The following is a 52,210-nucleotide window of genomic DNA, read 5'->3' on the forward strand; positions in this document are numbered from 1 at the left end:
GACGCGCTAGCTTCAGGTGTTAGTGTCCTTACGGACGTGGGGGTTCAAGTCCCCCCCCTCGCACCAATATTCTTCTCTCTTCTGGCATTATCCCCTCAGTTTGACATCCAGAATCATCAGCATTATTCCACCAATCAATGCAACGCAAGATGGCAACAGGATAAAATGGCGCAGTTGGCGATGCCATATCATCGCCGCGGACATCAGCATGCCCACCGCGACCAGCGCTCGCCACACATCGGCCGATACCCCGGCATACCCGAGAGCGGCAATCAGCCCGCCGGGAACCACCACCCCCCAACCACTCCCTAATGCTCGCTGCAACATGGCTTCACCTCTCATATCGATAATGATAACCAATATCATATGATAATTTTTATCATTTGTCATTTACCCTGCGCCCGCAGCTTATTCTTTACGTTCGCGGTAATGACATACATTCATGAAGGTGATAAATTAAGCGGATTACCGATATATATTAAATATTTTGCTTATTTTGCAAATAACCTTTTTTTGCACATTGTTATCAGACTCTTCATTTTTGGCTTTCATCATTTTGAAATTTAACGACTAATAATGATTCTTCCGATATGACTGCACAAACCTGGCGAGCACACTACGCACAAAAATATCAATATTCCTTACGGCTTTTTTTACTGCTTAATTTCATTTCCTCCACTCTGTCGCTGGTCAGCCCACTATTTACGGTAGTTCGTTTTACGCTGCCCTGTGCCCTGATCGTGGCCTGCAGCGGGCTGTTGCTGCTCTGGCACTGGAAATGGCCGCAAGCGAAAATAAATATTCCGGCTATCTCATTGTTATTTGGTATGCTCTGGGCATGGCACGTGGTGGCAAAAGCGATGCTATTGACACCGCCACATTTTAACTATCTGGTGATCGCCCTATTAAGCATTCTGTTTATCGGCACCATCGCTTTTTCCAATAATATCACTGCCTTCACCCTTCACTCTTTACCGACTTTCCTTGTCTGCCTGATAATGTCAGAGGGGGAACAATGGTTGCGCATGACCTACTGTTTTGTGCTGCCTATTGCCGGTATTACCCTGCAAAATATTATCCAGAAGCGCAACGATGCCTTCACACAAGGATTAATGGATAAACTGATGCAGGAACGCAACACGCTCAACGATCTCAGTATGCTGGACCCTCTGACCGGTTTGTATAATCGCCGCGGACTGCAGAACCGCCTCGACACCCTGCTGGCGCTGGACGGCGACAACCACTTTGTGCTGCTCCTCGATATCGATCACTTTAAAGCTTATAACGACCACTATGGCCATATGATGGGCGACCAGGCGCTGATTCGCGTCTCTGCCGCGATCCGCAACGCCGTGCGCTCGCGCGATATTGTCGCTCGCTTTGGTGGGGAAGAGTTTATGGTGCTGCTGACCAACAGCAGCGAGGAAACCGCCTGGCAGGCTGCCGAACGCATTCGTCAGCGGGTCTATGATCTGAAGATCCCGCATATGTTTAATGAAAGTGTCGCCACCAACGTCACCATCAGCATTGGTCTGACGCCGTTAATTGATGACAACATTGAGCAAGCGCTGGAACGAGCTGACGGCGCACTGTATGAGGCCAAAAATAAAGGACGCAATATTATTCTTGCCAGTTAGCTTTACCTTCGCGCGCCGCGGTATCGCGGCGCCGACAAACTCCTTGCCATGCCGCCTGCAAACAACTAATATCGTGAATCATTATCATTTAGATTTGTATCTGGAAATCAAATGGCCTGGCGCTCCCTTTCTCTTAGCGATGAACTTATCTGGCGGGCTCCCTTCCCGACGGCTGAGCATGCGCTGGCGGAGAGTATTCGGGAAAAAATCACTGCCCTGCGCCCTCATCTGCTGGATTTCCTGCGTCTGGATGAACCTGCCCCGCCGCATGCGTTAACGCTCGCCGAGTGGTCGCAACCCACCGCGTTACGCTCCCTGCTGGCCACCTGGTCCGATCACATCTACCGTCATCAACCCACGCAGCCGCGTGAACAGAAGCCCCTGCTCTCACTCTGGGCCCAGTGGTATATTGGTCTGCTGGTGCCGCCGCTGATGCTGGCGCTGCTTAATGAACCGCAGGGACTCAGCCTGGCGCCAGAACATTTCCATGTCGAATTTCACGAGAGCGGCCGGGCTGCCTGCTTCTGGATTGACGTGCATAGCGATGCCAGGATAGCAGCGCTTTCATCGCCGGCGCGGATGGATGCCCTGGTGATTCGTACCCTGCAGCCGGTGGTTGAGGCGCTGGAAGCGACGGGCGAGATCAATGGCAAACTTATCTGGAGTAATACCGGCTATCTGATCAACTGGTATTTAGGTGAAATGCGCACGCTGCTGGGCGATGCGCAGGTCGCCGCTCTGCGTCAGCACTGCTTCTTTGAAAAACAGCTCGCCGATGGTCAGGATAACCCGCTGTGGCGAACGGTGGTGCTGCGTGAAGGGCAGTTAGTCCGACGCACCTGCTGCCAGCGCTATCGCCTGCCGGATGTCCAACAGTGCGGCGACTGCACGCTGAAATAACCCCCTGCCCGTCATAAAACGGGCGGCCACCGCCGCCCGCTCACGAGTTATGCGGTTTGCTGACTCTCCTGCTCCGCCCGTTCGGCCTCTTCCGCTTCCTGAGCAAGCAGTTGTTTCTCATACACCTTAAAGAACGGGAAGTAGATAATCGCCGACACGCAGGCCAGAACAATCACCAGAACCGCCGCCCGGAAATCCCAGCCCAGCGCCCAGGCGCCGCCAATCGGTGCTGGCGCCGTCCACGGTACCACCGAGATAACGCGGCCAATCAGATCCAGCTTCATTGCGGCCCAGGCCAGCACCGCGTTCACCATTGGCGCCAGCAGGAACGGAATAAAGAACACCGGATTCATGACGATAGGCGTCCCAAAGATAACCGGCTCGTTAATGTTAAACAGGCTTGGCACCACGCTCAGACGGCCAATGGATCGCAAATGCGCTGAGCGGCTACGCAGATAACAGAACACCAGCCCCATGGTCGCCCCGGACCCACCAACCACAATGAAGAATGTCCAGAACGCCTCCATGAAGATATGCGGCAGAGGCGCCCCCTGGGCCAGCGCCTGCTGGTTCATACCAAGGTTGGTCAGCCAGAACATCTGCAGCATCCCGGAGACAATCGCGGCGCCGTGGATCCCGGCAAACCACAGCAGGTGGCCAATAAGCACCGCCAGCAGAATTGCCGGTAGAGAGTCGGCTGCCGAAACCAGCGGTTTGAAGATGGCCATAATGGCCTGCGGGATCAGCATGTCAAAATGGTGCTGGATAAACAGACTCAGCGGATAGAGCGTCAGCACGACCACCAGCACCGGGATCAACAGATCAAACGAGTTTTTGATCATCGGCGGAACCTGATCCGGCAAGCGAATGCCGATATTATGCGCCTTAAGAAAACGCATCATCTCCACGCAGTAGATCGCCACCAGAATGGCGGTAAAGATCCCCGTCCCGCCGAGGCTATCCACTGGTAGCGTACCCTGCGTCTTCGGCGCGGCAACCAACAAAAAGGCCATGATCGACAACATTGCGCACATAAAGGGATCAAGCTGATTGGATTTCTCGTAGTGTTTACCGAGGTTATAAGAGATCGCCGCGCAGATGTAGATCGACATGATCCCCATCGTCATGTCAAAGGGGGTCAGAATTCGTCCCTCAAACTCTTTTGCCAGATCCAGCCAGGCGCGGGCAAAACCCCAGGTGGTATCCGGTGAGAAAGGTGGATAAGCAAACACCAGCAGGAACGATCCGACGATCATAAATGGCATCGCTGAGATAAAACCGTCACGGATAGCCATGACGTGACGCTGCGATGAGATCCGCCCTGCTATGGGGCTTATGTAATTTTCTACAAAGCGAAATATCAAATTAAACGCAGCATGGTTAGCAGACATAGTAGCCCTCCTGACAGGCTATTGATACTGGCCCAACAACGATTACCCTGCCGTTACGATGACCGTTTTTGATGCAGCAGGCCGTTGATGGATTACCGGCTATACTGCTCATGACGCAACGATTCATACACGGCTCTTATGTTATAAATAAAGTGAGAAGTGACTGTTCCAGTATTCATCTCTACGCGCCCAACCGCAACCGGTTACAGTAACCGGTTACGGTGAATGTGAAGGAGATCGACAAAATAGAAAGAATCTGGATTGTCCGCGCTGTTATTTACACTCCGCCAGGCTTGTGACAGATTTAACCAGGCTTAAATCAGGAGAATCCAATGAGTCTGCAGTCTGTACGGCAGTTTTTTGCCGAACACGCCCCCGATATCGAAATTATTGAGTTAAATCAGAGTACCGCTACCGTCGCGCTCGCCGCTGCCGCGCACAATGTTGAGCCGGGACAAATCGCCAAAACGCTGTCGCTCAAGATCAAGGATAAGATTGTACTGATCGTCGCCAGGGGCGATGCGCGGCTCGATAACAAAAAGCTGAAAGAGACCTTTGGTGCGAAAGCCAGAATGTTAAGCAGCGATGAGGTAGTGACCTGGACCGGTCATCCGGTAGGCGGCGTGTGCCCTTTTGGTCTGGAAAACCCGCTGGCCGTCTATTGCGACGTCTCGCTCAGGCACTATCAGGAGGTGCTACCCGCAGCGGGAGCCATTCACAGCGCCGTTCGTATTGAACCAGAACGAATGGCGCAGCTCACCGATGCGACATGGGTAGATGTGTGTTTATAGCCGCGTTACGCCACCTGTTTAACGGCGTTGTTCGCGCCGTTCACCGGTAAATGCAGCAAGATATCCGCCGCGTTTAATAAACCAATGTCTGAGCGAACGCCGAGCTTGGTCATGGCGTTAAATTTATGCGCGCGGATAGTTTTAATGTTCCGGTTCAGCTGTATCGCAATTTCAGAAAGTGAATATCCCCAGGACATATAGCGAAGAATGGCGTGCTCCGTTGGGCTTAACGGATCGTTGCACGCCTCTCTGTCGCAAAATTGCTCGCTGCCGCTGAGATGATGATTGTCCAGCAGTTGTAACAAACTCTCCTGTAATCCGCGTCGCGGTGCGGATTTATTCAATATGCCATGCAGACAGGCCGGCATAAGATGGCCGATCAGGTGCATTTCACTTTCATTATTAGCGAGAATAATCGTTTGTACTTCCGGTCGGCCTCGCGCCATTTCATGAACAAAAAGCAGGCTCTCAGCTCGTGAAGACCGGCTTCCCGAAAGGGAAAAGATAATTGCTGACCAGGGAAATGATGTTTCCACTGCCCTGAGCGTACTGACATTTTTAAAAAAATGAATATGGTATCGGCTATTATCTTCACGACTAAAGATATAGCGCCAGGCCATTTCCGTCATCACACATTTTTCTACGATGGCGACATGGCGGGTTGTGCTATTTTTTTCCATTCCATTTGCTCCCCGTAAGCTGAATTGATATTCAGCTCTTGCATTCCCTGCACGCTGTTGATCCAGGCATACATTTCAGCATTACTTCGCAGTGATAAGCGTCGCATTGCGCTATTTTTCTGCGCACTGATGGTTTTATTACTCTTTTTCAACAGCGCGGCGATCTGATTAATTCCCCATCCCTTTGCCAGAAGACGCAAGACCTTGCGTTCCGAAAGGGTCAGCATCGCCGCAGAGTGGTAGCTTGCGAAATCACTATCCTCGTCTCCGGTGAACAACGTCCGGCTAATTTGCTCGGCAGCACGACTGCCGGCGCAAATCACCTCAATCAGCCGGTTAACCGGCTCGCTCTCGGAGATCAGCGAGCTTTCAGGACGAATTAATAGCTCAACGGCCAATGGATAGAGGCTGTCGCTGACCATAAAAACCCAGTGAATATCGCGATACTGAGTCATCAGGGAGTAATAACGCTCGCAAACGGCCCGGGGATGCGCAATCTCGCCGGAGATATCCGCGACGACCAGCACCGCCCGCCGCAGTTGCAAAAGGGTGAGCTCATCATGAGAACGACAAAAGCTGAGTTCGTAGTCAGGGAGATTCTCATTGAAGATAACCTTTAACCCTGACTGCATGACGGGAATTTTACTAATAACGACACCAAACTTACCTTGTCCTGGTAACATAACACCTCCGCTTCCTGTCGAAGTTCCTTCGCCTGCCGAAAAACAATTGACGCTTAACATCACCGCCATATCATTCTTTGAATGAATATAAAAACTATATTCATGGCCTGCGTACACGGTATACGTAACGACCGAACCGTGGTCATACCGTGTAAATATTATTACTGTGTATACTTGCGATTAATATTAGCACAGACGCTCCTGCGCTAATAAATTAGAAAAGATTAAACTATCATTAAGCAAAAGTAATTTCAGGCACCAACGTTATAAAGCATTATCTTTGATTGTTTCCCTAAATGCTTTAGGCGACATGCCGCTATAGCGGCGGAAAAAGCGAGAAAAATAGGCGGCATCACTAAAACCCAAATAATCAGAGAGTTGCGTTACCGTCATGCGGGTGTACTGCAGATTACGTCGCGCTTCAAGCATCAGGCGTTGATGCAATACCCCCAGAGCGCTACAGCCATAGAACTCGCGGCATAAATAATTTAAATGCGTGACCGACAACCCAATCAGCTTCGCATACTCCGCCAGCGGGAGATGCTGTCGGTAGTGACTCTCAATAAGCCGGGAAAAGTGACGCATCATACTGCGCTTCCGCTCCGCTTTATCTTCCGCGGGCGGTGCGGGGTGGCACTGCCGGTTCAGCCAGACCAGCAGCGTCCCCAGCAGCGAGTACAGCATCATCTCCCGCGCATCATGCTCTTCGCAATACTCCTCGCGAAGCGCGGAAAATAATGTATGCATACGCCCCCGGGAACGGCCTACCGGCACGCACTGCGGTACGCTAAGCACATCCAGCGGCCGACCGAACTGATTTTCAAACCGGCTCAGCAGCGGCAGCGCCAGAGAGAGCACATACCCCTGCGTCCCGGGCGAAAAATGAAACCCATGAATACAGAGGGCGGGAACCACCTGGATACAGGACGCCGTCATCACCGCGGTGGTACCTTCAATTTCGATCTCTGCCCGGCCCTGATGCAGATACAGGAGCTGGACCATTTCCGCATGCTGATGAACGCGAATATGCCACTCGTACAGACTGCTACGCTGCAAAATTGACTCACAGTGCAACAGGTCCGGCGTTGGCCAGCCGCGCTCTTCGCCATACAGCTTAAATACGGGGACGGCTTGCATGGGCGGCATAATCACTCCTCTTTAGTCAGGTAACGCGTTCCATGGGCAAGCCCACGTAGTTTTCCGCGATGGTGGTCAGCCCGGCACGGGAGCCAAGATAGTAGCGGCGGTCGGCGGCCTGCATTTTGGCGTCGAACGCGTTCTGGTCCGGGAAATCGTGCAGCAGGCGGGTCATAAACCAGCTAAAACGTTCCCCTTTCCACACCCGATCCAGCGCCAGTTGCGAGTAGGTCGCCAGCAGATCGCTGCGGCCACGATGGTAGTATTCGCGCAGGATCCGCCACAGGTAGTTAACGTCCGATGCCGCCAGGTTTAACCCTTTGGCGCCGGTTGGCGGAACGATATGCGCGGCATCTCCCACCAGAAACAGCCGCCCATACTGCATCGGCTCCACCACGAAACTACGCAGAGGGGCAATGCTCTTCTCAAGTGAGTGACCAGTCACTAACCTGGAGGCCAGGTCCTCCGGCAAGCGGCATTTCAGCTCCTGCCAGAAGCGCTCGTCCGACCAGGCTTCAACCTTATCGCTCAGCGGAACCTGTAGATAATAGCGGCTGCGCGTAAGTGAGCGCTGACTACACAATACAAACCCCCGCTGATGGTGTGCATAAATCAGCTCCGGATTGACCGGTGGCGTATCCGCCAGCAGGCCTAACCAACCAAACGGCCACACGCTCTCGTAGGTTTTGAGAATGTCAGCGGGAATGCTTTGCCGTGACACCCCGTGAAAACCGTCGCAACCGGCGATAAAGTCGCACTCCAGGCGGCAGGTTTCACCTTCGCTGAGGTAGGTGACCGTCGGTCGGTCGCTTTTCGCGTCATGAATAGCCACCTCGCTCACGCCATAGACGATCGGCGCGCCGCTGGCGGCCCGGGCCGCCATCAGATCGCGTGTCACTTCCGTCTGGCCATAAACCATCACGCTCTTGCCGTCAGTCAGCTCGCTCAGTGCGACAGGTACCCGCTGGCCGTCAAACAGAAACTCCACCCCATGATGCACTAGGCCTTCGGCATCCATCCGCTGCGCCACGCCCGCTTCGCGTAGCAGATCGACGGTGCCGCTTTCCAGAATTCCCGCGCGGATGCGCCCCAGCACATACTGTGGCGTTTGACGCTCGAGGAGCACGGTATGGATCCCGGCATTGTGCAGCAACTGCCCCAGCAGCAGCCCGGAGGGGCCTGCACCAATAATCGCGACCTGTGTTTTCATAGGGTTGTCTCACTCTTGCAGGGTTAATTATTTGTATAATTTTTGTTTAATAAAAGTTCTTCCCTGCATTTTTGATAAGTAAGACGGGAAAAAGAAGGGATGAATGGCGACAAAAATTGCACTTTTCACCAAACTGGCAAAAGTGTGGGACGCTTCAAATTCTGCCGCCCCGCCAGCCGGGACATTTTTGCATATTATTTGATCCCGCCCCCCTCAGCCGCTACGGCGCTTCAGGTTAAAGTATCGACAGATAACCAGACGTCGCGGACAGCAGAGGAATTATGCAGGTTGATCGGTCACAGCAGCGGGCAATCACACGATTGTGCATCCAGTGTGGTCTTTTTTTGTTACAGCACGGCGCCGAAAGTGCGCTGGTGGAAGAGCTTTCCACCCGCCTCGGACGGGCGCTGGGAATGGACAGCGTCGAAAGCGCCATCTCGTCTAATGCCATTGTGCTGACCACCATTAAAGATGGCGAATGTCTCACCTCAACGCGGAAAAATGTCGACCGCGGCATCAATATGCATGTGGTGACGGAAGTGCAGCATATTGTGATCCTCGCCGAACATAAGCTGCTGGACTATCGCGACGTCGAGAAGCGCTTTGCGCAGATCGTTCCCTTGCGCTATCCGCGCTGGCTGCTGGTCATCATGGTGGGGCTCTCCTGCGCCTGTTTCTGCAAACTGAATAACGGCGGCTGGGACGGCGCGCTGGTCAGCTTCTGCGCCAGTACGGTAGCCATGTACATTCGTCAGGTGCTGACCCACCGGTCCATGCATCCGCAGATCAACTTCTGCATCACCGCCTTTGTCGCCACCACCATCTCCGGGCTGCTGCTGCGCCTCCCGGCCTTTGCCAGCACGCCAACCATTGCCATGGCCGCCAGCGTTCTGTTGCTGGTTCCGGGTTTTCCTTTGATCAACGCCGTCGCCGATATGTTTAAAGGGCATATTAATACGGGGCTCGCCCGCTGGGCGATCGCCAGCCTGTTAACCCTTGCCACCTGCATTGGCGTGGTGATGGCGATGACCGTATGGGGGCTGCGCGGATGGGCATAATCTCGTTTATTTTCACACTGGCGGAAGACATGCTGCTGGCGGCTATCCCCGCCGTCGGTTTTGCCATGGTCTTTAATGTCCCCCAGCGCGCCTTGCGCTGGTGCGCGCTGCTGGGGGCGATCGGCCACGGCTCGCGCATGGTCATGATGAGCGCCGGTTTTAACATTGAATGGGCCACCTTTCTCGCCGCGCTGCTGGTGGGCAGCATCGGCATTCAGTGGTCACGCTGGTATCTGGCGCATCCGAAGATTTTTACCGTCGCCGCCGTGATCCCGATGTTTCCCGGTATCTCGGCCTATACCGCGATGATCTCCGCGGTAAAGATCAGCCATTTTGGCTATTCTGAAGAGATGATGATTTTGCTGCTGAGCAATTTTTTAAAGGCGTCGTCTATTGTGGGCGCCCTTTCTATTGGCCTGTCGATACCCGGTCTGTGGCTGTATCGTAAGCGCCCTCGCGTCTGACCCCGGCGTCGCGGTACAGCCGCGACGCTCCTTCCGCGATGGGCTCTGTGCTACTATGTGCAGATCACCCCACTCTTTGCAGTTCAGAGTTGAGATAGAGTTATGTCTTCGCGAATTTTAACCTCCCATTTTAGCGGCCTGGAAGAGTTCCTCCAGCAGCACGCGACGCTGCTGGCGAAATCGACTGACGGCACCGTTGCCGTTTTTGCCAATAACGCGCCGGCATTCTATGCGCTGACGCCAGCGCGGCTGGCGCAGTTGCTGGAGCTGGAAGCCAGGCTGGCGCGCCCCGGCAGCGACATCGCGCTTGACCCGCAGTTTTTCGAGGAGCCCGCCGCGGCGCCGGTTGCGGTGCCTATGGGCAAATTTGCCATGTACGCGGACTGGCAGCCGGACGCCGATTTTCAGCGCCTGGCCGCGCTGTGGGGCATTGCCCTGAGCCAGCCAGTCACGCCGGAAGAGCTGGCCGCCTTCGTCGCTTACTGGCAGGCGGAAGGTAAAGTGTTTCACCACGTGCAGTGGCAGCAGAAGCTGGCGCGCAGCGTGCAAATCAGCCGCGCCAGCAACGGCGGACAGCCGAAGCGCGATGTGAACAGCGTGAGCGAACCCGACAGTCATATTCCGCGAGGTTTCCGAGGATGAGCATGAAAAACGTGGGCGACCTGATGAAGCGTCTGCAGAAAATGATGCCGGCCCATATCGAACCGGCGTTTAAAACCGGCGAAGAGCTGTTGGCCTGGCAAAAAGAGCAAGGCCGGCTGCGTTCCGAAGCGCTGGAGCGGGAGAACCGCGCGATGAAAATGCAGCGTACCTTCAACCGCTCAGGGATCCGCCCGCTGCATCAGAACTGTTCCTTTGATAACTACCGCGTCGAGTGCGAAGGACAGATGAACGCCCTCGCCCGCGCACGTCAGTATGTGGAAGAGTTCGATGGCAATATCGCCAGCTTTATCTTCTCCGGTAAACCGGGGACCGGCAAAAATCACCTGGCGGCAGCCATCTGCAACGAGCTGCTGCTGCGCGGGAAGTCGGTCTTAATCATCACCGTGGCCGATATTATGTCGGCGATGAAAGATACCTTTGGCAACCGGGAAACGAGCGAAGAACAGTTACTGAGCGACCTCAGCAAAGTCGACCTGTTAGTGATTGATGAAATTGGTATGCAGACGGAGTCTCGCTATGAGAAGGTCATTATCAATCAGATAGTTGACCGTCGTTCTTCATCCAAACGGCCTACCGGGATGCTCACCAACAGCAATATGGAAGAGATGAACAAGCTGCTCGGCGAGCGGGTAATGGACCGTATGCGACTGGGGAACAGCCTGTGGGTTATCTTCAACTGGGAAAGTTACCGGCACCGCGTCACTGGCAAGGAGTATTAAGAGATTTCCGGACGACGACGGCGTTATACTAAAGCGATTATTCAGTCACGCTTATGAGTCCGTCTATGAAATCGTTTAAAAATGGCTTACTTGCCGCGCTTGCCATCAGTGCATTCACCCTCGCCGGCGCCCATGCTGCCTCCTGGCAGGATTCTCTTAACAGCGCCGCCAGCCAGCTTAGCGGCAGCAGCACCCAGGCCGGCGGCGGCGGCATGTCCGTTTCCTCGCTAACCAGCCTGCTCAGCGGCAGCAACCAATCTCTGACCGCCAGCAGCATGAATAATGCGGCCGGGATCCTGTCATATTGTGCGCAACAGAAATTGGCCTCCGTGACCAGCGCCGATAACGTCAAAAACCAGGTGCTGGATAAACTGGGACTCAGCACGCCGGAAAAACAGAAACAAGACACCAACTATCTCGATGGCCTGCAGGGCTTGCTCAACAGTAATAACGGCCAGCAGCTGGACCTGAATACGCTTGGCAACAGCTCGCTGGCGAAGCAGGTGAAAACCAAAGCCTGCGATCTGGTCTTAAAACAGGGCGTTAACTTCCTCTCCTGATACGTACTGCTAATGCCGCGTTTGTCGCCTTCGCGACGGCAGCGCGGCCTGAAACGGTTTTTTTACCCTTTTCCCTCTCCGCTTCCCCGCCATACCCGATGCGACACCGATCAAAAAAGGCAACATCTAAACCAATTCTGAATAACTGCACAGTTTCATGACGCTAGAATTGCAGCAAGATGGCGCTGCAATTACAGTGTGGCGTGAAAAGTAATCTGTTCTGCCAGCCGACAACTGGCGCTAATGAGGATGAGCTGTGTCAGAGTTGTTATCCATCGCCTTATTTTTAGCTTCGGTGGTGCTTTATGCCTGGAAAGCGGGTCGTAACACCTGGTGGTTTGCCGCCACGCTCACGGTGTTAGGTCTGTTCGTGGTGCTGAACATCACCCTCTACGCCAGCGACTATTTTACCGGCGACGGCATCAACGACGCGGTGCTCTATACCCTGACCAACAGCCTGACCGGCGCAGGGATCGGCAAATACATTCTGCCGGGCGTCGGGGTGGGCGTCGCGCTGGTTGCCGTCTTTGGCGCGCTGGGCTGGGTGCTGCGCCGCCGTCGGCATCATCCTCATCACGTCGGTTACAGCCTGGCGGCGCTGCTGCTGGCGCTGGCCTCCGTTGATGCCAGCCCGGCCTTCCATCAGATCAGCGAGCTGGTGAAATCGCAGTCACGGGAAGGTGACCCGGACTTTGCCGCATACTACAAAGAGCCGTCGAAGCGTATCGACAATCCACAGCTGAACCTGGTCTATATCTATGGCGAAAGCCTCGAGCGTACCTATTTTGATAACGACGCCTTTCCTAACCTCACCCCTGAGCTCGGCAAAATAAAAGATCAGGGCCTCGATTTCAGCAATACCATGCAGCTCCCGGGGACGGATTACACCATCGCCGGTATGGTCGCCTCGCAGTGCGGCATTCCGCTGTTCGCGCCGTTTGAAGGCAACGCCTCGGCATCGGTCTCCAGCTTCTTTCCGCAGAATATCTGCCTTGGCGATATCCTGAAAAACTCCGGCTATGAAAACTACTTTGTGCAGGGAGCCAACCTGCGCTTTGCCGGCAAAGACGTGTTTCTCAAATCCCACGGCTTCGATCACCTGTTCGGGGCGGAAGAGCTCAAAACCACGGTAGCGGATCCCGCCTATCGCAACGACTGGGGCTTCTATGACGACACCGTGCTCGACGAGACGTGGAAAAAATTTGAAGAGCTGTCCCGGTCCGGTAAACGCTTCTCGCTGTTCGCCCTGACGGTGGATACTCACCACCCGGATGGCTTTATCTCGCGCACCTGCGAGCGTAAACGCTATGACGTGGACGGTAAGAAAAACCTCTCCTTCAGCGCCGTTAGCTGCAGCCAGGAACATATCGCCGCGCTGATCGAGAAGGTCAAAGCCTCACCCTATTTCAAAAACACGGTCATCGTGGTCTCTTCCGATCACCTGGCCATGAAAAACAGCGCCTGGGATTATCTCAACAAGCACGATCGCAGCAATCTGTTCTTCGTGTTGCGCGGTGATCAACCGCAACAGGAGACGCTGGCGGTGAAACGCAACACCATGGATAACGGCGCGACGGTGCTGGATATTCTCGGCGGCGATAACTTTATCGGCCTCGGGCGCAGCAGCCTCTCCGGCCAGTCGCTCTCCGGTATTTTCTTGAATATGAAAGAGAAAGTGCTGGCCTGGAAACCGGACGTGATCCGCCTGTGGAACTTCCCGAAAGAGATGAAAAACTTCACCATCGACTCGCAGAAGAACATGATCGCTTTCTCCGGCAGCCATTTCCGTTTGCCGCTGCTGCTGCGGGTATCGGACCAGCGCGTTGAACCGCTGCCGGAGAGCGAATACTCCGCGCCGTTGCGCTTCCAGCTGGCCGATTTCGCGCCGCGGGACAATTTCGTGTGGGTCGATCGCTGCTATAAAATGGGGCAACTGTGGTCGCCTGAGCTGGCGCTCTCCACCGACTGGTGCGTCTCGCAGGGGCAGTTGGGCGGTGAGCAGAAGGTCCAGCACGTCGATAAACCGCAGTGGCAAGGCAAAACCGCTTTCAGGGACACCCTTATCGATATGGAGCGCTATAAGGGCAACGTCGATACGCTAAAAGTCGTCGACAACGATATTCGCTACAAGGCCGACAGCTTCGTGTTTAACGTCGCCGGCGCCCCGGAAGAGGTCAAGCAGTTCAGCGGCATTTCGCGTCCCGAGTCCTGGGGTCGGTGGTCCAACGCCCAGCTGGGCAGCGACGTGAAGATTGAATATAAAGAGCCGCTACCGGAAAAATTTGATCTGGTGATCACCGCCAAAGCCTACGGCCCAAACGCCAATAAGCCGATCCCGGTGCGGGTGGGAGACAGTGAGCAAGTGCTTACGCTGGCCAATGACGTAACCACTACGACGCTGCATTTCGACAACCCGTCGCACAGCAACACCCTGACCATCACTCCGCCGGACCCGCAGTCCACCAACGAGGGGAATATCCTTGGTCACTCCCCACGTCAGTTGGGGATCGGCATGGTGGAGATCAAAGTGGTGAAAAGCGAAGGCTAAAACCATCCTGCCCGGCGGGTTTACACGCCGGGCAACGGTTGCCGTGGCAGGGCGTTAACCCTACAGCGGCTGTAGTTCATCAGCCGACAGTCCGGTGATTTTCTGTACCATCTCTTTGTCGAGGCCATTTTGTAACATACTGCCGGCAATGCGCAGCGCCTCACGCCGGCTTCCTTCCTGTAAGCCCTCCTGGTGCCCTTCTTCCCGGCCTTCTAGTCGACCTTCTTGACGACCTTCTTGACGACCTTCCTGCTTAAGCTTTTGCGCGATAGACATCAGTGTCTCCTCATACTGTGGCAGACGGCGGGCCAGCCGGCGGAGAAACACGCCCGGCTCGGCCGTATTACCGTACTGCAGCATATAGTGAAACAGCATTCTCAACTGCCGACGGTTAGTGTATCCCAGCATCACAACGGCCGCCAACGACTCCGTTAAGCCGCTGAGATCGCGCTGGCGAATATGTTTTTGCATCAGCTCCAGCAAGGCGACTCGCCGATGTTGCACGATGTCATCATCTGGCATCACCGTAACGTCGATCAACGGAAACGGACAGCCATACAGCGTCTTCGCCAGCTGCGGGTCGGCAAACTCATCCAGCCAGTTGAGGGAAAAGGGGTATGGACTGGTCACACCGTGATAAAAAAGCATCGGCACCACCAACGGCAGCGTTTTGTGCCCGGCATCCAGGTGGCGCTGCATCGCGGCAATCGCATAGCGCATCAGGCGAAACGCCATATGGTTATCCGGCGAGCTCTGATGCTCTATCACCACGTAAACATACCCCGCACCGCAGGTGGTTTGTACCGACCAGAGGACGTCCGAATACCAGGCGCGCAGATCCTCATCGATAAAGCTCGCCGATTGCAGTCTCAGGGTCGCGAAATCGCACCGCTGGCGGATCGCTTCTGGAAGGTAGAGGGTGAGGAAATCATTCGCCGTCTCCGGGTGGCGAAGAAATCGTTTAAAGACCGCATCGTGCGGCGTCGAGGTCATCCGTTTTTTCATGGCCATCCGCTTGCCTGAAAGAGAAGGAAAGCCGGACTCTACCACCGGTTTTTACCCGAATGGATTTGACGATAATTTTCTGGGAAGCGCCTCGGAGAATAGCGTAGCGGCCAGCCCGGCTGGCCGCCATCAACACGGCTTAGTAATCAAACTGACGGTAGTAACGACGGATATTGAGGTCGTGGCCGGTATGGTGTTCAAAGTGAGCCGCCAGCCGGTCCACCAGCAGGGTTGACACCACGCACGGCGCCATAATCCAGCGGAAAGCGTCATCAATGCCGTTCAGCGGATAGTCGCGCGGGTCGATCACCACCAGATGGTCAGTTATCTTTTCGGCAAAGCGTTCGACGCGCTCGTCCAGCGCCCGGCATTTCCCCTCACCTTTCACCAGAAACAGCGGGACCTCTTTTTCCAGCAGCTCCAGGGTGCCGTGGAAAAATTCAGCCGAGCTAACGGATTTCGTCCGCTTCCACTGCATTTCTTCGAGAATACACATTGAGAACAGGTAGACCTCGCCCCACATTTCCGCGCCGCCAATCCACATCATATAGTCGCTGCCATGGTATTGCGCGGCAATGCTATCCGCCTGGAGATCGAACTGGCGTTTGGCCTGCAAGAGATTTTCCGGCAGTAACTCGAGCTGGCTGGCAAATCGCGCGTAATTTTCAAACTCGCCGTGACGATAAATGATGCGGAAGAATAACCAGTACAGCAGCATATATTCATATTCCACGCCGTTCTTGTGGCACATCGGAATATGCCAGGTGGCGGCGGCGGCCAATGGCGAGTCGGCATGACGGGTAATAGCCACCACGCGGATCCCCTGCGCCTTGCACCACTCGGCAATAGCCACCGACTCTTTGGTATCGCCAGATTTAGATAGGGTAACGACTACCGCATCTTTATTTAATTTTTTATGCCCGCGATGAATTAATTCTGCCGCCTGCTCAAGATAAACCGGCACGCTGGTTAATTCTTTGGCAAACTCATTAATGGCCATCATCGGCGCCAGAGAACCGCCTACCGAGGCAAAAAATAATGCGCTGCAGCCGCAGTCATAAATATCGTCGGCCACGGTTTCAGCCTGTTTACGCGCAGCGATGATCTCGCGAGCACTGGTCAGGTACTCGTCCTGATTAAAACCCAACATAGTTTTCTCCTGAATATTCAGATTTTACTTTTTAATACGCGGTCAAAATCGTCAAAAATACGTTTAGCCAGATCGATACCTTTCAGGCCGGCGGTATGCCAGGCCAGCATCTGGACGGGAACGATCAGCAGCAGCGGCGCCAGGTGATGTTCACACGGGCAGCTTAGCGCCAGCGTCTGCGCATCCTCTTCGTCGCTCAGCGTCAGTGTAAAGGCGCGGGCAATGGAAGGCGCCATATAGTCCCGCAGCGCCCGGGTTCGCGCATCCGGCGCATCTTCAATAAACAGCATCACATGGCGGGCGTTGGCTTCCAGATAGGGACCGTGCATATAGGCTTCCAGCTCAAAGCCGCTGGAGGGCACGCGTACCGTTTCGGTAAATTTGGTTTCAAATTCCTTCGCCACGCCAACCAGCGCGCCATAGCCGGTGGCGACAAAGCGCTCGCCGCCCCGCAGCGCTTCGCCATGCCTGTCGATAAACCGCGAGGTGCGGTCAATGACATCCGGGATCGCCGCCGCCAGCCGCTGCAGTTCGGCAAGATAGCGCTGCTCCTCGGCCTCGCTGGCTTTCCCCTGGGCACGGGCAATCATCAGCGCCATCAGCAGCAAATTCAGCACCGTCGCGCTAAACCCGCGGGTGACAAACCCCACGCTCTCGATACCGGTATTGATATCCAGTATCCCATCGCAGGCCCGGGCGATCGGGCTTTGCGGGTCGGAGGTCAGGGCAAAAACCGGCAGATTCGCCGCCTGAACCTTGCGCATCGCCTCCAGCGTCGAGGCGCTTTTTCCGCTCTGCGAAATCGCCACCACCAGATCGGTATGCGGATCGACAGCCTCGTAATGCGTAAAGTTGTACGGCTCTTTAATGTCAACCAGCACGCCGAAGCGCTGTTCAAAGAAATAACGCGCGCACAGCGCGGCATTTAGCGACGATCCGGTTGCCAGCAGCAAAATTCGGCGTACCGGGTGCTGGTGGGCAAAGGTCTCAATCGCCGCCAGCTTTTGCCGGTAGTCGCGCAGGATCTGCGCCAGACAGGCCGGCTCTTCGCTGATATAGGTCATCATTGTTGGTCGCATAGCTCACTCCCGTTAAAACAATCCGATCCACGAACCCAGAATACCCACCAGCGCCATGCCGCCAATAATAGAGAGCGGTTTAACCTTCCGCCCCAGCAGCCAGTAGACGATGCCAAAACTCACCAGCGGCAGCATGCAGGGCAGAATGTCATTGATAATGTCCTGCACCTGAGTTTTGGCTTCCCCGGCTCCAAAGGAGAGAGGGATGGTGATATCGATCATTGAGGCGGTCATCGCCCCGACCACCATCAGGCCGATAATCGACGCCCCGTAGGTCAGGCTCTCCATCATTCCGCTCTTCTGGATCCGCTGCAGCACCCCGGTGCCCAGCACATAGCCCCAACGGGTAAAAAACCAGCGCACCAGGATATGCGGCACGTTAAACACCAGCAGAAACAGAATGGGTCCGAGAACGTTGCCCTTGAGCGCCAGGCTGGTGCCGATGCCGGTGGCGATCAGCCGCAGCGTACCCCAGAAAAAGGAGTCCCCCAGCCCGGCCAGCGGCCCCATCAGAGACGCTTTAACGTTATCGATCGCGTTGGCGTCCATATTTTTCTGCTGGCTGTTTTTTTCCTCCATCGCCGTGGTGATCCCCAGCAGCAATGTGACGATATGCGGCGTGGTATTGAAGAACACCAGATGCCGTTTCAACGCACCGGCCAACTCCTCTTTGCGCGGATAGAGCTTCTTCAGCACCGGGATCAACGCGTAAACAAAGGCGAGATTCATCTGCCGCTCATAGTTCCACGAGAACTCCATCTGGAAGGATCGCCAGAACACCCGGCGTAAATCTCGTGGCGTAATACGAGTCTCTTCTTGCTCCTGCGGGCGCAGGGTCTCTTCAGAAATCATCTTCGTCGTCATCGCTGACTCCTTGTTCTGTCGTCGTACGAGGTGAATTCAACGCGGTGACGTTAACCATGACCACCGCCACGATAGCGCCGAGAATGGCGATGCCGGTCACCGGGATTTTCAGGTAGGCCATCAGCACGAAGCCAAGGAAAAAGTACGGCGCGACTTTCTTGTTAATCAGCAACCTGGCGAGCATCGCGAAGCCGAGGGCCGGAATGATGCCGGTAGCGACGCTGAGCCCGTGTTTGATAAATTCCGGGATGGTATCGAGCAGGGATTTCACCGCGTTGCTGCCCACCAGGAATGAAACGGTCACCACCGTGGCCAGCATCAGCGACAGCCCGAAGCCGGCAATCAGATGCATCCGCTCAATGCCCCGCGTATCCGCCCGTTCCGCGTAGCCGTCAGCCTTCTGGCTGAGCATCGGGATAAACATCCCCAGATAAACGTTTTTCAGGATCAGGGTCAGGGTGGCGATAGGCAGGCCAAGCAGCAACGCCGTTTCTGTGCCCGCGCCAGAGGTAATGGCGAACGCCACGCCGAGAATACCGCCGGTCACCACGTCGGGCGGGATCGAGGCGCCAACGGAGAACGAGCCGATAAACGCTAGCTCCAGCGTCGCGCCCATGATGACGCCGGTCTGCACATCCCCCAGCACCAAACCGGTCAGTAGCCCGGTGACGATAGGCCGGGAAATCAGCGACGTCCCTAAGGCATATTCCGATTGCGCGATAAACGCCACCAGACCCAGTAAGAGAGCCTCTACCATAATCTGTCCTCCGGAATTACACGCATTCCGTAAAAAGCTGTTTGCGATCGTTCGGGACCTGGCGAATCTCCACCTCGACGCCCTTCCCCACCAGTTGTTGTAGCTGCTCTATTTCTTTTGGCAGTAAATTAATTGCCTTAGAGATATTCTGGCTGCCCTCTTTCGCTTTAATCCCGCCAAGATTAATGCTCTTGATATTTCCCACCGCATTGGCTATACGCCAGGCATCGTCCACCGATTCAACAACAATAAATAAATTATATTTATCGGTAACGCCGCTTTTAATTGCCTCAATGGAGTCATCAATATTTTTAATTACCAGTTTTACCGACGGCGGCTTAGCGAGCTTAATCGTCGTTTTACGCAGTTCATCGTTAGGGACATTATCGTTAGCGATCAAAATACAATCAGCACCGACATATTGCGTCCAGGAAAAGGCTACCTGTCCGTGAAGTAATCGATGGTCTACCCTTAAAAGCGTAATCATAGTGTTCCCTCATTTCAGAAGTCTTTATCAGTGGTCATCGCACTGGCAATCGTTTGATTGCAGTACTGAATGCTCTCTTTGGCGCTGGTTAATGCTTCAGTAATTAATTTCTCGGTATTTTCTTCCGTTGCAGAAATAAGCAAATCAATAATCAGCGGCAGATTTAAACCTGATAATAAATGGAAGTGTGGGCGTGATAAAAAACGAACAAACTCGTTATTCACGCTACCGGCAAAAATATCCGTAATCACTATCAGTTCATCCTGCGCCGGGAAACGCGCCAGTAGCGCCTCCACCTGCTGCGTGAGATCGGACTCCTCCTCGACGTAGGCACACAGGGTATGAATATCCGGCTGTTTACCGAGGATTAGCTCCACGGAGTTCAGCAAACCGTTAGCAAAGGTGCCATGGCTGGCAAAAATATAGTGTCGTTTCATCCTTACCTCGAAAGCGCATTCCACTGCTTTCTTAATAGCAACCGGCGTGCCAGAAACAGTGGCGCGCTGGTTAGCGCAAGGACGAACAGACTGAGGGAACTAAAACTCCTGATCTTCCTGAATAAATTCCGTTTCCCGCGTCAGGATATCGTGAATGTAGCAGAGCTCTATGGCGGGGATTTTGACACTATATCCGCTCTCAATGACACTAAAAGCCTCGCGAAGCGTCGCCAGCTCGCTCTGCGGACACTGCCTTCCGGAATAATGGGATGGCGACGCGTTGCGGATCAGGCGCTCAATCAGACAGCTGATATGCACGTACAGCGCCACCTTGCGATCGTTGGGCACGTCGTAGCCGGCCAGATGCTCATAGCGCAGTAAAAACTGCTCGACCTGATTGATGACCTTTGCGGTATCGAGGATCGTCACCGACTCGATCACCCGGCGCAGCGAGAAATTTTTCAGGATCAGGTTATTGATCTCGCTGACTTGTTCAGAGGAGGCCAGCTCGCCGAAGATACGCATCAGCGGGCGGCTGCCCTGGCCGGAAATCAGCGAATCCAGCGAGATCCACGGCAGATCGGCAAGCTGCGGGTCCAGAGTTCCAACGATCGCCAGCACCTCATAGCGGCTGAGCATCGGTTGCCGCCGCGCGGGATCGGCGAGCGTTTCCACATCACAGGCCACAATATCAATGCCGAGCGTCTCAGGAATGCTGGCTTTTAACAGCGCCGACAGATTCGCCGCCGCGCCCAGACCGGTGGCGCAGGTCGTAAGAATCGCCCGCGGTTTATCGGTTTGCGGGTAATAGAGCTGATGCTCGACCGCGAGATCGCCGCGGATCTCGCGGACGATATCTTCCAGCATAACGCCCTGCAAAATGCGCTCCCCGACGTACATCGCCATACCGGTGGAGACATTGTTGATAATCGCCATCGGCGTACTCAGGCGACGATTAAAATGGCGATGAATGGCGTTCAGCGATCCCATATCGACCAGAATGATCAATCCTGACGCCAGGGCGTGGCTCTCAATATAGGCCATCACCTGGTTAGCAATAGCCTCCGGCGTCACGTCGAGCGGCATATCGAATGACTCAAACAGCTGGCTTTTCAGCAACCGGTTCGCCACGTTGGCGATGCTGCTGGCGGTGGCGTAACCGTGGGCGAGGATAATTGCCCGGGTCACCTGCTGCTGGCTGATGGCGCCATTTTTCTGTAACCACAGCACCAGCAGCAGCAGGTCAATGCGCCGGGGTTCAATGTCCAGCTTCAGCGCCAGCGCAGCGAGGATCTCTTCGCAAAAGCGATACAGCAGCGGATATTTCTGCGCCAGAAAATCCTCCAGCAGGCGGCTTTTCTCGTTGCTCATCGTGGACGGCCCCTGCCGGGAACGATGAATTAGGTAGTGACTTAAAGCGTAAATACAGTTGCCGTTAAACTGGATATTGAAGCGCTTTTCAAGGCGATAAAACTCCTCCCGCACCTGATGCGTTATCAGCAGCAACATATGCGAACTATTGGCATCGTGATTATCGAAAATCAGCCGATCAAAGAGGGTTTCAATCTCCTCGCCCATGCTTTTTTGCGCCTCTTCCCAGAGCGTTTTTTTACTCTGCACCGCCTCATACAGCGCGAGAACGCGGCACTGAGTATCATAAATCAGCCCCTGAATCGGGTCGCGCGCGCGTAGCAGCCAGACCAGGCTGGTCTGCGGCTCGATAAGCAGCGGCTCCTGCTGGCCCATCGCTTCACTGAGGGCCGGCGTCGCAGCCATGATATTTTCCGGCAGATCATGCAGCGTCACGGTAAGCATCTCGCTGCCCGGACACCTGGCCCAGGCCGACGCCACGGCGTATTTCACCACATTCTTCAGCTCACCGACGTTACCGCGATAAACATAGTGCGTCAGCACCTGTAGCAGCCGTGGCGTCAGCTGCAGCCGGGCAGCCAACGTGCGCGCCTCCTGCCAGAAAAACTGCAGCGTTAACGCTTCTTTTTCGTGGCGGCTGCGGGTCTGTAAATCAGGCAGGCTAACGAGGATCGGAATACGGCGAATAAAGGTGGTCAGAAAAGTGCTGTGAATATCTTCGGTGGTGGCAAACACCAGCCGCAGCGAAATCGGCATCCCCTGCGCCGTTTCCCCCACCCGATAGATCTCCTTGCGGTCCAGCCAGGTGAAGAGCTTTTCCTGCCCCTGCGCATCCAGACGATGGACTTCATCAAGAAACAGCACGCCGCCATTTGCCGCCTCAAACGCCCCGGCTTTATCGCTCTGCGCGCCGGTAAACGCGCCTTTAACGTAGCCAAACAGGTTGGCGGCCAACAGCTCCGGGTTGCTGGCATACTGGGCGCAGTTAAAGCTGACAAAAGGCGCATCGGGCGGCAGCAGCCCCTGGGCGATAGCAAACTCATGCATCAGCTCCGCCATATAGCTCTTGCCAGTTCCGCTGTCGCCAACGATCAGCAGCGGAAGCCCACCGTTGGGATAAAACAGCGCGGTTTTCATCTGTTCGATAGGCTTGCGCAGGCTACCGTCATGGCCGGTCAGCAATGAGAAATGATCCGCCTGCTCCGGCTGCCGGTCGCTCTCTGCGAGCAGTTCCGCCATGCTGGCGTACTCGCTGCGGGAAAGAGGGAAAAACTGCTGGCAGAAGGCGGCTTTATGCAGGAAATAGACTGGTCGAGTATTGATCTTCACCAGCACATCCTGGGCCACCAACTGATTCAGATAGTGGCTGGCGGTATTTCTTTGCATCGCAAAACGCCGGGCCAGGTAGCCAGCGGTGAAGACCTCGCTCAGGTTATCCGGATCGAAAAAATCGGTCTGATTTTGCAGAAAAGCCAACAGTTCCGTTTTACGCATTACATCCCCCTCTTCACCTTACAGAGGCTTATGATGCGGGAAATCCACCAGGCGTTGGCGCTAAATTCACTTTTTGCGGTTCGGAGCACAAAAAAAACGGCGCCCAAATCCGCGGACGCCGCATAACAAAACCGTTACAGCCGCGCCAGGGCCTCCCGCATTCCTGAGCGCAAAATCATTTCCAGATAGCGCGTGACCTGGTCGGAAAGGCCGGGAATAGCCGTCAGATCCTCGCCCCAGTGCGCGTTATCCTGCAGGACGTCCGTGACCAGTCCATGCAGCGGGCTCCCGTTCGCCACCTGCTTCCATCCTTGCGAGAAGCGGGTTAACCAGACGTCATCATCTTGCAGCGGATACACCTGTCCGTCGCGCTGGCCGCGATAGAAGGCGATAAGCGCCGCCAGGGCAAACGTTAGCCGCGGGGGGATCGCGCCGTGCTGGCGGATTGTCGTCAGCAGCTGCGGCAGGATCCGGGTGCGGAACTTAGTCATGCCGTTCAGGGCGATGGCGAGCAATTGATGGCGAATATAGGGATTAAGAAAGCGCCCGGTGACCGCATCGGCAAACTGACGAAGCTCCTCGGCCGGTAAATCGAGCGCCGGGATAATCTCTTCATCAATCGTCTGCTGTACATAATGGCGAATGGCTTCGTCCTGCATCGCTTCGCCAACCGTATCCACGCCGCACAACCACGCTACGGGGACCAGCGCGGTATGTGCGCCGTTGAGAATGGCGACTTTGCGCTCTTTGTAGGGGCGAATATCGTCGACGATGCGAATATTGAGCGGACAGCGATCAAGGCGCAGTTTCTTCGCCAGCGCCTGCGGCCCCTGAATCACAAACAGCCAGAAGTATTCGGCGGTATCGAGGAAAGCATCATGGTAGCCCAGCTCCGTTTCCAGCTTTTCTGCTTCATCACGCGGGTAGCCGGTGACGATGCGGTCAACCAGCGTTGAACAAAACGTATTGGCGGTCTCAACCCAGTCGCGAAAAGCCGCGGGTAATTGCCACTCTTCGGCATAGCGCAGCACCAGCGCCTTCAGCGCCTCGCCGTTATAGTCAATTAGCTCGCAGGGGATGATCGTCCAACCCTTATCCACTGCGCCGTTGAAATGGCGGAACCGTTCGAGCAGCAGCTGGGCCAGTTTCGCCGGGAAGCTAACCGGCGGCTTATCGTCAGGCCGGTCTCCGGCGTGATAGCTGATGCCCGCTTCGGTGGTGTTTGAAAATACGAACGCGATCGCCGGATTTCGAGCCAGCGCCAGATAGCCGGCAAAATCCTGCCAGGGATTGATCTCGTTATTCACCGATCGAATAATCCGCGCCTCGCTCACCGCCTCGCCGCGTTCGTCCAGTCCGCGGATCACCGTGGTGTAAAGCCCGTCCTGGGTATTGAGCGACGGCGGAAACGCGGTGTTGATCGGGCGAATAATGGTCACGCCCGCCGCCAGATCGGTTTGCTCATTCAGCAGATCCAGCTGCCAGTCAATAAATGCCCGCAGGAAGTTGCCCTCGCCAAACTGAATCGCGCGCGTCGGGTACTGCGGCCCGGGAAAATCTTGTCGGTTTAACGATTTCATAAGCTTACCTGCTAAAAATGAATAACGCCTTTGATCAGCTGACGATTGTTAATCACGTCGCTTTCGTAAATTTCCGCCAGCGATTTGAAGTCGTAACGGTGGGTTAGCATCATCCTGGCGGTGATTTTCCCCTCGGCCATCAGCCGCCCGACCTTGGCAAAATCCTCTTCCGTCGCATTACGACTGCCCATCATCGTCGTCTCTTTCTTATGAAATTCCGGATCAGAGAACTGCAGTTCCCCCTTAAACAGACCAACAAAAATGATGCTGCCGCCGTGACGGATTAAATTAACGGTGTTATTCATCGCCTGCTGATTTCCCGTCGCGTCAATCACTTTCTGCGCCAGAGAACCGCCAAACGTGGCAGACAGTTGCTCGATAAACAGCGGATCGGAGGGATCGAGGGTGGTCAGGCCGAGATGCTGTGCCACATGATCGCGCCGCGCTGGGCTGGTATCCGCCACTACTACCTGCGCACCGTCAGCCTTAGCGATCGCCGCGGCTCCGAGCCCAATGGGGCCCGCGCCAACCACCAGCACCTGATCTCCCGGCAGGATCGCTGCGCGACGCACCGCGTGGGCGCTAATGGCGAATGGCTCAATCAACGCCACGGCTTCAGGATCGACGTCATCCACCACCAGCAGATTGTTTACCGGCACGCAGAGATACTCGCTAAACCCGCCGTCCCGATGCACGCCGATCACCGAAATCTTCTCGCAGCAGTTTGTCCGGCCGTTCAGGCAGGCCGGACACTGGCGGCAGGCGACATAGGGAATCACAGCAACCTGTTGGCCGCTCTTCAAATTAAGAATATTTTTACCCAGCCCAATTATCTCACCGCATATTTCATGTCCAAGAACACGCGGATAACTAAAAAAAGGCTGATTGCCGCCCCATGCATGAATGTCTGTCCCACAAATCCCCACTGCCTTTATTTTAATGAGAACTTCATCATCGCCGGGAATGGGAATTTGGCGTTTTTCCCAGTGTAGTTTTTTAGGTTCCTGACACACTAAAGTATTCATCGACGTCATAATAATTGCCTCCGTATTTGTTGGCTTAGATATCGATGAAAAATAGAAATAGAGTGAAACTCATTGCAAAATCTGTGAAATGTCACGCACAAAACTGTTTTAAATCCGGCTTTAATGGATAAAAAAGGAAAACGTTATGAGTCGCTCACAAAACCTACGTCACAATGTTATTAACCAGGTCATCAACGATATGGCGCGCGGCTTTATCCCCTCGCCGCTACCCTCGCAAAGCGCACTGGCGGAGATGTATAACATCAGCCGCACCACGGTGCGCCATATCCTTTGCCACTTATGCGAGCGCGGCGTCTTGAGCCAGGTCAATCACGACTACCAGATCCTTCGTCAGCCGGAAGTACAGGACGGCTTCGATGGTTCCAGCGCCTCGCTGACCGAACAAAACCGTCTCTTTGAACAAGCGTTTTTCACCATGATTAACCAGCGTCAGCTACGCGCCGGGGAGCGGTTCTCCGAACTGCAACTGGCGCGTGCCGCGGGCGTCAGCCCGGTCGTGGTCAGAGAATTTTTACTGAAATTCAGCCGCTACAACCTGATTGAAAGCGAAAAGCGCGGCCAGTGGAACATGAAAAAATTTGAGCAATCCTGGGCCGAGCAACTGTTCGAATTGCGGGAGATGCTGGAAACCCACGCACTTCAACACTTTCTTAATCTGCCGGACAGCGATGCCCGCTGGCTGCAGGCCAAAACCCTGCTCGAGCGCCACCGCACCCTGCGGGACAGCATCGGCAACAGCTTTCGTATGTTCTCCCAGCTCGATCGTGATTTTCATTCGCTGCTGCTTTCCGCTGCTGATAATATATTTTTTAATCAATCACTTGAAATCTTTTCCGTGATCTTTCACTTCCACTATCAGTGGGATGAAAGCGACCTTAAACAGCGCAATATCATCGCCATTGATGAACATATGACGATCCTGAGCGCACTCATCTGTCGCAGCGATCTGGATGCCAACCTGGCGCTACGTAACCACCTGAACTCCGCGAAGCAATCCATGATTAACTCTCTCAAGCAAAGTGAATCGCTGGCGCATTAAGTACCGATTAAAAACAGAAAGTGATTAGCAACAGCACAAATCCAAAAACGTAATCCGGCGCCCTCAAAAAGGTTATTTATGCTGAAAACAAGTCGACTTACTTTACTGTGAAACAGGTGGGTAATGTTTAAACACTTCGTTGTCACTTGGTATTCAAACATAATAATCAGGAGTCAGGCGTGGAATCACAAAATATAACCATAGACCCGCAGACCGACTTTAAAAAGGGGGAAGCGGAAACCCTTTCAGCTCCCTTAGAAAATACACTACAACGTAGTTCTCGTATTAAAAAAATTCAAACAACGGCAATGATTCTGTTATTTCTGGCGGCGGTGATTAACTACCTCGACCGAAGTTCATTGTCCGTTGCGAACTTAACGATTCGCGAGGAGTTAGGGCTTACCGCCACTGAAATCGGGGCGCTGTTATCGGTTTTCTCTCTGGCCTATGGTATTGCGCAACTGCCCTGCGGGCCGCTGCTGGATCGCAAAGGTCCACGCATCATGCTGGGGCTGGGCATGTTTTTTTGGTCGCTATTTCAGGCGGTCTCCGGGATGGTGCACAGCTTTACCCAGTTTGTCCTGGTGCGTATCGGCATGGGGATCGGCGAAGCGCCGATGAACCCGTGCGGCGTCAAGGTGATCAACGACTGGTTTAATATTAAAGAGCGCGGTCGCCCAATGGGCTTCTTTAACGCCGCCTCGACGATTGGCGTGGCGATCAGCCCGCCGATCCTTGCCGCGATGATGCTGATGATGGGTTGGCGCTGGATGTTTATTACCATCGGCGTACTGGGGATCTTTGTCGCTATCGGCTGGTATATGCTTTATCGCAACCGGGAGGATATCCCCCTCACCGCCGATGAGCAGGCCTACCTTAATGCCGGAAGCGTCAACGTGCGCCGTGACCCGCTGAGCTTTGCCGAATGGCGCAGTCTGTTTAAAAACAAAACCATGTGGGGAATGATGTTCGGCTTCAGCGGCATCAACTATACCGCGTGGCTATATCTGGCCTGGCTGCCGGGCTACCTGCAAACGGCGTATAACCTCGATCTGAAAAGTACCGGGTTTATGGCCGCCATTCCTTTCCTGTTTGGTGCCGCCGGTATGCTGATCAATGGCTACGTCACCGACTGGCTGGTCAAAGGCGGCATGGCCCCGATCAAAAGCCGCAAGATCTGCATTATTGCCGGGATGTTCTGCTCCGCGGCGTTTACGCTGATCGTGCCGCATGCCACCACCTCAATCGCGGCGGTGCTGTTAATCGGTATGGCGTTGTTCTGTATTCATTTTGCCGGAACGTCCTGCTGGGGATTGATCCACGTCGCCGTAGCATCAAGAATGACGGCTTCCGTCGGCAGTATTCAGAATTTCGCCAGCTTTATCTGCGCTTCATTCGCACCGGTGGTGACCGGATTTATTGTCGATACCACCCATTCCTTCCAGCTGGCACTGGTTATATGCGGCTGTGTGACCGCTCTCGGCGCACTGGCCTACATTTTCCTGGTTCGCCAGCCGATTAGTGACCCGCGTAACGACTGAATCTTAACGCCCTGCTGACCGCAGGGCATTCATCGTTGCGCTCATTTCATACTGCTGCAGCGATAGCGGCGCATATCCCGCCGCGGCAAACAGCGGCGTAAACGTTTCCGGGACCGTCACCGAAGTCCCCACACCCGGGAACTGCTGCGCCAGCGTCACCAGCAGCTCACGCGCCAGCCCCTGGCGGCGGGCGGCGGGCTCCACCCACAGAAACTGCAATACAGGCCGCGAGCCCGCCGTCGTTAGTACCGCGAAGGCGCGCTGTTCCAGCGTCACGACCTGACAGGGCAGGGTGGCGAAGGTGAGCGGATCCAGCAGCCAGGGGAGTTGACTATTACTCTCGTCAATGGCGCGACGTAGCAGGGCCAGGGTGGGATAAAGCTGTAATACGCCCGATACCGGAGCCAGAGGTTCATTGCTCAGGTAGCCGCAGAGCCCATAGCGTCGCGTAAAGCCCAGCGCCTGATATAGCGCGACGGCCGCGTGGTTATCGCGGATCACCTCCAGGGATACCCTCTCGATCCCCTGCTGTTGCAGGCGCATTAGCAGCTCTTGCATCAGTTCCCGGCCCAGGCCTTTGCCGCGCCAGGCCGGGCGCAGGGCAAAGGCGGCCAGGCGAGCGGCACTTCCCCGGCGCGCGACAATCGCGATCGCCGCCGGTTCATCTCCGGCCAGCCAGACGCGGGAATCGATCAGGCTCATCCCCTCGGCGCTAAAACGCTGTACAAATCCCGCCACCGACTGGGTAACAGGCACCAGATAGGCTTCAAAACAGGCGTTGAGAATATCCGTTAACTGCACGCTGCTGAACTGCGTGGCGGGAACGGCGGTCAGCTCCATACTTTTCTCCCGAGGGCTGCTATGCTGAGGTGATGAAAACTAACACTATAACTGCCGGTGCCGTATTACGCCTGACTCAGGAGGGCGATATCGCCCTTCTGCCCGCCATTGAACGTTCTGCCGCCCAGGCATTTCGCCAGATCCCCTCTCTCGCCTGGCTGGCGGACAGCGAGGTGATTAGCGTTGCGCGTCATCATGATTATCTGGAAACAGAGCATAGCCTGCTGGCGGTAGCCGCCGGGCAGCCGATTGGCTTTATTCTGACCGAACCGCTCGACGATGCCTTATTTATCGTCGAAATCGCCGTCCATGAGGACTGGCAGCATCAGGGCATCGGCCGGATGCTGCTGGAGCAGGTTATCGAGGGCGCACGGCAGATGGGCTACCCAGCGGTAACCCTCACCACCTTCCGCGAGGTGCCGTGGAATGCGCCGTTTTATACCCGTCTGGGATTCACCATGCTCGATGAGCTGACCCTGCCTGCCGGACTGGCGGCAAAAAGGGAACAGGAGACCCGGCACGGCCTACCGCCCGAGTCGCGCTGCGCCATGCGCTTGTCGCTCTGATGGTCGGCCCGCCGCGCTCCGCGCTTTACTATGGCCGCAAGGCGCAAATCTCATCATGCAATGAACGACTGATGGTAACCCCCTGCCGCTCACTCTGCTGACGGCAGGCGAAACGTCGCTCGCCCGGCAGCCGCGCCCCCTGCTCCTGCATCCCCTTGAACAGCGTTTCGGCGCGCGCCAGCTGCTCTGGTGCCTGCGCGCCGAGAAAGCGCTGCGGATCCAGCGCCAGGATCAGCTCGCCGCCGTAGGGGAGCCCACCCGCGCCGTTATCCCACGCCAGCGATTCGGCGCTGGTCATATCGCCGATAAGCGGCCCGGCCAGCAGCTCAACCATAGCCGCCAGCGCCGAGCCCTTATGCCCGCCAAAGGTTAACATCGCGCCGTTCAGCACCTCCGCGGCATCGGTCGTTGGCTGGCCATGACTGTCGATTCCCCAGCCTTCCGGTAGCGCTTTGCCGGCACGCTGATGCAGCTGGATCTCACCGCGCGCCGCGGCGCTGGTCGCCATATCAACAATAAACGGCGGTTTGTCCCGCCGCGGCCAGCCAAAAGCGATAGGATTGGTGCCGAACAGCGGACGCGTGCCGCCCGCCGGGGCGACCCAGGCGTGGCTTGGCGTACAGGCCAGCCCCACCAGCCCTGCCTCGGTCAACGGCTCAATATCGGCAAACAGCGCGGAAAAATGGACGCAGCGGTTAATTGCCAGCGCCGCAATACCGCTGTGCCGCGCTTTCTCCAGCAGCAGCGGCAGCGCGCGCTCGTAGGCCAGCAGCGAAAAAGCGCCCCCGGCATCCGCCCGCACAATCGCCGGCGCCTGGTCGTGGATCTGCGGCTCGGCATCAGGCGATACCTTACCTTTACGCAAGGTATCGACAATGCCCAACAGCCGCCACAGGCCGTGGGAAGCGCAACCGTCGCGCTCCCCGGCGGTTACATTGCGGGCGATAGCCGCCGCGTGGTCGGCGCTAAATCCATTGGCGCTGAGCATTTCCAGCGCCAGGTCATAAGCTTCAGGTAACGATAGAGTTACCGACTCCATACTGTTCTCCTTTACTCTTCTTCGTCTCCGCTAAAGTTAGCCTGCGGCAGGCAGCTGCGCGCGCCCCAGTAGTAAATCCCCAACGACATCGCCGCCACCAGCACCGTATCCCAGGGGTGACCTATCACATTAAGCCCACCGAAGCTGCCCAGCCAGGAAAAGAGGATAATCAACGCATAAAAAACGATCAGCCACAGCGAAGACTTCACCTGCTGCGCCAGGCTCACGGTATGTTCCGGCACCTTACCTTTGCACATCACGTAGACCACAAACATCACGATTTGCAGCCCCAGCAGCCACGAGAGCGTATTCCAGCCGGACCAGTAGACAATCAGCGCCGAGACCATAAACGATACCGGGCCGATGATGCCGAAGGCCCGCACGCGGAACGGCCGCGGTAGATCCGGCGCGTTGCGGCGCAGCCCGGCGGCGGTCACCGGGGCGATGGCGTAGCTCAGCACCAGGGCAGCCGACACCACGCTAATGAGCTGTTCCCAGGAGGGGAACGGCAGCGTCCAGAAAATCGACAGCCCGAAGGTCAGCCACAGCGCCGGACGCGGAATCCCGGACGCTTTATCGATATGGGTAAAGGCTTTAAAGAAAGTACCCGCCTTCGCCCAGCCGTAGATCACCCGCGGCGTCGCGTTCATATAGATATTGCCGGTGCCGCTCGGGGAGATAATCGCATCGCTTATCACCATAAAGGCCAGCCAGCCCATGCCGAGGGTAATGGCGATATCGCGATACGGCAGCGAGAACTGTTTGCTCACCTCGGCCCAACCGCCGTTCAGCATTTCGGTGGGGATACTGCCGAGAAACGCAATCTGCAACAGCACATAGATAATTGTCGACAGCACCACCGATAAAATCAGCGCGATCGGAATGGTTCGCTGCGGCTTTTGCACTTCGCTGGCCACCGAGATAATCGGCGTCAGCCCAAGATAGGCAAAGATAATCCCGCCTGCGCTAATTGCCGCTTCCACCCCGGACATGCCAAATGGCGCAATACCCTGAGCGTGCAGGTTCTCCGGTTTAAAGAAGGCGAATAGCGTCACCACCACCAGCAGCGGCACCAAAAACTTGAGCACGCTGATGAAGTTGTTCGATCGGGCGAAGGTCTTGACGCTGTAGTAGTTAAGCGCGAAGAAGAAACACAGCAGCAAGAACTGCACCACCCACCCCAGCAGCGTCGGTGAGCTGGAGCCCGGCTGGGTCAGCGCCGGAAACCAGGCGGCGGCATATTGTCGGGCGGCGACGATTTCAATCGAGATCAGGCTGGAGAACGCAATCAGGGTGATGAACCCCAGCAGATAGCCCATCAGCTCACCGTGGGAAAAGACCGGGTAGCGAATAATGCCGCCGGCGCGCGGCAGCGCCGCCCCCAGTTCGCAGTAGACAATCCCCAGCAGCAATACCGCAAAGCCGCCGATCACCCACGAGGCGATCCCGGCCGGACCGGCGATGGATGCGACGTGGCTGGCGGCGAATAACCATCCGGAGCCGAAAATCGCTCCCAGGCCGATAAAGGTGAGATCGGTCAGGGTCAGCTGTTTTTTAAACTTACCCGACTCAGCAACGCGGGTTTGACTGTTATGCGTAGTGTGAATGGTCATGGTGATGCCCTTGCGTCAATGAGAGGAGGAAATCGCTTCCCGGGTCCACTGGCCGTTGACCAGGCGCAGCAGGTTCAAAGGGTTCGCATCCTGCAGCGCCGGCGGTAACAGGGCGGAGGGCGCGTTCTGCAGACAGACCGGGCGCAGAAAGCGCTCAATCGCCCGGCTGCCGACCGAGGTCCCGCGCGCGTCGGTGGTCGCTGGCCACGGGCCGCCGTGGACCATCGCATCGCACACTTCCACGCCGGTGGGATAACCGTTAAACAGCACCCGTCCGGCCTTCTCGCACAGCAGCGGTAGCAGGCTCGCCGCCAGCGGGCCATCATCCGCCTCGGCGTGTAGCGTCGCGGTGAGCTGCCCCTGCAGCGCTTTCACTACCGCCTGCAGTTGGGCCTCATCGTCCACTTCCACCAGCAGCGACAGCGGGCCGAAAACTTCGGTCTGCAACAGCGTATCCTGCGCCAGCAGATCCTCGGCCTGAGCCTGCCACAGCAGGGTCTGCGCCTGCCCGGCGCCGGCGGCGAGGCCGCTCGCCAGCTTCTCGATACGCGGGTGCGCCGCCAGTGCCGCCACCCCCTGGCGGTAGTGCTGAAGGGTCGGCGCATTGAGCAACACCTGCGGCGGGGAGCCCGCTACCGCCGCGCACAGCGCCGACTTAAAGCGTTCCAGCCCGGCGCCGCGCAGCGCCAGAATCAGCCCCGGACGGGTACAGAACTGGCCACCGCCGAGGGTGAATGACGCCACCAGCTCGTTTGCCAGCGCCTCGGCCCGCGTCTTCAGCGCCTGCGGCAGAATAATCAATGGGTTAATCGCAGACATTTCAGCAAACAGCGGGATTGGCTGCGGGCGCTGCTGCGCCAGCTGATACAGCGCCTTACCACCGGCCAGCGAACCGGTAAAGCCAACGGCCTGAATCGCCGGATGGCCGACCAATTCGGCGCCAATATCGGTCCCGAAAATCATATTGAATACGCCGCCGGGTAAACCGCACCGCACTACCGCCCGGACGATCGCTTCAGCGGTCAGCTCGGCGGTGGCCATATGGCCCGGATGGGCCTTCACCACCACCGGGCAGCCAGCCGCCAGCGCCGAGGCGGTATCGCCGCCGGCGGTGGAAAAGGCCAACGGAAAGTTGCTGGCGCCAAACACCGCCACCGGCCCTAACGCCTGCTGATACTGGCGCAGATCCGGGCGCGGCAGCGGCTGACGGTCGGCTAAGGCGGTATCAATACGGGCGGCGAAGGTATCGCCGCGCTGGATCACGCCAGCAAACATCCGCAGCTGGCCGCTGGTACGCGCCCGTTCACCCTGCAGCCGCGCCAGCGGCAGCGCGGTCTCCTGCCCAGCGAGTGCAAAAAACGCCTCACCCAGCGCATCCAGTTCATCGGCAATCGCGCAGAGAAAGCGCGCCCGCTGCTGCGGCGTGGTTTGTGAATAAACAGCAAAGGCCTGCTGCGCGGCTTCTGCGGCCTGTGCGGCTTCCTCGCGTGAAGCCGGATAAAAGCGGTGACCGGTGGCTTCGCCGTCCACCGCCCGCAGGCTCAATAGCGTCGCCTCACCGCTGGCAATGCGGCGTCCGGCGATAAACTGCCGTCCCGCCGTGGTCTGAGATGTATTCATATTGACTCCTGTGATCAGAGGCCGACGTCCGGCAGCGTCGGACGAGTCGCCAGCGCCTGTTCAACGATCGCCACCACCTGCTGGCGCGTTTCGCCTTCCAGCGCCAGACGCGGCGGACGGGTAATGGCGCTACCGCGACCCAGCAACTCTTCACACAGCTTGATGCACTGCACCAGATCCGGACGCGCATCGAGATGCAGCAGCGGCATGAACCAGCGGTACAGCGCCATCGCCTCTTCGTAACGCTGCTGGCGGGCGAGACGGAATAACGTTTCCCCTTCGCGCGGGAAGGCATTGGACATCCCGGAGATCCAGCCTTCCGCGCCGACGGCGATGCTTTCCACCACCACGTCATCCAGCCCGGCAAACAGCACGAAGCGGTCGCCAACGGTGTTACGCAGGTCGATAAAGCGGCGGGTATCACCGGAGGAGTCTTTAAAACAGACGATGTTGTCGCAGTCGGTCAGGGTGGCGAGAATGTCCGGCGTCACGTCGTTTTTGTAAATCGGCGGGTTGTTGTAGACCATAATCGGCAGGTCGGTAGCGCTCGCCACGCTGCGGAAGTGGGCCGCGGTTTCATGCGGTTTCGAGGAGTAGACCAGCGCCGGCATCACCATGATCCCGTCGACGCCGACGCGCTCCGCCTCTTTCGCCATTTTCCGGGCGAAGGCGGTGGTGAACTCGGCCACCCCGGCGATGACCGGAATTTTGCCGCCGGCGGCATCCTTCGCCACCTCGATAATCTGCAGTTTTTCATCGGTGCTCAGCGAGGTGTTTTCCCCTACGCTGCCGCACACCACCAGCCCGGAAACGCCATCTTTGACCAGGTTTTTCATCACCGCGTGAGTGGCGTCTAAATCGAGGGAGTAATCGCTACGAAACTGCGTGCTGACCGCCGGGAATACGCCGCTCCAGTGAATCGCTTTTTTGCTCATGCTCGGTTCCTTGTCGTCATTTTGTTAAGTCGAAGTGAATGAATGGTGAATATTCACTGACAGATTGACGTGTCGCGGAACCGGCGGCTTGTCGGTTTTCCCTCAATACGATGACGAAATTAGCACAGTCGACAAAAGTGTGAGCCCGCGTTTATCCGAGCAGCGTGAGGCGAAAATCGCGCGGCGTCGAGCCGGTCATGGCCTTGAACTGGCGGCTGAAGGCGCTGTGATCGGTATACCCGCACTGCAGGGCGATATCGGTAATCGGCGTATCGCCAGCCAGCAGTTCGGTGGCTTTTTCCAGGCGAACTTTGTGGATCATTTGCCGCGGGGTGAGATGAAAGATCCGCTTGCAGTAGCGTTCGATCTGCGCAATCGACATCCCGCTTAAGGCGGTTAACTCTTCCATGGCGATCGGCCGGTGATAGTGCCGGCGGATATGATCGTCGACGATCGCCAGCCGCTGCCACGCCGGATGGCGGGCGTGGGCCTCCTGCAGATCGTGCGAGATCCCGGCCATGCCGATCACCTGGCCGCTGATATCGCGCAGCGCCAGTTTCTGCGTCAGACACCAGCCGCGCTCGCGGCCATTGTAGAGATGCATTTCCAGCTGATCGCGCAGGGTCACGCCTTCCCGTAGTACCCGAAGATCCTGTTCGGTATAACCCTGACCCAGCGCGGAAGGAAAGACATCGGCGGAGGTTTTGCCCAGCAGCGAGGAGACGGTTTTAAAACCGCAGCGGCGGGCCAGCGTCAGGTTCGCCAACAAATAACGCGCCTGCCGATCTTTGATAAAAAAGACCACATTAGGAATGGCATTGAGCAGGGGCGCAATCAGCGCCAGGGCATTCAGCAGCGCGGGCATATTTTCCGGCCGCTGGCGCGCCAGCCCTTCGCAGATCTGGCTCAGCTCATCGACGGCCAGCTCAGGTTGGTTAACCGCCCGGGGCGGCGGCGCATCAGAAACACCGATCATAAGGCCTCCTCATGTAAGTGACCGAAGGATATTTATTCACTTTCCGTTAACACCTCAAGCAGCATCCCTCGGTTTTGCGATCCTGGATCCGCTTTACGCCTTCCCCTGATTTATCCACTGGCGCAATGGTCACTTTCGGTTTACCACAGCATTAAGCAGATGATTAATAAGAAATAACTATGTGAAATAGAAATATACCGTGCTGATGACTATGCAGATTTCGTCATTTTCTCTGACGAAAGCGCTCAAGCAGGCCGGGAAAGGTTGCGCCAGCATGATGAAACATGTTGTTAACTTCCGGAGAGTCTGATGACCGCGCCACGCCCCCCTGTTACGCTGAGAGCTATTGATTCACATACCGGCGGCGAACCGACCCGCCTGATCATTGACGGCTTCCCCGACCTCGGCGGCGGCAACATGGCGGAGCGCCGCGACCGCTTTGCCCGCGACTTCGACCTGTGGCGTCAGGCGGCCATTCTCGAACCGCGCGGTAATGACGTACTGGTCGGCGCGCTGCTGTGCAAACCTGTCTCGGCAGCGGCTACCGCTGGCGTGATTTTCTTCAACAACGCCGGTTTTCTGAATATGTGCGGTCACGGCACCATCGGGCTTATCGCCTCGCTGGCCTGGCTTGGGCGTATCCAGCCCGGCGTGCATCTGATTGAAACGCCGGTCGGCGACGTAAGCGCCACGTTGCACGACGATGGCAGCGTATCGGTGCAAAACGTCCCGGCCCGCCGCTGGAAAAAACAGATCCGCGTTGAGACCGCGCTGGGTCCCGTCATCGGCGATATTGCCTGGGGCGGTAACTGGTTTTTTCTGATTAACGACCACCCGTTCGCCATTACCCCCGAACAGATTCCACAGCTCACCGACTACGCCTGGGCGGTGCGCGAGGGGCTGGAAGCCGCGGGGATCCGCGGCGATGACGGCGGCGTTATCGACCATATCGAACTCTTCGCCGCTGACGATACCGCCGACAGCCGCAGCTTCGTACTCTGTCCGGGAAAGGCCTGGGATCGCTCGCCGTGCGGTACCGGCACCAGCGCCAAGCTGGCTTGCCTGGCGCAGGAGGGCAAGCTGCAGCCAGGAGAAATCTGGCGTCAGGCCAGCATCATCGGCAGCCAGTTTACCGCCAGCTACCAGCGCACCGCTGAAGGCATCATCCCAACGATCCGTGGCGAAGCCTGGGTGTGCGGTGATAACCAGTTGATCCTCAACCCTGACGATCCCTTCTGCTGGGGGATCGCGCCGTGAAGCAGTGCGATGTCATCGTGATCGGCGCCGGGATCATCGGTGCCGCCTGCGCGTGGCAGCTGGCGAAGCGGGGGCAGAGCGTGACGCTTATCGATGACGGTCAGCCCGGCGCGACGGCGGCCGGTATGGGCCATCTGGTGTGCATGGATGACGACCCCGCCGAGCTTGCCTTGTCGGCATGGTCGCTGGAACGCTGGCGCGCTATCACGCCACGGATGCCCGACCATTGCGCCTGGCGCGGCTGCGGCACGCTGTGGCTGGCGGAAAGCGAAGAAGAGATGGCCGTGGCTGGCGACAAACAGCGGCGGCTGGCCAGCTATCAGGTGCCCAGCGAACGCCAGACCCCGCAGCAGATCGCCGGACGCGAGCCGCTGCTGCGCGGCGGGCTGGCGGGCGGCCTGTGGGTGCCAGGCGATGGTATCGTCTACGCGCCAAACGTCGCCCGCTGGCTGATGGCCGATGCCGGAGACCATCTCACCTGCCTGCACGACAGAGCGCAGGCGATTACCGAACCGCAGGTGCTGCTCGCCAGCGGCAAACGGCTACAGGCGCGGGCCATCGTGGTGGCCTGCGGACTTGAAGCCAACGCGCTGTTAGCGGAAAACTGGCTGCGACCGAAAAAAGGCCAACTGGCGATTACCGATCGCTACCGGCCGCGGGTGCATCACCAGCTGGTTGAGCTGGGTTACGGCGCCAGCGCCCATGGCGGCGGCACCTCGGTGGCGTTTAACCTTCAGCCGCGGCCAACCGGCCAGCTGCTGATTGGCTCTTCGCGTCAGTTTGATAACCGTGAGCGCGAGTTGGATCTGCCCTTGCTGGCGCAGATGCTCGATCGCGCCCGCCATTTCGTGCCGGCGCTGGCGACGTTGAATATCATCCGTTGCTGGAGCGGCCTGCGCGCCGCCTCGCCGGATGGCAACCCGCTGATCGGCCCGCACCCCGCCCGCCGTGGCGTATGGTTAGCGCTGGGCCATGAAGGGCTGGGCGTCACCACCGCCCCGGCCACGGCTGAACTGCTGGCGGCGCAGATCCTCGATGAACGCTGCCCATTGGCGCCCGACGCCTGGCTCCCGGCCCGTTTGTGTCATCAGGAGGCGATGGCATGAAGGCCACTCTCACTATCACCATTGATGGCGAAGCGCTGATGGTGCCGGAAGGCATTAGCGTGGCGGTGGCGCTGGCGTTGACCGGCGATCCCACCACCCGCCAGGCGGTCAACGGCGACTCACGCGCGCCATTTTGCGGCATGGGCGTCTGCCAGGAGTGCCGGATCACCGTCGACGGCCGGCGGGTGCTGGCCTGCCAGACCTTGTGCCGGGCCGGTATGCAAATAGAAAGGAGCCGCTATGCAAACGCTGCGTTGTGACATTTTAATCCTCGGCGCCGGCCCCGCCGGCATGGCGGCCGCGCTCTCCGCCGCCGCCTGCGATAAACAGGTGATTATTCTCGACGATAACCCCGCCCCTGGCGGGCAAATCTGGCGGGCCGGTCCGCAGGCGACGCTGCCCGTCCTGGCCCGGCGCTACCGCGACGCCATCGCCGCGTCTGCCGCCATCCGGGTAGTGAACGGCGCGCGGCTGATTGCCCGCCCCTCCGCGCACAGCGTGCTGTTTGAAACCGCCGACGGCGCTGGCGTGGTTTACTGGCAGAAACTGATCCTCTGCTGCGGCGCGCGCGAGCTGTCGCTGCCCTTTCCCGGCTGGACCTTACCCGGCGTAACCGGCGCGGGCGGCCTGCAGGCGCAAATCAAACAGGGCCTGTCGCTGAAAGGAGAAAAGGTGGTGATTGCCGGCAGCGGTCCGCTACTGCTGGCGGTGGCGGATACGGTGAACAAGGCCGGAGGCGAAGTGACGAATATCATTGAGCAAGCGCCGCTCCCGGCGCTGCTGCGCTTCGCCAGCGGGCTGTGGCGCTGGCCGCAGAAGCTGCGCCAGTTAGCGACGCTGGCTCCGAAAGGCTATCTGAGCGGCGCGCAGGCGATCCGCGCTCACGGCACAACGCGGCTGGAAGCCGTGACGTTGCGCCAGCGCGGCGTCGAGCGAACTATCGCCTGCGATCGGCTGGCTATCGGCTACGGGCTGATACCCAATATCGAGACGGGGCTGCTGTTTGGCTGCGCCACGGCACAGGAGGCGATCCAGGTTAACCGCTGGCAGCAGACCAGCATCGCGGATATCTACGCCGCTGGCGAGTGCACCGGTTTCGGCGGCAGCGAACTGGCGCTGGCGGAGGGCGAAATCGCCGGGTATGCCGCCGCCGGGGACAGCCAGCAAGCGCAGGCGTTATTTGCCCGCCGCGCCCGCTGGCAGCGTTTCGCCGAAGCAATCAACCGTACCTTCCGGCTGACGGAATCCTTGAAAGACGCCGCAACGCCGGAGAGCCTGCTGTGCCGCTGCGAAGATGTACGCTGCGGCGATGTGGCGGCCGCCGGAGGCTGGGCGCAGGCCAAACTGACCCAGCGCTGCGGAATGGGCGCCTGTCAAGGGCGCACCTGCGCCGCCAGCGCCCGCTGGCTGTATGGCTGGCCGCTGCCGCAGCCGAGAGAGCCGCTGTCCCCCGCCCGCGCGGAAACGCTTATTGCCCTCGCCAGGCTGAGCGCCGAGCCGTAACCGCTACTCTTCTTCTGCACCGCGCCCGGCAGGGACGCCAAGCGCAATAAACTCCTCCAGCAGCGAGGTCAGTTGCTGCAGCTTTTCCGTGGTGAACTGGGCCTCCAGCAGGCGATAGGTTTCTTCCACCTCGGCCTGGGCGCTTTCATACAGCGCGGTTCCGGCAGGCGTCAGCGAGACGTACAGCTTGCGCTGATCGTTAACCGGCTTTAAGCGCAACACCAGCCCATCCCGCTCCATGCGCGTCAAAATCCCGGTCAGGCTGGGGCGCAGGATACAGGCGCGAAAGGCCAGATCGTGAAAGTCCATCGACGGACGTTCGGCGAGAATTCGCACGATCCGCCACTGCTGTTCGGTGAGATTGTGCCGTTTGACGATCGGCCGAAAGTAGGCCATCGCCGCCTCACGCGCCTGCAACAAGGCAATGGTTAATGAATCATGCATAGTATCCCCTCTACAGCCTCATCCAAAACTTATTAACAACTTAATAATTAGCTTTAATCCTGCCATGTACAACCGGTTTCTGCACCTGAAAAGTACCAGCCTTTTCCTGAAAAATATTCAACTTATTGATTAAAAACGAATAACTAATTGAAGTGTAAATATTGTGTTAATCCGATCACAAAACATTCACTTCCAGTTGCTAAACCTGGCCGCAAAGCATAAAAGATGATCATTAACATATTAATGAAATCCCTTTGAATCCGAAATCAGTACCAGAGGAGTGGTGAATGAAAGGTACCATCTTCGCCGTTGCGCTCAATCATCGCAGCCAGCTCGACGCCTGGCGCGAAGCGTTTCAACAGGCCCCCTACAAGACCCCGCCGAAAACCGCGGTCTGGTTTATCAAGCCGCGCAATACCGTGATTGGCGATGGCGAGGCGATCCCCTATCCGCAGGGCGAGACCGTACAAAGCGGCGCCACCGTGGCGCTGATTGTCGGCAAAACCGCGCGTAAGGTGGCGGCGGCAGAGGCAGCGAACTATATCGCCGGCTACGCGCTGGCTAACGACGTGAGCCTGCCGGAAGAGAGTTTTTATCGCCCGGCGATCAAGGCGAAATGCCGCGATGGCTTCTGCCCCGTCGGCGCGCTGTCGGCGGTGCGCAACGTCGATAACCTGACCATCATCACCGAAATCAACGGCCGCGAGGCGGATAGCTGGCATACCGGCGATCTGCAGCGTAACGCCGCGCAGCTGCTGAGCGCCTTAAGCGAGTTCGCTACCCTCAATCCTGGCGACGCGATCCTTATCGGTACGCCCCACTCCCGCGTCACGCTGCGCCCCGGCGACCGGGTACGTATTCTCGCCGACGGTTTCCCGGCGCTGGAAAACCCAGTTGTCGCAGAAGGAGAGCTGGCATGAAACAGGCACGCATTGAATGGCAGGGACGAGTACGCGACGTGCTGGTCGATGAACGCGATCAGGTTCACCTGGATGATGGCACGGTGTTAAACGAGGGTGAATTCCGCTGGTTGCCGCCTGCTGACGGCACGCTGTTCGCGCTGGGGCTGAACTACGCCGACCACGCCAGCGAGCTGGAGTTTAAGCCGCCAACCGAGCCGTTGGTGTTCATCAAAGCGCCGAACACCTTTATTGGCCACCAGCAGCAGTCGGTACGCCCGGATAACGTCGAATACATGCACTACGAAGCCGAACTGGTGGTGGTGATCGGGAAAACCGCGCGCCGCGTCAGCGAAGCCGAGGCCATGGACTATGTCGCCGGCTATACCGTCTGCAACGACTACGCGATCCGCGACTATCTGGAAAACTACTACCGCCCGAACCTGCGGGTGAAAAGCCGCGACACCCTGACGCCGATCGGCCCGTGGATCGTCGCCAAAGAGGCGATCCCGGACCCGCATAATCTGGCCCTGCGCACCTGGGTCAATGGCGAACTGCGCCAGCAGGGCACCACCGCCGATCTGATCTTCAGCATCCCGTTCCTCATCGCTTATTTAAGCGAATTTATGACCCTGCAACCGGGCGACATGATCGCCACCGGCACGCCGAAAGGTCTGTCCGATGTGGTGCCGGGCGACGAAGTGATCGTCGAAGTCGAGGGCGTGGGCCGCCTGGTCAACCATATCATCAGCCAGCAAGCGTATGAGGAGACACTGTCATGAAAAAGATTAACCATTGGATCAACGGTAAAAACGTTGCCGGCGCAGACTATTTTCATACCACCAACCCGGCCACCGGCGAGGTACTGGCTGAAGTCGCCTCCGGCGGTGAAGCCGAGGTCCACCAGGCAGTCGCGGCGGCAAAAGAGGCCTTTCCGAAGTGGGCTAACCTGCCGATGAAAGAGCGCGCGCGCCTGATGCGCCGCCTGGGCGATCTGATCGATCAGAACGTCCCGGAGATCGCGGCGATGGAAACCGCCGATACCGGCCTGCCGATCCACCAGACCAAAAACGTGTTGATCCCGCGGGCGTCGCATAACTTCGAATTTTTCGCCGAAGTGTGTCAGCAGATGAACGGCAAGACCTATCCGGTCGATGACAAGATGCTCAATTACACCCTCGTGCAGCCGGTCGGCGTGTGCGCGCTGGTGTCGCCGTGGAACGTGCCGTTTATGACCGCCACCTGGAAGGTCGCGCCGTGTCTTGCACTGGGGAATACCGCGGTGCTGAAAATGTCCGAACTGTCGCCGCTGACCGCCGATCGCCTGGGCGAGCTGGCGCTGGAAGCTGGGATCCCGGCAGGTGTGCTCAACGTGGTGCAAGGCTATGGTGCTACCGCGGGCGATGCGCTGGTGCGCCATCATGATATTCGCGCCGTTTCCTTTACCGGCGGCACCGCCACCGGACGCAACATCATGAAAAACGCCGGCCTGAAAAAGTACTCCATGGAGCTTGGCGGAAAGTCGCCGGTGCTGATTTTTGAAGACGCCGATATTGAGCGCGCCCTCGACGCCGCGCTGTTCACCATTTTCTCGATCAACGGCGAACGCTGCACCGCCGGTTCGCGTATTTTCATTCAGCAGAGTATTTATCCGGAGTTCGTCAAGCGCTTCGCTGAGCGCGCCAACCGCCTGCGCGTGGGCGATCCGACCGACCCGAATACCCAGGTCGGCGCGCTGATTAGCAAGCCACACTGGGAGAAAGTGTCCGGCTACATTCGCCTCGGTATCGAAGAGGGCGCCACCCTGCTGGCCGGTGGCCCGGATAAACCGTCCGACCTGCCGGCGCATCTGAAATCCGGCAACTTCCTGCGCCCGACGGTGCTGGCGGATGTCGATAACCGCATGCGCGTCGCTCAGGAAGAAATATTTGGCCCGGTCGCCTGCCTGCTGCCGTTCAAAGACGAAGCGGAAGGATTGCGTCTGGCCAACGATGTGGAATACGGCCTGGCGTCGTATATCTGGACCCAGGACGTCAGCAAAGTGCTGCGTCTGGCCCGCGGTATTGAAGCCGGGATGGTGTTCGTCAACACCCAGAACGTGCGCGACCTGCGTCAGCCGTTCGGCGGCGTGAAGGCCTCCGGCACCGGCCGCGAAGGCGGCGAGTACAGCTTTGAAGTGTTCGCCGAAATGAAAAACGTCTGCATCTCGATGGGCGACCATCCGATCCCGAAATGGGGAGTCTGATATGGGTAAGTTAGCGTTAGCAGCAAAAATCACTCACGTGCCGTCGATGTATCTGTCTGAGCTGCCGGGGAAAAACCACGGCTGCCGTCAGGGCGCGATCGATGGGCATAAAGAAATTGGCAAGCGCTGTCGTGAAATGGGCGTTGATACCATTATCGTGTTCGACACCCACTGGCTGGTCAACAGCGCCTATCACATCAACTGCGCTGACCATTTTCAGGGCGTCTATACCAGTAACGAACTGCCGCATTTTATTCGCGACATGACCTACGACTACGACGGCAATCCGGAGCTGGGCCAGCTTATCGCCGACGAGGCGGTGAAGCTCGGGGTGCGCGCCAAAGCGCACAATATTCCGAGCCTGAAGCTGGAGTACGGCACCCTGGTGCCGATGCGCTACATGAACAGCGATAAGCACTTCAAGGTGGTGTCGATCTCCGCCTTCTGTACCGTCCACGATTTTGCCGACAGCCGCAGGCTGGGCGAAGCCATTCTCACCGCTATCGAGAAATATGATGGCACCGTGGCGGTGCTGGCCAGCGGTTCGCTGTCGCACCGCTTTATCGACGACCAGCGTGCCGAAGAAGGCATGAACAGCTATACCCGCGAGTTTGACCATCAAATGGATGAGCGGGTGGTGAAGCTGTGGCGGGAGGGCAAATTCAAAGAGTTCTGCACCATGCTGCCGGAGTACGCCGACTACTGCTATGGCGAAGGCAACATGCACGACACGGTGATGCTGCTTGGCCTGCTGGGCTGGGATAAATACGACGGCAAGGTGGAGTTTATCACCGAGCTATTCGCCAGCTCCGGCACCGGCCAGGTTAACGCCGTGTTCCCGCTGCCGGCGCAGGCGTAAGGAGGCCCCATGCCGCATTTTATCGCCGAGTGTACCGACAACATCCGCGAGCAGGCCGATCTGCCTGGGCTGTTTGCCAAAGTCAACGAGGCGCTGGCCGCCACCGGTATCTTCCCGATCGGCGGGATCCGCAGCCGCGCCCACTGGCTGAATACCTGGCAGATGGCCGACGGCAAGCAGGATTACGCCTTCGTGCATATGACCCTGAAAATCGGCGCCGGGCGCAGTCTGGAGAGCCGTCAGGACGTGGGAGATATGCTGTTCGCGCTGATCAAAGCCCATTTTGCCGCGCTGATGGAGAGCCGCTATCTGGCGCTGTCGTTCGCCATGGAAGAGCTCGACCCGACGCTGAACTACAAACAGAACAACGTGCACGCGTTATTTAAATAACGTGCAAATTGCCCGGTGGCGCTGCGCTTACCGGGCCTACAGCAGGTAGCCCGGCCGAGCAACGCGACGCCGGGGTTTGCTCCGGGCCGCCCCGGGGTCGGCGTAAACGCCTCGCCGGGCTACTCGATTGTGCACATTTCCGGTAATGCCACAGGAATCACTATGCTCGATAAACAGACCCGAACCCTGATCGCCCAGCGGCTGAACCAGGCCGAAAAACAGCGTGAACAGATCCGTGCGATCTCGCTGGATTATCCGTCGATCACCATTGAGGACGCCTACGCCGTCCAGCGCGAGTGGGTCGAAATGAAGATCGCCGAAGGCCGCGTGCTCAAAGGCCACAAGATCGGCCTGACCTCTAAAGCGATGCAGGCCAGCTCGCAGATCAGCGAGCCGGACTACGGCGCGCTGCTCGACGATATGTTCTTCCACGACGGCAGCGATATTCCCACCGACCGCTTTATCGTTCCGCGTATCGAAGTCGAGCTGGCCTTCGTGCTGGCCAAACCGCTGCGCGGCCCGAACTGTACGCTGTTTGATGTCTACAACGCCACCGACTACGTTATCCCGGCGCTGGAGCTTATCGACGCGCGCTGCCACAACATCGACCCGGAAACCCAGCGTCCGCGCAAAGTGTTCGACACCATCTCCGACAACGCCGCCAACGCCGGGGTGATCCTCGGCGGCCGGCCGATTAAACCGGACGAGCTCGACCTGCGTTGGATCTCCGCCCTGCTGTATCGCAACGGCGTGATTGAAGAGACCGGCGTCGCCGCGGGCGTACTCAATCATCCGGCCAACGGCGTGGCCTGGCTGGCCAACAAACTGGCGCCGTACGATGTCCAGCTCGAAGCCGGGCAAATCATCCTCGGCGGCTCCTTCACCCGCCCGGTTCCGGCGCGCAAGGGCGATACCTTCCACGTCGACTACGGCAACATGGGCGCCATCAGCTGCCGCTTTGTTTGAGGAGAGCAAGATGAACAACGCTTTTAAAGCGGCAATCAAGGCCGGGCATCCGCAAATCGGCCTGTGGCTTGGGCTGTGCAGCAGCTACAGCGCCGAACTGCTGGCCGGCGCGGGCTTCGACTGGCTGCTGATCGACGGCGAACACGCGCCCAACAATGTACAAACGGTGCTGACCCAGCTCCAGGCCATTGCGCCCTACCCCAGCCAGCCGGTGGTGCGTCCGTCGTGGAACGATCCGGTGCAAATTAAACAGCTGCTGGATGTCGGCGCGCAAACCCTGCTGGTGCCGATGGTGCAGAATGCCGAAGAAGCGCGGCTGGCGGTAAGCGCCACCCGCTACCCGCCTGCCGGCATCCGCGGAGTCGGCAGCGCGTTGGCCCGCGCCTCGCGCTGGAATCGCGTCCCGGATTATATCCACCAGGCCAATGACGCCATGTGCGTGCTGGTACAGATTGAGACCCGCGAAGCGCTGAAAAATCTGCCGCAGATCCTTGATGTCGACGGGGTGGATGGCGTGTTCATCGGCCCGGCGGATCTCAGCGCCGATATGGGTCACGGCGGCAATCCACAGCACCCGGAAGTACAGGCAGCCATTGAAGATGCCATCCAGCAAATCCGTCAGGCCGGTAAAGCGCCGGGGATCCTGATGGCCAATGAACAGCTGGCGAAACGCTATCTGGAGCTTGGCGCGCTGTTCGTCGCCGTCGGCGTCGATACCACGCTGCTGGCTCGCGGCGCAGAAGCCCTGGCGGCGCGGTTTGGCGCGGAAAAAACCGCCCTGGGTTCGTCAGGCGTCTACTAACACCGGGTGACGCTACGCTCATCCGGCCCGGAGCAGCAGCGAATCGCAGGCCCGGTAAGCGCAGCACTACCGGGCAACCCGCAGTACCCTACAAAATTCCCATTAGAGGAAAATAATAATGAGCGATACATCACCTGCCATCCCGGAAAAGTTCGATCCGGCGAATCAGCACAAACAGCTGACGGCGCAGCAGCAGTCGGTTATCAACAAGCTCTTCCGCCGTCTGATCGTGTTTTTATTCGTCCTGTTTATCTTTTCGTTTTTAGACAGGATCAACATTGGCTTTGCCGGATTAACCATGGGGCAGGATCTGGGCCTCAACGCCACCATGTTTGGCCTGGCCACCACCCTGTTTTACGCCACTTACGTCATTTTTGGCATTCCCAGCAACGTGATGCTCAGCATCGTCGGCGCGCGACGCTGGATCGCTACCATCATGGTGCTGTGGGGCATCGCCTCTACCGCCACCATGTTCGCCACCGGACCAAAAAGTCTCTATGTTCTGCGCATGCTGGTGGGGATCACCGAGGCCGGTTTCCTGCCGGGTATCCTGCTGTACCTGACCTACTGGTTCCCGGCATTTTTCCGCGCCCGCGCTAACGCGTTGTTTATGATTGCGATGCCGGTGACCACCGCGCTGGGGTCGATCGTCTCCGGCTATATCTTGTCCCTCGACGGTCTGCTGAACCTGCACGGCTGGCAGTGGCTGTTCCTGCTGGAAGGCTTCCCGTCGGTGCTGCTCGGCATTATGGTCTGGTTCTGGCTGGATGATTCTCCGTCGAAGGCCAGGTGGCTGACGGCGGAGGACAAAAAATGTCTGCAGGAGATGATGGATAACGATCGCCTGACTCTGGTGCAGCCGGAAGGGGCCATCAGCCATCACGCCATGCAGCAGCGCAGCCTGTGGCGGGAAGTGTTCACCCCGATCGTGCTGATGTACACCCTCGCCTACTTCTGCCTGACCAATACGCTCAGCGCGATCAGCATCTGGACGCCGCAGATCCTCAAAAGCTTTAACGAAAGCAGCAGCAATATCACCATCGGTCTGCTGGCGGCGATCCCGCAAATTTGTACCATTCTCGGGATGATCTACTGGAGCCGCCACTCCGATAAATACCAGGAGCGGAAGCATCACACTGCCCTGCCGTTCCTGTTCGCCGCTGCGGGCTGGCTGCTGGCGTCGGCCACCGATCACAACCTGATCCAGTTGCTCGGGATCGTAATGGCCTCCACCGGATCGTTTAGCGCCATGGCCATTTTCTGGACCACGCCGGATCAGTCCATCAGCCTGCGTGCCCGCGCGATCGGCATCGCGGTGATCAACGCCACCGGCAATATCGGATCGGCGCTCAGTCCCTTTATGATCGGCTGGCTGAAGGATATTACCGGCAGCTTCAGCAGCGGGCTGTGGTTCGTCGCCGCGCTGCTGGTGATTGGCGCGGTGATCATCTGGGCGATTCCGATGAAGGGCTCGCGCCCTCGCGCGACACCGTAAGGAGCCGCTATGTGCCAAAGCCCAATCGCCAACATCGATATCAATAAAGAGTACGACGAGAGCCTGGGCACCGAAGAGGTGCACTATCAGTCGTTTTCCCGCATGGCGGCCTTTTTTGGCCGCGACATGCAGGCGCATCGTCACGACCGTTATTTCCAGATGCACTACCTTGATACCGGGCAGATTGAGCTGCAGCTTGATGACCATCGCTATTCGGTGCAGGCGCCGCTGTTTGTGTTAACGCCGCCCTCGGTGCCGCACGCGTTTATTACCGAGTCCGATAGCGATGGTCACGTGTTGACGGTGCACGAAGAACTCATCTGGCCGCTGCTGGAGGTGCTTTATCCCGGCACGCGGGAGACCTTCGGCCTGCCGGGGATCTGTCTGTCGCTGGCAGATAAACCCGACGAGCTGGCGGCGCTGGCCCACTACTGGCAGCTGATTCGTCGGGAATCTACCGCCCAGTTGCCCGGGCGGGAACACACCCTGGCGCTGCTGGCGCAGGCGGTATTTACCCTGCTGCTGCGCAACGCCAGGCTCGACGATCATGCCGCCAGCGGGATGCGCGGCGAGCTGAAGCTATTCCAGCGCTTTAACCAGATGATCGACAGCCACTACCATCAGCACTGGACGGTACCGGATTACGCCAGGGAGCTGCATCTGACCGAATCGCGGCTGACCGATATCTGCCGCCGCTTCGCCAACCGTTCGCCGAAGCGGCTGATATTCGACCGCCAGCTGCGCGAGGCGAAGCGGCTGCTGCTGTTTTCCGATAGCGCGGTCAATGAGATTGCCTGGCAGCTGGGGTTTAAAGACCCTGCCTATTTTGCGCGCTTTTTTAGCCGCCAGGTCGGCTGCTCGCCCAGCAGCTACCGGGCGCAAAAAGTACCTGTGTCGTAATACCCCGGCGGCGCTGCGCTTGCCTGGGCTACAGACCACAGGGCGGGTCAGCGCCGCGCCACCCGCCAAAAGCTGCCGAGATCACAAAATTTAATCCCGCCTGAAAAGTACCCGCCGTTGTCGCAAACGTCCCTTCACGGCAAGCGCAATAACCGCTTCAATTAAACAACAAAAACAAAACATATATTTAACATTATTTTTCCGATAAATACTGAAGAGGCCCCTATGAAACCTGAAGATTTCCGCGCCGACGCGAAACGCCCGTTAACTGGCGAAGAGTATTTAAAAAGCCTGCAGGATGGCCGCGAAATTTATATCTACGGCGAGCGCGTGAAGGATGTCACCACCCACCCGGCCTTCCGTAACGCCGCGGCTTCTGTCGCTCAGCTGTACGATGCGCTGCACAAACCGGAGATGCAGGATTCCCTGTGCTGGGGCACCGATACCGGCAGCGGCGGCTACACCCATAAATTCTTCCGCGTGGCGAAAAGCGCCGACGACCTGCGCCAGCAGCGCGACGCCATCGCCGAGTGGTCGCGCTTAAGCTACGGCTGGATGGGCCGCACCCCGGACTACAAAGCCGCCTTCGGCTGCGCGCTGGGCGCCAACCCGGCGTTTTACGGCCAGTTCGAGCAGAACGCCCGCAACTGGTACACCCGCATTCAGGAAACCGGCCTGTACTTTAACCACGCGATCGTCAACCCGCCGATCGACCGCCACAAGCCGGCTGATGAAGTGAAGGATGTCTACATCAAGCTGGAAAAAGAGACCGATGCCGGGATCATCGTCAGCGGCGCGAAAGTGGTCGCCACCAACTCAGCGCTGACCCACTACAACATGATCGGCTTCGGCTCCGCACAGGTGATGGGCGAGAACCCGGACTTCGCGCTGATGTTCGTCGCGCCGATGGATGCCGAAGGCGTCAAGCTTATCTCCCGCGCCTCCTATGAGATGGTCGCCGGTGCGACCGGCTCCCCGTACGACTATCCGCTTTCCAGCCGTTTCGACGAGAACGACGCGATTCTGGTAATGGATAAGGTGCTGATCCCATGGGAGAACGTACTGATTTATCGCGACTTTGACCGCTGCCGCCGCTGGACCATGGAAGGTGGTTTCGCCCGCATGTATCCCCTGCAGGCCTGCGTACGCCTGGCGGTAAAACTGGACTTTATCACCGCCCTGCTGAAACGCTCTCTGGAATGTACCGGCACCCTCGAGTTCCGCGGCGTACAGGCCGACCTCGGCGAAGTAGTCGCTTGGCGCAACATGTTCTGGGCGCTTAGCGATTCCATGTGCTCGGAAGCGACGCCGTGGGTCAATGGCGCATGGCTGCCGGATCACGCCGCGCTGCAGACCTATCGCGTGATGGCCCCGATGGCCTACGCCAAGATCAAGAACATCATCGAGCGCAACGTCACCAGCGGCCTGATTTATCTGCCGTCCAGCGCCCGCGATCTGAACAACCCGCAGATCGACCAGTATCTGGCGAAGTACGTGCGCGGCTCCAACGGTATGGATCACGTTGAACGTATCAAGATCCTCAAACTGATGTGGGACGCCATCGGCAGCGAATTCGGCGGTCGCCATGAACTGTATGAGATCAACTACTCCGGTAGCCAGGATGAAATTCGCCTGCAGTGTCTGCGCCAGGCGCAGAGCTCCGGCAATATGGACAAAATGATGGCGATGGTCGACCGCTGCCTGTCCGAGTACGACCAGAACGGCTGGACGGTGCCGCATCTGCACAATAACGCTGATATCAACATGTTGGATAAGCTGCTGAAGTAATTCACAGCGGGAGGTCATAATGCAATTAGATGAACAACGCCTGCGTTTTCGCGATGCCATGGCCAGCCTGTCGGCGGCGGTTAACGTTGTCACCACCGAAGGCGAAGCCGGTCGCTGCGGCATTACCGCCACGGCGGTGTGCTCGGTGACGGATACGCCGCCATCGGTGATGGTTTGTATCAACGCCAACAGCGCGATGAACCCGGTGTTTCAGGGTAACGGCAAGTTGTGCATCAACGTGCTGAACCACGAACAGGAAATCATGGCCCGTCATTTCGCCGGGATGACCGGGGTGACGATGGAAGAGCGATTTGCCCTCAGCGGCTGGCAGCAGGGCGCGCTCGGGCAGCCGGTGCTGAAAGGTTCACTGGCCAGTCTCGAAGGCGAGATTAGCCAGGTACAAACCATTGGTACCCACCTGGTGTATCTGGTGGAGATCAGGAATATTACCTTGAGCCCGCAAGGGCACGGTCTGATTTACTTTAAACGCCGTTTCCACCCGGTGATGATGGAAATGGAAGTCGCGGTGTAATGGCCTCGCCTGCCTCTCCCCGGATAACGGGGAGGGGCTACATAGATTCGCGTTAGCGTTCCTGCTGGGCAAACTGTGTCAGCGCCGCCTTCTGGTACTTTCCGCCCGTATCGTAGTCCGTCGTCGCCGTCCGGCTCACCTGCGCGCTGATTTGCTCCTCGCTCGGATGGGGATTCCCTCCCGCTACCTATTACGATTTTTCTTGTAGCCCTGGTAATAAATCCACCAACAACCAGTAGCTATCAACGCCCCTGTGAAACATGCAGCTTTTGTATACTTCCATGTATCACTCCAAATCAGCTCAAATGGGATGTGGTAAACCAATAAGAGGTAACCTCTAATGAGCACGTATATAATTAAAAACAATACGATCATTGCTACATTGCAAGCAAAAAATAGATAGAAAAAAATAAAGAACCAAGATTTTCTATTCATTTTTGGTTCCCTTTTTGGAATTTCACACCTGTTTTACCCGCTTGATCATTGAGGATCTCTGTCACCGCACTACCCGAGGCATTACCAGCAATACCAGGTACTGGATTAATCGGCAGCGGTTTGGATATTCCCATCCCGACATCTGTCCAGATCCAGTCTTTCCATGGCTTCATCGGGTTGTAAATTTTATCCATAGGCAGCTCAATGAGTTTTCCTGCACCATAACCCGCCCCAGAGGCCAAACCATTACTTAAGCCACCTGTAAAAGGATTATCCCCTTTCAGATAGCTGGATATTGCACCACCTGCCGCATTCCATCCCACAGTTCCTAACCAACCAGTTTTTGAGGTTGCTGCTCCAACCCAAGTCGCTATCAACGCATCTATGTAATTCACTTCACTAGTCGTGGCATATTGTATTGCAGTATTGGCTCCGCCACTGATGGCAGCTGTTACCAAAGCCCCCTTAGGCAATATGCCTAACCCAACAGTATCTGCCAGATGGGCTGATACTACTGCATTCCCTTCTGCCACATCTTCAGCAAGTTTTCCTTTACAGTCTGTATAGCAGTCTGGCGTCTGCCTGTGAATGATTTCCGCCACATACGGGCTCACTGCGCCACTCGCCGCCTGCGCCAGGTCGCCCCCCGCCAGACCCTGCATCGCCGCCGTTACCGCCTGCGCCACCTTCTGGTACTTTCCGCCCGTAT

Annotated in this window: 52 protein-coding genes, 1 tRNA gene and 1 pseudogene (1 of these 54 cut by a window edge); 30 read left to right on the plus strand and 24 right to left on the minus strand. The window is 57.4% G+C overall.

Going from position 1 to position 52,210, the window contains the following annotated elements:
* Window positions 1-66 (plus strand) — tRNA-Leu (locus CWM53_RS07930); it begins 21 nt to the left of the window's first position.
* 21 nt (window positions 67-87) lie between these two features.
* On the opposite strand, the gene CWM53_RS07935 is transcribed toward CWM53_RS07930, so the two are convergent.
* A complete protein-coding gene (locus CWM53_RS07935) occupies window positions 88-327 on the minus strand; it encodes a DUF1435 domain-containing protein (protein ID WP_077268433.1) in 240 nt (79 codons plus the stop codon).
* Window positions 328-429: 102 nt separating this feature from the next.
* Between CWM53_RS07935 and CWM53_RS30890 the strand changes: the two genes are divergently transcribed.
* The 3 genes from CWM53_RS30890 (at window position 430) to fhuF (ending at window position 2,537) form a co-directional block, all read left to right on the plus strand.
* Complete coding sequence (locus CWM53_RS30890) at window positions 430-567, plus strand: hypothetical protein (protein ID WP_226682212.1); 138 nt, start codon at window positions 430-432, stop codon at window positions 565-567.
* Window positions 568-590: 23 nt separating this feature from the next.
* Complete coding sequence (locus CWM53_RS07945; protein WP_061155851.1) at window positions 591-1,637, plus strand: GGDEF domain-containing protein; 1,047 nt, start codon at window positions 591-593, stop codon at window positions 1,635-1,637.
* Between the two features lie 111 nt (window positions 1,638-1,748).
* On the plus strand, window positions 1,749-2,537 hold the full coding sequence (gene fhuF / locus CWM53_RS07950; protein ID WP_100730396.1) for a siderophore-iron reductase FhuF: 789 nt from the start codon (window positions 1,749-1,751) through the stop codon (window positions 2,535-2,537).
* Window positions 2,538-2,584: 47 nt separating this feature from the next.
* Here fhuF and CWM53_RS07955 read toward each other — a convergent pair whose 3' ends face one another.
* Entirely contained in the window at window positions 2,585-3,928 is a 1,344-nt protein-coding gene (locus tag CWM53_RS07955; protein ID WP_061155853.1) for a PTS sugar transporter subunit IIC, read from the minus strand.
* Window positions 3,929-4,260: 332 nt separating this feature from the next.
* Here CWM53_RS07955 and CWM53_RS07960 point away from each other — a divergent pair, with 332 nt between their 5' ends.
* Window positions 4,261-4,719, plus strand: coding sequence for a YbaK/EbsC family protein (locus tag CWM53_RS07960; protein ID WP_004151383.1), 459 nt, complete (start codon window positions 4,261-4,263; stop codon window positions 4,717-4,719).
* A gap of 5 nt (window positions 4,720-4,724) precedes the next feature.
* Here CWM53_RS07960 and bglJ read toward each other — a convergent pair whose 3' ends face one another.
* The 4 genes from bglJ to pobA form a co-directional block, all read right to left on the minus strand.
* Window positions 4,725-5,399, minus strand: a complete 675-nt coding sequence (bglJ, locus tag CWM53_RS07965; protein ID WP_077268428.1) for a DNA-binding transcriptional activator BglJ — start codon at window positions 5,397-5,399, stop codon at window positions 4,725-4,727.
* A complete protein-coding gene (locus CWM53_RS07970) occupies window positions 5,360-6,082 on the minus strand; it encodes a helix-turn-helix transcriptional regulator (protein ID WP_008807539.1) in 723 nt (240 codons plus the stop codon). The genes bglJ and CWM53_RS07970 overlap by 40 nt, the downstream gene beginning before the upstream one ends.
* Before the next feature lie 264 nt (window positions 6,083-6,346).
* Window positions 6,347-7,228 carry a helix-turn-helix domain-containing protein gene (locus CWM53_RS07975; protein ID WP_061155855.1) on the minus strand — a complete coding sequence of 294 codons (882 nt, stop codon included), beginning with the start codon at window positions 7,226-7,228 and terminating at the stop codon, window positions 6,347-6,349.
* 16 nt (window positions 7,229-7,244) lie between these two features.
* A complete protein-coding gene (gene pobA, locus CWM53_RS07980) occupies window positions 7,245-8,429 on the minus strand; it encodes a 4-hydroxybenzoate 3-monooxygenase (RefSeq protein ID WP_074387132.1) in 1,185 nt (394 codons plus the stop codon).
* A 281-nt stretch (window positions 8,430-8,710) separates the two neighbouring features.
* Here pobA and CWM53_RS07985 point away from each other — a divergent pair, with 281 nt between their 5' ends.
* The 6 genes from CWM53_RS07985 to opgB all read left to right on the plus strand — a co-directional run bounded on the left by CWM53_RS07985 (window position 8,711) and on the right by opgB (window position 14,441).
* Window positions 8,711-9,487 carry a threonine/serine ThrE exporter family protein gene (locus tag CWM53_RS07985; RefSeq protein WP_008807542.1) on the plus strand — a complete coding sequence of 259 codons (777 nt, stop codon included), beginning with the start codon at window positions 8,711-8,713 and terminating at the stop codon, window positions 9,485-9,487.
* The gene (locus CWM53_RS07990; RefSeq protein WP_074387133.1) at window positions 9,478-9,951 is read left to right on the plus strand and encodes a threonine/serine exporter; all 474 of its coding nucleotides are present in this window, start codon (window positions 9,478-9,480) and stop codon (window positions 9,949-9,951) included. The genes CWM53_RS07985 and CWM53_RS07990 overlap by 10 nt, the downstream gene beginning before the upstream one ends.
* Before the next feature lie 102 nt (window positions 9,952-10,053).
* On the plus strand, window positions 10,054-10,593 hold the full coding sequence (dnaT, locus tag CWM53_RS07995) for a primosomal protein DnaT (RefSeq protein WP_074387134.1): 540 nt from the start codon (window positions 10,054-10,056) through the stop codon (window positions 10,591-10,593).
* A gap of 2 nt (window positions 10,594-10,595) precedes the next feature.
* Window positions 10,596-11,333, plus strand: a complete 738-nt coding sequence (gene dnaC, locus CWM53_RS08000; protein ID WP_008807545.1) for a DNA replication protein DnaC — start codon at window positions 10,596-10,598, stop codon at window positions 11,331-11,333.
* A 65-nt stretch (window positions 11,334-11,398) separates the two neighbouring features.
* Complete coding sequence (locus tag CWM53_RS08005; RefSeq protein ID WP_074387135.1) at window positions 11,399-11,893, plus strand: DUF2501 domain-containing protein; 495 nt, start codon at window positions 11,399-11,401, stop codon at window positions 11,891-11,893.
* A gap of 256 nt (window positions 11,894-12,149) precedes the next feature.
* Window positions 12,150-14,441: a phosphatidylglycerol--membrane-oligosaccharide glycerophosphotransferase gene (gene opgB, locus CWM53_RS08010; protein WP_100730397.1), complete on the plus strand. Its 2,292-nt coding sequence runs from the start codon at window positions 12,150-12,152 to the stop codon at window positions 14,439-14,441.
* Window positions 14,442-14,501: 60 nt separating this feature from the next.
* Here the strand turns inward: opgB and CWM53_RS08015 are convergent, their stop codons facing one another.
* The 10 genes from CWM53_RS08015 to CWM53_RS08060 all read right to left on the minus strand — a co-directional run bounded on the left by CWM53_RS08015 (window position 14,502) and on the right by CWM53_RS08060 (window position 25,699).
* Window positions 14,502-15,452: an Rpn family recombination-promoting nuclease/putative transposase gene (locus CWM53_RS08015; protein ID WP_165785039.1), complete on the minus strand. Its 951-nt coding sequence runs from the start codon at window positions 15,450-15,452 to the stop codon at window positions 14,502-14,504.
* A gap of 133 nt (window positions 15,453-15,585) precedes the next feature.
* Entirely contained in the window at window positions 15,586-16,596 is a 1,011-nt protein-coding gene (locus CWM53_RS08020) for an SIS domain-containing protein (protein ID WP_074387137.1), read from the minus strand.
* Window positions 16,597-16,613: 17 nt separating this feature from the next.
* A complete protein-coding gene (locus CWM53_RS08025; protein ID WP_100730398.1) occupies window positions 16,614-17,675 on the minus strand; it encodes an SIS domain-containing protein in 1,062 nt (353 codons plus the stop codon).
* 12 nt (window positions 17,676-17,687) lie between these two features.
* Window positions 17,688-18,539 (minus strand): PTS system mannose/fructose/sorbose family transporter subunit IID, encoded by an 852-nt coding sequence (locus CWM53_RS08030; RefSeq protein ID WP_074387139.1) that lies wholly within the window; start codon window positions 18,537-18,539, stop codon window positions 17,688-17,690.
* Entirely contained in the window at window positions 18,517-19,296 is a 780-nt protein-coding gene (locus CWM53_RS08035; protein ID WP_074387140.1) for a PTS mannose/fructose/sorbose/N-acetylgalactosamine transporter subunit IIC, read from the minus strand. The genes CWM53_RS08030 and CWM53_RS08035 overlap by 23 nt, the downstream gene beginning before the upstream one ends.
* Window positions 19,297-19,312: 16 nt before the next feature.
* Entirely contained in the window at window positions 19,313-19,783 is a 471-nt protein-coding gene (locus tag CWM53_RS08040) for a PTS sugar transporter subunit IIB (protein ID WP_074387141.1), read from the minus strand.
* A gap of 14 nt (window positions 19,784-19,797) precedes the next feature.
* Window positions 19,798-20,220 carry a PTS sugar transporter subunit IIA gene (locus tag CWM53_RS08045; RefSeq protein ID WP_074387142.1) on the minus strand — a complete coding sequence of 141 codons (423 nt, stop codon included), beginning with the start codon at window positions 20,218-20,220 and terminating at the stop codon, window positions 19,798-19,800.
* 99 nt (window positions 20,221-20,319) lie between these two features.
* Window positions 20,320-23,085 carry a sigma 54-interacting transcriptional regulator gene (locus tag CWM53_RS08050; protein WP_100631984.1) on the minus strand — a complete coding sequence of 922 codons (2,766 nt, stop codon included), beginning with the start codon at window positions 23,083-23,085 and terminating at the stop codon, window positions 20,320-20,322.
* Window positions 23,086-23,219: 134 nt separating this feature from the next.
* Window positions 23,220-24,665 (minus strand): tagaturonate reductase, encoded by a 1,446-nt coding sequence (locus tag CWM53_RS08055; RefSeq protein WP_100730399.1) that lies wholly within the window; start codon window positions 24,663-24,665, stop codon window positions 23,220-23,222.
* Between the two features lie 11 nt (window positions 24,666-24,676).
* On the minus strand, window positions 24,677-25,699 hold the full coding sequence (locus CWM53_RS08060; protein ID WP_100730400.1) for a zinc-binding alcohol dehydrogenase family protein: 1,023 nt from the start codon (window positions 25,697-25,699) through the stop codon (window positions 24,677-24,679).
* Between the two features lie 136 nt (window positions 25,700-25,835).
* Between CWM53_RS08060 and CWM53_RS08065 the strand changes: the two genes are divergently transcribed.
* Window positions 25,836-26,750: a GntR family transcriptional regulator gene (locus CWM53_RS08065; protein ID WP_100730401.1), complete on the plus strand. Its 915-nt coding sequence runs from the start codon at window positions 25,836-25,838 to the stop codon at window positions 26,748-26,750.
* Window positions 26,751-26,929: 179 nt separating this feature from the next.
* Entirely contained in the window at window positions 26,930-28,291 is a 1,362-nt protein-coding gene (locus CWM53_RS08070; RefSeq protein WP_061155863.1) for an MFS transporter, read from the plus strand.
* A 3-nt stretch (window positions 28,292-28,294) separates the two neighbouring features.
* On the opposite strand, the gene CWM53_RS08075 is transcribed toward CWM53_RS08070, so the two are convergent.
* A complete protein-coding gene (locus tag CWM53_RS08075; RefSeq protein ID WP_100730402.1) occupies window positions 28,295-29,131 on the minus strand; it encodes a GNAT family N-acetyltransferase in 837 nt (278 codons plus the stop codon).
* A gap of 32 nt (window positions 29,132-29,163) precedes the next feature.
* On the opposite strand from CWM53_RS08075, the gene CWM53_RS08080 reads away from it, so the two are divergent.
* Window positions 29,164-29,697, plus strand: coding sequence for a GNAT family N-acetyltransferase (locus tag CWM53_RS08080; protein WP_100730403.1), 534 nt, complete (start codon window positions 29,164-29,166; stop codon window positions 29,695-29,697).
* Window positions 29,698-29,725: 28 nt separating this feature from the next.
* Here the strand turns inward: CWM53_RS08080 and CWM53_RS08085 are convergent, their stop codons facing one another.
* The 5 genes from CWM53_RS08085 to CWM53_RS08105 form a co-directional block, all read right to left on the minus strand.
* Window positions 29,726-30,736 (minus strand): Ldh family oxidoreductase, encoded by a 1,011-nt coding sequence (locus CWM53_RS08085; RefSeq protein WP_100730404.1) that lies wholly within the window; start codon window positions 30,734-30,736, stop codon window positions 29,726-29,728.
* An 11-nt stretch (window positions 30,737-30,747) separates the two neighbouring features.
* Window positions 30,748-32,349, minus strand: a complete 1,602-nt coding sequence (locus CWM53_RS08090) for an APC family permease (protein ID WP_100730405.1) — start codon at window positions 32,347-32,349, stop codon at window positions 30,748-30,750.
* A gap of 15 nt (window positions 32,350-32,364) precedes the next feature.
* Window positions 32,365-33,969, minus strand: a complete 1,605-nt coding sequence (locus CWM53_RS08095) for an aldehyde dehydrogenase (NADP(+)) (protein ID WP_100730406.1) — start codon at window positions 33,967-33,969, stop codon at window positions 32,365-32,367.
* A 14-nt stretch (window positions 33,970-33,983) separates the two neighbouring features.
* Window positions 33,984-34,904 (minus strand): dihydrodipicolinate synthase family protein, encoded by a 921-nt coding sequence (locus tag CWM53_RS08100; RefSeq protein WP_074387151.1) that lies wholly within the window; start codon window positions 34,902-34,904, stop codon window positions 33,984-33,986.
* 151 nt (window positions 34,905-35,055) lie between these two features.
* Window positions 35,056-35,880: an AraC family transcriptional regulator gene (locus CWM53_RS08105; protein WP_074387152.1), complete on the minus strand. Its 825-nt coding sequence runs from the start codon at window positions 35,878-35,880 to the stop codon at window positions 35,056-35,058.
* 309 nt (window positions 35,881-36,189) lie between these two features.
* On the opposite strand from CWM53_RS08105, the gene CWM53_RS08110 reads away from it, so the two are divergent.
* From CWM53_RS08110 to CWM53_RS08125, 4 genes are read left to right on the plus strand one after another with little or no spacing between them, the layout of a single operon-like run.
* Window positions 36,190-37,137: a 4-hydroxyproline epimerase gene (locus CWM53_RS08110; protein ID WP_100631989.1), complete on the plus strand. Its 948-nt coding sequence runs from the start codon at window positions 36,190-36,192 to the stop codon at window positions 37,135-37,137.
* On the plus strand, window positions 37,134-38,243 hold the full coding sequence (locus tag CWM53_RS08115; protein ID WP_100730407.1) for an NAD(P)/FAD-dependent oxidoreductase: 1,110 nt from the start codon (window positions 37,134-37,136) through the stop codon (window positions 38,241-38,243). Before CWM53_RS08110 ends, CWM53_RS08115 begins: the two co-directional genes overlap by 4 nt.
* Window positions 38,240-38,503 (plus strand): (2Fe-2S)-binding protein, encoded by a 264-nt coding sequence (locus CWM53_RS08120; protein WP_100676422.1) that lies wholly within the window; start codon window positions 38,240-38,242, stop codon window positions 38,501-38,503. Before CWM53_RS08115 ends, CWM53_RS08120 begins: the two co-directional genes overlap by 4 nt.
* Window positions 38,484-39,746, plus strand: coding sequence for an FAD/NAD(P)-binding oxidoreductase (locus CWM53_RS08125; protein WP_100730408.1), 1,263 nt, complete (start codon window positions 38,484-38,486; stop codon window positions 39,744-39,746). The genes CWM53_RS08120 and CWM53_RS08125 overlap by 20 nt, the downstream gene beginning before the upstream one ends.
* A gap of 3 nt (window positions 39,747-39,749) precedes the next feature.
* Here the strand turns inward: CWM53_RS08125 and hpaR are convergent, their stop codons facing one another.
* Window positions 39,750-40,190, minus strand: a complete 441-nt coding sequence (gene hpaR / locus CWM53_RS08130; RefSeq protein WP_074387156.1) for a homoprotocatechuate degradation operon regulator HpaR — start codon at window positions 40,188-40,190, stop codon at window positions 39,750-39,752.
* A gap of 64 nt (window positions 40,191-40,254) precedes the next feature.
* On the opposite strand from hpaR, the pseudogene CWM53_RS30895 reads away from it, so the two are divergent.
* The 12 genes and pseudogenes from CWM53_RS30895 to CWM53_RS08185 all read left to right on the plus strand — a co-directional run bounded on the left by CWM53_RS30895 (window position 40,255) and on the right by CWM53_RS08185 (window position 51,066).
* Window positions 40,255-40,419, plus strand: a pseudogene (locus CWM53_RS30895) (hypothetical protein).
* Window positions 40,420-40,477: 58 nt separating this feature from the next.
* Window positions 40,478-41,110: a fumarylacetoacetate hydrolase family protein gene (locus tag CWM53_RS08135; protein ID WP_012969003.1), complete on the plus strand. Its 633-nt coding sequence runs from the start codon at window positions 40,478-40,480 to the stop codon at window positions 41,108-41,110.
* Complete coding sequence (locus tag CWM53_RS08140) at window positions 41,107-41,871, plus strand: fumarylacetoacetate hydrolase family protein (RefSeq protein ID WP_074387157.1); 765 nt, start codon at window positions 41,107-41,109, stop codon at window positions 41,869-41,871. The genes CWM53_RS08135 and CWM53_RS08140 overlap by 4 nt, the downstream gene beginning before the upstream one ends.
* Window positions 41,868-43,334 carry a 5-carboxymethyl-2-hydroxymuconate semialdehyde dehydrogenase gene (gene hpaE / locus CWM53_RS08145; RefSeq protein ID WP_061155877.1) on the plus strand — a complete coding sequence of 489 codons (1,467 nt, stop codon included), beginning with the start codon at window positions 41,868-41,870 and terminating at the stop codon, window positions 43,332-43,334. The genes CWM53_RS08140 and hpaE overlap by 4 nt, the downstream gene beginning before the upstream one ends.
* A gap of 1 nt (window position 43,335) precedes the next feature.
* A complete protein-coding gene (gene hpaD / locus CWM53_RS08150) occupies window positions 43,336-44,193 on the plus strand; it encodes a 3,4-dihydroxyphenylacetate 2,3-dioxygenase (protein WP_061155878.1) in 858 nt (285 codons plus the stop codon).
* Window positions 44,194-44,202: 9 nt separating this feature from the next.
* Window positions 44,203-44,583, plus strand: coding sequence for a 5-carboxymethyl-2-hydroxymuconate Delta-isomerase (locus CWM53_RS08155; RefSeq protein ID WP_100631993.1), 381 nt, complete (start codon window positions 44,203-44,205; stop codon window positions 44,581-44,583).
* Window positions 44,584-44,745: 162 nt separating this feature from the next.
* Window positions 44,746-45,549 carry a 2-oxo-hept-4-ene-1,7-dioate hydratase gene (gene hpaH / locus CWM53_RS08160; protein ID WP_002887487.1) on the plus strand — a complete coding sequence of 268 codons (804 nt, stop codon included), beginning with the start codon at window positions 44,746-44,748 and terminating at the stop codon, window positions 45,547-45,549.
* Between the two features lie 10 nt (window positions 45,550-45,559).
* On the plus strand, window positions 45,560-46,351 hold the full coding sequence (gene hpaI, locus CWM53_RS08165; protein ID WP_074387158.1) for a 4-hydroxy-2-oxoheptanedioate aldolase: 792 nt from the start codon (window positions 45,560-45,562) through the stop codon (window positions 46,349-46,351).
* A 118-nt stretch (window positions 46,352-46,469) separates the two neighbouring features.
* Window positions 46,470-47,846 carry a 4-hydroxyphenylacetate permease gene (gene hpaX, locus CWM53_RS08170; RefSeq protein ID WP_012542960.1) on the plus strand — a complete coding sequence of 459 codons (1,377 nt, stop codon included), beginning with the start codon at window positions 46,470-46,472 and terminating at the stop codon, window positions 47,844-47,846.
* A gap of 9 nt (window positions 47,847-47,855) precedes the next feature.
* Window positions 47,856-48,746, plus strand: a complete 891-nt coding sequence (gene hpaA, locus CWM53_RS08175) for a 4-hydroxyphenylacetate catabolism regulatory protein HpaA (RefSeq protein WP_012542961.1) — start codon at window positions 47,856-47,858, stop codon at window positions 48,744-48,746.
* A 225-nt stretch (window positions 48,747-48,971) separates the two neighbouring features.
* On the plus strand, window positions 48,972-50,534 hold the full coding sequence (hpaB, locus tag CWM53_RS08180) for a 4-hydroxyphenylacetate 3-monooxygenase, oxygenase component (RefSeq protein ID WP_002887473.1): 1,563 nt from the start codon (window positions 48,972-48,974) through the stop codon (window positions 50,532-50,534).
* 19 nt (window positions 50,535-50,553) lie between these two features.
* Window positions 50,554-51,066, plus strand: coding sequence for a 4-hydroxyphenylacetate 3-monooxygenase reductase subunit (locus CWM53_RS08185; RefSeq protein WP_012542962.1), 513 nt, complete (start codon window positions 50,554-50,556; stop codon window positions 51,064-51,066).
* 431 nt (window positions 51,067-51,497) lie between these two features.
* Here CWM53_RS08185 and CWM53_RS31875 read toward each other — a convergent pair.
* A partial coding sequence (locus CWM53_RS31875) for a hypothetical protein (RefSeq protein ID WP_227521693.1) occupies window positions 51,498-52,210 on the minus strand: 713 nt, incomplete at its 5' end.

The organism is Klebsiella sp. A-Nf5, from assembly GCF_002810545.1.
Lineage (GTDB): Bacteria > Pseudomonadota > Gammaproteobacteria > Enterobacterales > Enterobacteriaceae > Klebsiella > Klebsiella variicola.

Coding starts and splice junctions, on each gene's coding strand:
- CWM53_RS07935 (WP_077268433.1), bottom strand. CDS start 327: ATGTTGCAGCGAGCATTAGGGAGTGGTTGGGGGGTGGTGGTTCCCGGC.
- CWM53_RS30890 (WP_226682212.1), top strand. CDS start 430: ATGACATACATTCATGAAGGTGATAAATTAAGCGGATTACCGATATAT.
- CWM53_RS07945 (WP_061155851.1), top strand. CDS start 591: ATGACTGCACAAACCTGGCGAGCACACTACGCACAAAAATATCAATAT.
- fhuF (WP_100730396.1), top strand. CDS start 1,749: ATGGCCTGGCGCTCCCTTTCTCTTAGCGATGAACTTATCTGGCGGGCT.
- CWM53_RS07955 (WP_061155853.1), bottom strand. CDS start 3,928: ATGTCTGCTAACCATGCTGCGTTTAATTTGATATTTCGCTTTGTAGAA.
- CWM53_RS07960 (WP_004151383.1), top strand. CDS start 4,261: ATGAGTCTGCAGTCTGTACGGCAGTTTTTTGCCGAACACGCCCCCGAT.
- bglJ (WP_077268428.1), bottom strand. CDS start 5,399: ATGGAAAAAAATAGCACAACCCGCCATGTCGCCATCGTAGAAAAATGT.
- CWM53_RS07970 (WP_008807539.1), bottom strand. CDS start 6,082: ATGTTACCAGGACAAGGTAAGTTTGGTGTCGTTATTAGTAAAATTCCC.
- CWM53_RS07975 (WP_061155855.1), bottom strand. CDS start 7,228: ATGCCGCCCATGCAAGCCGTCCCCGTATTTAAGCTGTATGGCGAAGAG.
- pobA (WP_074387132.1), bottom strand. CDS start 8,429: ATGAAAACACAGGTCGCGATTATTGGTGCAGGCCCCTCCGGGCTGCTG.
- CWM53_RS07985 (WP_008807542.1), top strand. CDS start 8,711: ATGCAGGTTGATCGGTCACAGCAGCGGGCAATCACACGATTGTGCATC.
- CWM53_RS07990 (WP_074387133.1), top strand. CDS start 9,478: ATGGGCATAATCTCGTTTATTTTCACACTGGCGGAAGACATGCTGCTG.
- dnaT (WP_074387134.1), top strand. CDS start 10,054: ATGTCTTCGCGAATTTTAACCTCCCATTTTAGCGGCCTGGAAGAGTTC.
- dnaC (WP_008807545.1), top strand. CDS start 10,596: ATGAAAAACGTGGGCGACCTGATGAAGCGTCTGCAGAAAATGATGCCG.
- CWM53_RS08005 (WP_074387135.1), top strand. CDS start 11,399: ATGAAATCGTTTAAAAATGGCTTACTTGCCGCGCTTGCCATCAGTGCA.
- CWM53_RS08015 (WP_165785039.1), bottom strand. CDS start 15,452: ATGGCCATGAAAAAACGGATGACCTCGACGCCGCACGATGCGGTCTTT.
- CWM53_RS08020 (WP_074387137.1), bottom strand. CDS start 16,596: ATGTTGGGTTTTAATCAGGACGAGTACCTGACCAGTGCTCGCGAGATC.
- CWM53_RS08025 (WP_100730398.1), bottom strand. CDS start 17,675: ATGCGACCAACAATGATGACCTATATCAGCGAAGAGCCGGCCTGTCTG.
- CWM53_RS08030 (WP_074387139.1), bottom strand. CDS start 18,539: ATGACGACGAAGATGATTTCTGAAGAGACCCTGCGCCCGCAGGAGCAA.
- CWM53_RS08035 (WP_074387140.1), bottom strand. CDS start 19,296: ATGGTAGAGGCTCTCTTACTGGGTCTGGTGGCGTTTATCGCGCAATCG.
- CWM53_RS08040 (WP_074387141.1), bottom strand. CDS start 19,783: ATGATTACGCTTTTAAGGGTAGACCATCGATTACTTCACGGACAGGTA.
- CWM53_RS08045 (WP_074387142.1), bottom strand. CDS start 20,220: ATGAAACGACACTATATTTTTGCCAGCCATGGCACCTTTGCTAACGGT.
- CWM53_RS08050 (WP_100631984.1), bottom strand. CDS start 23,085: ATGCGTAAAACGGAACTGTTGGCTTTTCTGCAAAATCAGACCGATTTT.
- CWM53_RS08055 (WP_100730399.1), bottom strand. CDS start 24,665: ATGAAATCGTTAAACCGACAAGATTTTCCCGGGCCGCAGTACCCGACG.
- CWM53_RS08060 (WP_100730400.1), bottom strand. CDS start 25,699: ATGACGTCGATGAATACTTTAGTGTGTCAGGAACCTAAAAAACTACAC.
- CWM53_RS08065 (WP_100730401.1), top strand. CDS start 25,836: ATGAGTCGCTCACAAAACCTACGTCACAATGTTATTAACCAGGTCATC.
- CWM53_RS08075 (WP_100730402.1), bottom strand. CDS start 29,131: ATGGAGCTGACCGCCGTTCCCGCCACGCAGTTCAGCAGCGTGCAGTTA.
- CWM53_RS08080 (WP_100730403.1), top strand. CDS start 29,164: ATGAAAACTAACACTATAACTGCCGGTGCCGTATTACGCCTGACTCAG.
- CWM53_RS08085 (WP_100730404.1), bottom strand. CDS start 30,736: ATGGAGTCGGTAACTCTATCGTTACCTGAAGCTTATGACCTGGCGCTG.
- CWM53_RS08090 (WP_100730405.1), bottom strand. CDS start 32,349: ATGACCATTCACACTACGCATAACAGTCAAACCCGCGTTGCTGAGTCG.
- CWM53_RS08095 (WP_100730406.1), bottom strand. CDS start 33,969: ATGAATACATCTCAGACCACGGCGGGACGGCAGTTTATCGCCGGACGC.
- CWM53_RS08100 (WP_074387151.1), bottom strand. CDS start 34,904: ATGAGCAAAAAAGCGATTCACTGGAGCGGCGTATTCCCGGCGGTCAGC.
- CWM53_RS08105 (WP_074387152.1), bottom strand. CDS start 35,880: ATGATCGGTGTTTCTGATGCGCCGCCGCCCCGGGCGGTTAACCAACCT.
- CWM53_RS08110 (WP_100631989.1), top strand. CDS start 36,190: ATGACCGCGCCACGCCCCCCTGTTACGCTGAGAGCTATTGATTCACAT.
- CWM53_RS08120 (WP_100676422.1), top strand. CDS start 38,240: ATGAAGGCCACTCTCACTATCACCATTGATGGCGAAGCGCTGATGGTG.
- CWM53_RS08125 (WP_100730408.1), top strand. CDS start 38,484: ATGCAAACGCTGCGTTGTGACATTTTAATCCTCGGCGCCGGCCCCGCC.
- hpaR (WP_074387156.1), bottom strand. CDS start 40,190: ATGCATGATTCATTAACCATTGCCTTGTTGCAGGCGCGTGAGGCGGCG.
- CWM53_RS08135 (WP_012969003.1), top strand. CDS start 40,478: ATGAAAGGTACCATCTTCGCCGTTGCGCTCAATCATCGCAGCCAGCTC.
- CWM53_RS08140 (WP_074387157.1), top strand. CDS start 41,107: ATGAAACAGGCACGCATTGAATGGCAGGGACGAGTACGCGACGTGCTG.
- hpaE (WP_061155877.1), top strand. CDS start 41,868: ATGAAAAAGATTAACCATTGGATCAACGGTAAAAACGTTGCCGGCGCA.
- hpaD (WP_061155878.1), top strand. CDS start 43,336: ATGGGTAAGTTAGCGTTAGCAGCAAAAATCACTCACGTGCCGTCGATG.
- CWM53_RS08155 (WP_100631993.1), top strand. CDS start 44,203: ATGCCGCATTTTATCGCCGAGTGTACCGACAACATCCGCGAGCAGGCC.
- hpaH (WP_002887487.1), top strand. CDS start 44,746: ATGCTCGATAAACAGACCCGAACCCTGATCGCCCAGCGGCTGAACCAG.
- hpaI (WP_074387158.1), top strand. CDS start 45,560: ATGAACAACGCTTTTAAAGCGGCAATCAAGGCCGGGCATCCGCAAATC.
- hpaX (WP_012542960.1), top strand. CDS start 46,470: ATGAGCGATACATCACCTGCCATCCCGGAAAAGTTCGATCCGGCGAAT.
- hpaA (WP_012542961.1), top strand. CDS start 47,856: ATGTGCCAAAGCCCAATCGCCAACATCGATATCAATAAAGAGTACGAC.
- hpaB (WP_002887473.1), top strand. CDS start 48,972: ATGAAACCTGAAGATTTCCGCGCCGACGCGAAACGCCCGTTAACTGGC.
- CWM53_RS08185 (WP_012542962.1), top strand. CDS start 50,554: ATGCAATTAGATGAACAACGCCTGCGTTTTCGCGATGCCATGGCCAGC.